We start from the raw sequence: 44,560 nt of genomic DNA on the forward strand, positions 1-44,560 counted from the left end.
ATTTTGTCTTCTGAAATATCTTCTATCATTCTATCTATTATATATATCGGTTTTTAAGAGGGTTAAACTTTAGATTTTTTTTTTGGAAATTCAATTCCTATTGCAAGGTAGCGGAAAATGGGAATTTCTCATTTGACACTTTTCTTGGGTCAGAAAGATAAATTTCGTGATGAAATCCATTATAAACAAGATTCTTTTCTTCCATAAGTTTATACATCTTTGCCAGTGATTCAGGCTCAGTGGAATAAGGACCAATATGCAAGATTTGCACACATTTGCCTTCTTTCATCCTCTCAAATTTAATTTCATTTACTAATTCTATTTTTTTCTTCTTTATAACCTCTTTTTTAGCTTTTTCAACGATTTCAGAACTTATGAATTCAGGCTGACGAAGGAGGAGTTTCCACCTCCATTCTTCACGAGGAACCTTTGTGTACAGTTTATCAGAATCTACCCACCATAATCCCTCAAGCTTTGCAACAGTAAAATCCCTTCTCCCTTTTTTCAAAAGCATTTTTACACCATAAGAAAGGGAGTATAAAGCACTGATTTTATCTTGAAACTCATCGCCATCAGGAGAGCCCTTTCCTTCTATTATAAGGAATTTTCCCTCTTCAATCTCCACAATTTCAGGGGTTGTTTTTGCGGTATAATATGCTCTATATTCCTTTGCTAAATCAATCTTTATTTCTTCCATACTTTTATTCCTCCTTCTCAATAATATTACAAACCCTTCCCTTTATCTGCTTTATTTTAATTAAACCAAAGGGCTTTTTGCAAGATAAATCAAGGGGTGTAACAAGAAAGCCATTCTTTGTCTCCTCTTTTATCTTTCCAATATATTCTTTGCATTCACCGATAACCCAGGAATGAACGGGTAAGCCTTCATCAACAAATGCCAGACAAATAGAGAATGGCTTTTTGTTTATATCTTCTTCTTTTACAAATATAACAGTTTCACCTATTTCAGGCTTTCTAAATTTATATGTTATTTTATCCTTTGTAATGCTACAATAATAATATTTACCAAGTGTTCCCATTCCCTCAATCTTTGAGAAATTATCATAGCTTTGAAAGAAAAATGTCTCATTACAGGAGACAAAGATGCTTTCAAAAATGCTTGCTGGACAGAAGAAGATGAACAAGACAATAAAAACCCTCTTCAGGGTAAATTTATAGATAACCCTGATTGCAATAATTAGTAGGGCTATTGCCCAAATAAGCGTAGCAATACAAAAAATAGCTGCAAAGATATAGAATATAGGCTTTCCCCTACATCCAATATAAATAAGGGGAAATATAATGAGGGAAAGAAAACAAGGCACACAAGTATATCCCCAAACAGACAAAAGACCCCTTAATCTTCCCTCAAGGCTATATCTTCTGCTTATAAAATGAATAATAAATGAATAAAGGAAGAATCCAATTGGAATAGTCACAAGAAATGGGACTTGGGTAATAATTTCTGTCTCCTCTAATGGAAAGGGAAGGATTATCCATAGCGTCTCTGTTAGAAGATAGATAATAAATGAGGTAAGTATAGCCCCCTTTTCACTTATTCCCTCAAATGCCTCATCTGGCTTAAAAATTACATTTTTAATTTCTCTTACCATTTTAATAATTTTTACCTTAATTTTGATTTTTGCATTTTGATTTTATAACATTAGACCCATTATTTTTGGCAAATATTCGAAAATATCGTATAGCTTAAGCATTGAAAAAACCCTAATGCTTACAATCCCAAATATAAATGAGGCAATTGATAATTCAAAAAAAGGCTCTTTCCAGAAGAGGGTGAAAAACTCATCCTTTACTGATGGCTTTTTAGATTTTTCAATTTTTTCAGAAAGCCTTATCCAATATTCTAAAAAATCCCTATCTTCCATTTTTTAATTTTTCCTTTAAAATCTTTCTTCCCATATTGAGCCGAGACATTACAGTGCCAATTGGGCAATCAAGGATTTTTGCTATTTCCTTATAAGAAAATCCCTCTATATCCTTTAAAACAATACACATTCTATATGGCTCCTTTAGAGTATTTATTGCATCTTTTATTTCGTCAACCTGAAATTTTTCCTCCAAATCACAAGGGACAGGTATTTCCAATTCCTCTTTATCCCATAGGGGAAATTTTTTCTTTGTCCTTTCTAAATAATTCTTTGATAGATTTACAACAATCCTATAAAGCCATGTTGAAAATGATGATTCAAACCTAAAGTTAGAAATAGAGCGAAGAACCTTTATAAATGCCTCCTGCGATATATCCTTTGCCTCCTCATAATCACCAATTATTCTATAGGAAACCATCCAAGCCCTCTTCCAATGCCTCTTAACCAATTCCTCAAAGCAATTATTCTCTCCATCAAGATAGCGTTTTATCAAGGAGAAATCATCTTCCATTTAAAATAAGACACATCTTTTGCTAAAAATATTCGATATTTGCATGCATTTGACTCTTTTCTTCATAATATTGTTTATTTTGTCTTAAGCCATCTATACAAAATTATACAAACTCATTTTAAGTTTTCTCATCGCTTTTCTTTAATTAGCTGAATACATACAGATTGGTTTTATTTTCAAACTCAAAAACCCATTTGCAAGATTTAATGTAATGTGCTAAACTTTAATTCTCATTTTCCGCTCTTATTTACAATAGGAATTGAATTTCCAAAAAAAATCTAAAGTTTAACCCTCTTAAAAACCGATATATATAATAGATAGAATGATAGAAGATATTTTAAGAAGACAAAATCAAGTTTTTCTCCAAAACAATTGGCTCTTTAGTCATTCTTAAGATAAGTTCTTGATAAGATGAATATTGCAGAGATTATTGATAATATTTGTCCAGCAGATAAACAACAAATAGTAAGTCAATGATTAAGAAATTTTTTGTTTTGATATTTGTAGGCTTAATAGCAATTCTTCTAATAACCCTCATTTCTTTGTGTATTGGCTCATATTCCATTTCTTTAAATAAAATTATTCAAGTAATCCTTGACGGAAAAAGGACAACAGAACATACAATTCTCTTTGATATAAGGCTTCCAAGAGTAATTCTAGGGTTTGCTATAGGTTCGTCATTAGCCTTATCAGGTGCAATTCTTCAGGGATTATTTCGTAATCCCCTAGTTGAGCCATATACATTGGGCATATCTGGAGGTTCTGCTTTGGCTGTTTGTTTAAGTATTGTTCTTTCCTTAAGCCTTCCCCTTCCATTAAGCGGATTTCTTGGAGCTAGCTTTATTATCTTTATTCTTTATTTTTTATCAGCAAGAAACAGAATAGTAAGCCTTCCCTCCCTTCTGCTTCTTGGTGTAATGATAAGCTTTATATCAGGGGGTCTAATTATGCTTATTATGGCCATATCAAAGCATGAAGACCTGCAAGGGATTATCTTTTGGATAATGGGCTCATTAGAGGAGCCAAACTGGTCTTTTATTAACCTTGCCTTATTTTCCTCAATAATAGGGCTTTTTATCTCATTTTTCTTTTCGCAATCCCTTAATGCCTTTTGCCTTGGTGAGGAGAAGGCATTAAATCTGGGTATAGATACAGAGAAGACAAAAAAGGTTCTCTTTCTTATATCATCCCTTCTTGTAGGATTTTCTGTCTCTGTTTCTGGGATAATTGGGTTTGTTGGTTTGGTTGTTCCTCATATAGCCAGGTTTATATTGGGATGGGATTATAGATTTCTTCTTATCTCATCCTGGCTTTTGGGTGGAGGATTTCTTATCCTTTGCGATACAATAGCAAGGACAATCATTGCTCCATACCAGCTACCTGTTGGCGTAATTACAGGCATAATTGGAGGTCTTTTATTTAGCTATTTTTTAATAAGAAATGATAAAGGTAGAGGGCATTTTTTGTGGTTATAATGAATTTTCCCTTTCTGATATAAGCTTTAATGTAGAAAGAGGTGAGATTTTTGGAATAATTGGGCCAAATGGAAGTGGAAAGACAACCCTTTTAAGGGCTATAAGTAAGGTAATCCCATTAAAGAAGGGTAGGGTGGTATTTGAAGAAAAAGATATTAGAAAAATGGGATTTAAAGAATTTGCAAAAATGACAGGGGTAGTTTCCCAGATTGAGGAGATTGCCTTTGATATGAGGGTAGAAGACCTTGTTATGCTAGGAAGGATTCCACATCAAAGGTTTCTCTTTACAACAAAGAAAGATACAGAGGTTATAGAAAAATCAATGGAAATAACAGGGATAATGGATAAAAGAAAAAAGTATATCAGCAAATTAAGTGGAGGAGAGAGGCAACTTGTCTTTATTAGCAGGGCTTTGGCTTCTTGTCCAAGGATTCTTCTATTGGATGAGCCTACAACCCATCTTGATATAACCCATCAAATAGAAGTTTTAAACCTTGTAAGAAAATTAAACAAGGAGATGTTCCTTACAGTAATCATTGTCTTGCATGACCTAAATCTAGCATCTGAATATTGCGATAGGCTCATTTTGCTTTCAGGGGGAAAAATTTATAACATTGGAAGCCCTGAAGAGGTCTTAACATATCAAGCAATAGAGGATGTATATAAAACAAGGGTAATAGTAAGAGAAAACCCAATGAGCCACAAGCCTTATGTATTTCTGGTGTCAAAGTAAAATAAGGGTCAAACCTTATCCATCAATCTTTCCTTGCAAAATGGGATGGAATTAAGATATAATTTTTTTAGATAAATAGAGATAAACCTAATCAACCATTTACGAAAATAGTATAAATGAAACTTTCTGATATAGGCTTGTGGTTGGTGGAAGAGGCAAGAAAAAAGCTAAAATGTTCCCTTGCCTCGGTTATGGTGCTTGATGAAGAAGAAAAAGAGCTTGTGATTATTGCCTCTATTGGTCTTCCCCAAAATATAGTAAAGAGAACAAGAGAGGGTATTGGAGAGGGAATAGCAGGTTATGTTGCAAAAACAGGAGAACCCCTCTTTATTGAGGATATAGAACAGGATGTAAGGTTTTTAAGGAAATCAAAGAAAAGATACTGGACAAAGTCCCTTATCTCCTGCCCCATTAAGCACAATAATTTTCTATTTGGTGTGTTAAATGTGAATAACAAGGTTGATAAAAGTGATTTCACACAAGATGATTTAAAAAGAATAGAAGCATTAGCAAATGCCGCATCAATTAAATTCTCCTTTGCAAACCTAGAAGATATAAAGAAAAAGGTAAATGATTTTAAAACCCTTGTTTCATTCTCAAGGAATATAATGGCATCTTCCTATATTTCTCAGATTGTAAACTATACACATGATGCTTTATCAAAATTATTAAATCCTGAAATTATCGCAATTACCATTATTCCACAAAAAAAGATATATCTAGCTACCTCAAGAAGGATAGAAGAGGCAAAGCTTATGGAATTTCTTTCTCACAAATTCTCTTTGTTTGCCCCCTCTATACCCAATCTTTTTAACTTTACCTGGGAAATAAAAAGGCTTGATGCAAAACCTTCAAGGAAAAGCTTTAAATCCCTTCTTTCATCCTCAATAAGCCTTCCTATCATTATCAATGATTATGAATTTGGGCTTTTATCTATAGCCAGGGAATCCCCATTTTTAAAGGAAAATATCAAATTATTTTCTACCATTCTAAATTACCTATCCATTGTTTTTGGTAAAATTGCACTTACAGAAGACCTTACTGATTCCCTCAAAAAGACAAAGGAAGAGCTTATTCATCAAGAAAGGATGGCTGCAGTAGGAAAGATTACAGAAAAGATAGCCCATGACTTAAGGAATCCATTAACTATTGTTTTGCTTTCAACGATGTTTGCAAAGAAGGCTGTAAAAGATGATAAGGTTCTTGAGACATTAAATAAAGTGGAGAGAGCAGGCTTTATTATGGAAAAGCTGGTTGAGGGTATATCCAGTTTTGCAAAGGAGATAAAGATAAAGAAGGAGAATGTAAGTATTACAAAGACAATTGAAGACTCTCTCTTTCTTGTTGAGGATAAGCTTTCTAACATAGAGAAAACGATAGATATAGCATACGATGAACCAATCCTTGCTGACCCTAAGAAACTTGAAGAGGTATTTACAAATATCATCCAAAATGCCATTCAATCTATGGAGGGAAAAGGGATCTTGGGAATAAAGGTAGAAAAAGAGGGAGATTTTGTAAGGATAGATATCTCTGATACAGGCCCTGGAATTGCCCCTGAAATAAAGGACAAGATATTTTCCACATTCTTTACCACAAAGCCAAAAGGTTTAGGATTGGGTCTTTCCATTGTAAATGAGATAGTAGAAAAGCATTCGGGAAGGATTGAATTAGAATCAGAGCTTGGCAAAGGTTCTTGCTTTAAGATATTTCTTCCGATATATAGCAAATAAATTTTAATATAAAATATCAATGCTTCAGGTCTATACAGGTGATGGAAAGGGAAAGACTACATCTGCTTGTGGACTTGCAATAAGGGCAATAGGGCAGGGTATGAGGGTATGCTATATCCATTTTCATAAAGACCCCGAAAAATATGGCTACGGAGAGATAATGGTATTGGAAAAATTGGGTGTGGATATTTATGGCTTCGCAAAAAAGCACCCATACTTTGATAAAGATGTGAAAAATAAGGAGATACGCAATGAATGTTTAAGTGGTTTAGAATTTGTAAAAAAGCTTTATCAAGAGAATAAATATGATGTGCTTATTTTAGATGAGATAATTGTCTCTTTAAGGGATGGATTTATAAAAGAGGCAGAATTTTTAGAAATATTGGAGAAAAAGCCAGAAAATTTAGAGCTTGTCCTTACAGGAAGGGACTTTCCAGAAAACCTAATTGAAAATGTAGACCTAGTTAGTGAGATAAAAAACATAAAACATCCCTTTGATAAAGGAATAAAAGGAAGAAAAGGGATTGAATTTTAAAGAAGGCACAAAGTGGCAAAGACGCAGAGGTACAGACTTTTAATGGTTTTTTATTTGTATTGTATTTCCTCCAAGTTCACATAATGTTTATTATCCGAACATAAATTATGGCTAAAATTTAGAACTTTGGAACTTCTAAACTTAAGAACTTTAGAATTAGAATATGTATTTTTATATCCAATGGCACATTACCGACAGATGTAATCTTCGCTGTCTACATTGCTATCAAGAGCAATTTAGCGCTTCAAATGAATTGCCTTTCTCAAAGTTAAAGTTAATCTCTGATAATCTAATTTCTAGCTCAAAACTTTGGAATAAAGGCTTAAAAATTGCCCTAACAGGTGGAGAGCCCCTCCTTAAACCAGAATTATGGGCTTTGGTTGATTACCTTAAGTCTTTTAATACAAACTTAAACCTCATTAGCAATGGTACCCTGGTAAGTAAATATATTTCAGACATTAAGCATAGTGGATTAAAAGAGTTTTATATTTCCTTGGATGGAATTACAAAAGAAAGCAATGATAGTATTCGTGGCAAGGGTTCATTCAAAAAGGCAATTGAGGGGATTGAAGCACTAAAGTCACAAAGTTTCTCGGTGGTGATTATGTTCACCCTGCTTAAGCGTAATCTCCCAGAGGCAATGGAATTATTTGGTTTTGCTAAGGAACTTGGGATTGATGGATATATTATTGAGCGATTTTTCCCTTTAGGCCAGGGAAAAAAATATCTTAAAGAAGTGGTTTCAGGAAAAGAACTAAACAGCCTCTATCAACATATTTTTAAACAGGTTGGTGAAATATATGTGCCTTCTGAAATGGTCAAATATCGGGCTATTCGTGTAGAATTTGATAATAAAATCCAATTATATGGGGCAGAATGTATTGCTGGTAGGGATGGTCTGGCAATCCTTCCTGATGGCACTGCCCTACCCTGCCGAAGGTTTAACCTAACTGTTGGTAATCTTTTAGAAAAGCCTTTAACTGAGATCTTTGAAAAATCAGAGGTGTTAAGAAAGATTGTAGACAAAAAGAATTTTAAGGGTATATGCAATGAGAAAAAATGCAAGATTCCTGATTGCTATGGCTGTCGGGCAATGACTTTAGCAATTAGCGGTGATTATTTAGCTCCTGACCCCCATTGCTGGGTTTATATGTAATTTGAATATTTTAATATATAATGAATAGTTACAAATATTATTTGTAAAAAACAGGTAGGAGATTATACTATTGATTTATAAGGCAAAACTTAAAAAACCTGAGTAGTTACAAGAGTAGAAAATTGGCTTTGAAGAGGTTTGGGAAGAAGAATGAAATTCAAAACTTCTAAACTTCAGAAATTAGGAACTTCATAACTTCCAAACTTTGGAAATTAAGAACTTCAGGATTTGTAAATGCCCTTTTCTTGGATATACCTTTCTACGCTATCTGGAATAAAATATTTTATAGAAAGCCCCTTTTTTATCCTCTCCCTTATAAGGCTTGATGAAACAGCCAATGTTGGAAATTCAATCAATTCTATTTTGCATTTTGCATTGAGCATTGAGCATTGAGCAAATCCTTCTCTTGTTACCGCCACAAATCTTATCATTTCAAAAAGCCCTTTTACATCCTTCCACTTACAAAGCTCGGGGATTGTATCTGTGCCTATGATAAAATAATAATCGTTTTTATCGCCATAAATAGATTTTATCTCCCTAATTGTATCTATTGTATATGAATATCCCCTTTTTTTAATTTCAAGGTTCACTGGAATAAATGATTTATTATTCTTTAAGGATAACTTTAACATCTTAAATCTATCTTTTGAATTTGCAATTGGTTTTGGTTTATGTGGAGGAATGCCTGATGGAACAAACAAAACCATTTCAAGTTTAAGTTTTTCTTTAACTATTTCTGCGGCTTGGAGATGGCCAAAATGGACAGGGTCAAATACACCACCCATTATTCCAATGTTCATAATTTTATCCCTCTATTCCAGCTTCCTCCAGACTTTTCTTCAACAAATGCTTTAAATTCAATTTATCTGCCCAACAGAGAAGATATTTCATATCCAATCGCCTCCCTTGCACCTTCAATACCCCTAATACATCACTCCACTGTCTATCCGATACCTCGCCACCCATTTTATACCATTGCAATTTACTTAAGATAGTATCTTCAGGTGTAGAGATATAGGCAGTTTGTTCGGGATTGCGGATTACTATCTCTTTGTATCGTCGCCTAAGTTGTTCTTGGGTATAAGGATGACAATCAAAGACAAAAATATCTATCTTAAACATCCATTCTAAGTAGATAAGATTAAATGAGCTTTTCCTTTTAATCGCTTCTTTTATCATCTCTTCATCAATATAAAATTCATCTTGAAGTGCTTCTTTTAATGGGAGAATATGCTCCATCTTTAAATCAGCCACTATATCAACATCATTGGTTGCACGAACCACACCATATATTGCACTTGCCAAAGAGCCACCAATAAAATATGGGATATCCAATTTCTCAAAGAATGAGACAAGTTTTAACGCAACAAATGTCGGCTCTAATAGCATTAATAACCCTCCTTTTCAGGATCCCAGTTATAGGCACGAATGACTATTTCTCGAGGAAGCACTAATGCTGCCAGCCGTTTTTTAAGCTCATCATCATTTGCTTCAGGATACCGTCTTCTAAGACCAATTAACGCCAATTCTCGACAGGCAGTGGTTATTTGACTAACCATTTCTATTTTTCGCCAGGCAGGTGCCTTTCGCAATAATTCAATTAATACCTTTTCTGCCTCAGGTTGTGTATCGGGTGAGAGTGTTTTCATTTGACTTCATTCTGCCAAAAAATTTTATTTTCTAATCTGACCCTCTCCAAAAATGATAAACTTTGAAGATGTAAGCTCTTTTAGCCCCATTGGACCCCTGGCATGGAGCTTCTGGGTTGATGTGCCGATTTCAGCCCCTAAGCCAAATTCAAACCCATCTGTGAACCTGGTTGAAACATTTACATAGACACTAGCAGAATCAATTTCTTTAAGAAATCTTAAAGTTTTACTATAAGAATTTGTTATAATGGAGTCAGAATGATGCGAGCCATAATGGTTTATATGAAATATTGCCTCATCCAGAGAGGAAACGACTTTTATGGATAAAATAAGGCTTAAATATTCGGTTTTCCAATCATCCTCTGTTGTAGGAATAATATTTTGAACAATCTCCCCTACCCTTTCATCTCCCCTTATCTCACATCCTGCATCCTTCAATCTTTTTATTAAATTTGGTAGAATATCTCTTGCAATATCAGAGTGAACAAGCAATGTTTCCATTGCATTACAAACCCCTGGTCTTTGGACTTTGGCATTATAGGCAATCTCAGATGCCATATTTAGGTCTGCCTCATTATCAATATAGACATGGCATATCCCCTCTCCATGGCTAATAATAGGAACCTTTGCTCCTTCTCCAATTTCTTCAATAAGCCTTTTTCCTCCCCGCAATATTATGCAATCTATGTATTCTTTAAGGGATACTAACTCCTTAACGCCTCCCCTTTCTTCAATAAAACCTATGGCATCCTTTAAATCTCCCAAAGCATCCTTTATAAGATTGACAATAAATTTATTGGAATTTAAAGCCTCAGAGCCACCTTTTAATATTACAGAATTAGAAGATTTAAAGCACAGAGAAAAGGCATCGGCTGTAACATTTGGCCTTGCCTCATAGATTATCCCAATTACACCTAAAGGGTGCCTCATTTTTCCAACCAGCATCCCATTTGGCCTTCTTGTCATATCATAGACCTCAAAAACAGGGTCAGGAAGCAAGGCAACAGCCCTAATTCCAGAAACCATATCCCCTACCCTTTTTTCATTAAGCAAAAGCCTATCTGTCAAGGCAGAAGATAGGCCTATCCCTTTTGCATAGCTTAAATCCTTCTCATTTTCTTTAAGCAAATCTTTTTCTTTTTCAGAAATTTTACTTGCTATTTTAAGGAGAATATCGTCTTTTTCCTTTGATGAAAGACTAAGGAGCCTATAAGAACACTCCTTTGCCTTCTTTGCAATTTCTCTTGTTTCCATAAAAGGAAGTATAAATTAAAGTGGATTTTTTGTAAAGGATTTTTTATACTATTTAAAATGAAAACATTATGTGGTATTTTCATTTTGGGATTGGCTTTAAGGCTTTTGTTTCTTTCTTTCTTTCCAGATTTAAAGGCAGTAGATTCAGGTGGATATGATGAAATAGGTTTAAACATTGCTCAACATATGAGCTTTCATTCTGGTGGAAAACCAACACCACACAGGGAACCAATCTATCCATTATTTCTATCCATAATTTACCTTATATTTGGACATAGCCTTTTAGCGGTAAAAATTGCCCAGGCAATTCTTGGAAGCCTAACCGCTATTATGGTTTATTTTATAGGAAAGAAGGTTTTTGGAAGAAATTGTGGAATTTTGGCATCTCTTTTCTGTGCTTTATATCCCCATTTTATTACTACAACGGGTTTTATCCTTACAGAGACACTCTTTATATTTCTCCTTTCTATATCAATCTTGTTTATAATGAAGGGTGTAGAAAAGAGAAAATTTTTAATTTTAGCAGGAATATTCCTTGGGCTTACAACACTCACAAGGAGCATAACCATTCTTTCTCCCCTTTTCTTTTTAATCTCTTTTTTATTCATTAAAAAAAGAAAGGAGGCGATCCTAGACTTTTTTCTTCTTTCTTTCTTTATGGGTATTACAATAATTCCTTGGACAATCAGAAATTATATAAGGTTTCATACCTTTGTTCCTGTTGCAACAGGTGTAGGACTTAGTTTTTGGCCAGGTACATATCTTCCCTGGGATGGAGATTGGAGGTATTGGGATCCTAAAGATTTGGAGAAGATAACATCTTCTTGCTCTTCAACTATTGAAGTAGATAAAAAATTATGCAAGGAAGCATTTAAAAACATAAGAGAAAATCCATTGGGTTATATTAAATTATGGCCAAAAAAGCTATATAGATTATGGTTTTGGATTCCTGGTGGAAAGGAGGTTTTAAGGCCATATCCAAAGATAAAGGTATTTCTTGCCATAGTTCAATATTTAGTTATTTTTTTTGGATTATTAGGAATTATTATTGGATGGGAAAGATGGAAAATTTTTCTTCCCCTTCTTACCATTATTATATATATTTCTTTTCTGCATACCCTATTTTTTCTTGCAATTCCAAGGTATAATCTACCCATAATGCCTCATCTTTTGGTATTTTCTGCAAGGGCGGTTATTAAGATTTTAAAATTAAAATGAAGCTACTATCTGTTATTATGCCTGTTTATAATGAGAAGGATACAATAGAGGAGATAATAAAAAAAATAGAGGCAATAAATCTTCCTAAAGAAATCATTATCATTGATGATTATTCAAGTGATGGAACAAGGGAGATTATAGAACAAAGGATAAACCAGAAGAATGTTATTAAGCTTTTTCATTCAGAAAATAGAGGCAAAGGCTCTGCAATAAGAACAGGCTTGGAAAAGGCATCTGGAGATATAATTATCATCCAGGATGCTGACTTAGAATATGACCCAGAAGACTACTATAAATTAGTTAAGCCTATTATGGAAGGAAAGGTAGATGTTGTTTATGGCTCTCGTGTTTTGGGGAAGGGTAAATTTTCTTATCTAAGATATGCCTTGGGAGGTAAATTTCTTTCCTTACTTACAAACATCCTTTATGGCTCACATATTACAGACGAACCAACCTGTTATAAGGTATTTAAGACAGATGTAATAAAATCCTTAAATTTAAAATGTAAGAAATTTGAATTTTGTCCTGAGGTTACAGCCAAGGTTTTAAAAAAGGGCTATGAGATTTTAGAGCTTCCAATATCCTATTTTCCCAGAAAAATAGAGGAGGGAAAGAAAATAAATTGGAAGGATGGAGTAGAGGCTATTTGGACACTTGTAAAATATAGATTTTGGGATTAGTAAAATTTTATTGACACGAGAAATTTTGGATGATATATTTTTTATCTTGATGAAAAAAACAATTAGAGGATTTATTCAAGGAATGACGAAAGAAAAAGACAAAGATAGCTGTATGGCAGCTGTTTTTCTGTGCCTATTGATAAATCATTATTTAAAAGCTCACATTTTTTTCATTGTAGCTTTATTTTTCTTAATTGTTGGTATGGTCTATCCTCAAATACTTCGGCCCCTAACTATTTTATGGTTTGGATTATCCCATATTTTAAGCTTTATTGTCCCTAATATAATACTGACCATTGTTTTTTTTCTATTTGTTACACCATTAGGGTTTTTATCAAATTTTTTTAGGGGTGATATTTTAAAGATAAAACAATTTAAAAAGAATAATAATTCTATATTTAGAGAAAGAAACTATGTATTTTGTAAGGAGGATTTGGTTCACCCATTTTAAGATATAGGAGGTAGATATGGATTTTTTACGAGATTTTTTTGGATTTCTAATGAAAAGAAAGAAATTTTGGTTATTGCCTACAATAATCATCCTTCTTTTACTAGGCATTCTTATTTTTATCTCTAGTGGCACTGCAATATCGCCATTTATATATACTCTATTTTAATGCAAGAAGAGAAAACAAAAAGAAATGCTATTTTAGGTATATCTGCCTATTATCATGATAGCGCCGCAGCACTAGTAATAGATGGTGAAATTTTTGCAGCCTCACAAGAAGAGCGATTTAGCCGAAAAAAATACGACCCATCTTTTCCCATTCATTCAATTAGATTTGTCTTGAATGAATCAGGCATTGAATTAAAAGACCTATCTTGCGTTGTATTTTATGATAAGCCATACATAAAATTTGAGCGTTTGCTAGAGACCTATTATGCTTTTTCTCCAAAGGGCTTAAAAAGCTTTTTAATGGCAATCCCTGTTTGGATTAAAGAAAAGCTATTCTTAAAAAATATTATTTTAAAAGAGCTTTCAAAAATTGGTTCTGGTAAACCAAAATTGTTGTTTTCAGAGCACCATTTTTCACATGCAGCATCTGCATTTTATCCATCCCCTTTTGAAAAAGCAGCTATCTTAACAATAGATGGTGTAGGAGAATGGGCTACAGCGACCATTGGATATGGTGAGGGAAATAAAATAACAATTTTTAAAGAGCTAGATTTTCCCCACTCAATAGGGCTGTTATATTCAGCCTTTACTTATTATTGTGGATTCAGGGTAAATAGTGGCGAATACAAGCTAATGGGGCTTGCACCCTATGGAGATAAAAATTCCGAAGAGACAAAGAGATTTAGAAAAATTATTACAGATGAATTGGTTGATATTAAAGAAGATGGTTCAATTTTATTAAATATGAAATACTTTGAGTATGCAACGGGATTGACAATGTGTAAGGATTCTCTTTGGTTTAAACTTTTTGGAATTAAAAGAAGAGAACCAGAATCTGAACTAACCCAACCCTATATGAATTTGGCATTAGCAGCCCAACAGGTTCTTGAGGAAATCGTCCTTAAACTTGCAAAAACAGCTAAGGCAATTACAAAATGTGAAAATTTAGTAATGGCTGGCGGCGTTGCACTAAATTGTGTTGCAAATGGTAAAATTATTCAGGAACATCTATTTGATGACTTGTGGATTCAACCTGCAGCAGGTGATGCTGGAGGTGCTTTAGGCGCTGCCTTGGGTATTTGGTTTTTATACTATAACAACGAAAGAAAGATTCCTCTTAAAGATCAAATGAAAGGAGCTTTTTTAGGGCCTGAATATGATGAGAATGATATTAAGTATGTCATCAATAAATATCAATCTTCCTGTACCCATTTTGAAGATTTTGGAAAATTATGCGACGAGGTTTGTAGGTTAATTTCAGAGAAAAAGGTAGTTGGATGGTTTCAAGGAAGGATGGAGTTTGGACCTCGTGCACTTGGAAACAGAAGTGTCCTGGCAGACCCTCGCTCTCCTGATATGCAGAAAAGATTGAATTTAAAGATTAAATATAGAGAAGGATTCAGACCCTTTGCTCCCTCTGTGCTTGAAGAAGATGTAAAAGAATATTTTAAGCTAGAAAAAATATCTCCATATATGCTTCTTGTAGCCCCTGTTAAAGAAGAAAGAAGAAATAAGCTACCAGAAGATTTTGAAAAAAGAGGTTTATATGAAAGGCTATATTTTTTAAGGTCTGATATTCCCTGTGTAACGCACTTAGATTATTCCGCACGGATTCAGAGTGTATCTAAAAATACAAATCCAAGATTTTGGCAACTACTTAATACATTTAAACAACAATCAGGCTATGGATTATTGGTTAATACAAGCTTTAATGTTAGAGGAGAACCCGTTGTATGCACACCCGAGGATGCCTATAGATGCTTTATGCGAACCGAAATGGATGGCCTTGTTATCAATAATTACCTTTTTCTTAAAAATGATCAGCCAATTTTTATAGATAAAGGCTGGAAAAAGGAGTTTGCATTAGATTAGAGATGATAAAAAAAGAAACAATTTATATTCTTTTTATGTTTATATTTTTAATAATACTAACAGAATTTTTATCCCTTTTTTATCTTAAAACAATGGATATGACAAAGGGCGATATTAGCACAAGGCATTTATATCATCCCTATCGTGGCCATCAATTAAATCCTGAATATTCAAGAAAATGGGATACTAATGGTCAAAAAATTCATTCTATTGATGGATTTAGAAATAATCATCCAATTTCAAAGATAAGGAAAGCAAATACATTTAGGATAATTATGATGGGGGCATCGGCTTTATATGGTATAGGTGTTCAAAAAGCAGATTTTTATCCAAAATGTAGGGGATTGCTAAACAACGAAACCATAAATTATTTTTTAGAAAATATACTTAATGAAGAGCTAAAGAAGAAAAATATTAACTTAAAGGTAGAGGTTATCAATGCAGCTGTAACAGGCTATCAGACCTTTCAGCATCTAATTTATTTTAATGAATGTTTATATGAATATTCTCCAGATATGGTCATTTTCTTTGATGGCCATAATGATTTTTATAATACCAAGAAACTTAATCATTTTCAGGATTATAGTTATTCCTCTGTTTATCTTATCCCAGGTTTTAATAACAGGGGATTATTATTTACATTATATACAACAAGCAGGTATTTAAGCAAATTTAGCTATTTTTTTAAGGTAGTTGAAAAGGTTGTTGAAAAAATTTGGGAGAGAAAGGAGGTTGTAAAATATTCATCCTCTAAAAGCCCTGTTTTGGTTTCAAAAAAAGAGGAGGAATTCCCAAATAACTATAAAGATATTGCAAGGGATACATTTTTACGCGCATATCTTCAATTTCAATGTTTATCAAAACTTTATAATTTTGACATAATGGTTTTTCTTCAGCCAGAGGTAATTCTTGAGAATGATAACTATTTAAGCAAAGAAGATGCTTTAAGAAAAGAAATTACCTTAAAACAAGGCTTCTCTTTAAGAATAGAAAATATAAAAATAATTAGACAATTACTACCCGATATTTTTAAGAAATATAGTATAGATTTTTATGATATTTCTACCATTGGGTCAGTTGAGACTAAAAAACAGCATTTATATATGGACTATTGCCATTTAACACCTATTGGTTCAAAGCGTGTTGCTGAATTGATGGCTCCTATAATTTTGTCAAAATTAAAAAAATAGAATTTTCTTGACAGAAAAGAATTTTGAATGATATTATTTTTTCTTAAAAAATGAAGTCTATTATTGTTTCGGGAATAGGAAGGTGTGGAAAAAGTTTTTTGTCTATAGGTTTTGCATCAAACCTTAAGAATTGTGGGTATTTTAAGCCAATTGGTGAAAGGAGGCTTATTGGTGGCAAAATGATTGATGAAGATATCTCCTTAATGAAGGAAATATGCAAGCTTTCTTTCTCTGATGAAGAAATATGCCCTGGTCTTTTCTTTCCTGAAAAAGATATTTCTCTAGAAAAAATAAAAGAGGCTTATAATAAAATATCAGAAGGCAAAGATTACATAATTATTGAATCAGATCTTGTAAGGGGAGAAAAAAAGCACTTGGGAGCATTTCATATTGCCAAAGCATTAAATACAAAGATTGTCCTTGTTATTGAGGAAAAGAATGGATGGGAAGATGAAATGGCATTTTTAAAGGAATCAGGAGGCGAGGTTATCCTTGGTGTGGTATTAAATAAGGCTTCTCAAACAATTAAGGGTAATGAATTTTTAGGAATTATTCCAAAAAGGGAGGAATTTTTTTCAATCTCTGTATCTCAAATTCAAGAGGCATTGGATGCAAATGTTTTAGCAGGAGACGATGGCATTTCAAAAATGGTTGAACATATCCTTGTTGGAGCAATGACCCCTCAATATGCCCTAGGATATTTTGAAAGAACAGATAAAAAGGCAGTAATTACTGGAGGAGACAGGACAGACCTTATTCTTTCAGCCTTAACAGAAGATACATCCTGCATTATTACAACAGGCGATATTATTCCCTCACCCGAGGTTATAAGAAAGGCAGAAATAAGAAAAATTCCTATTCTTTCTGTCTCGTGGGACACATTAACAACAGCAGATAAGATTGAAAGAATAATTCCAAGAATAAGCCCTGATAATAAGGCAAAGCTTTCTTTGATAAAAGAGCTTACCGAACCTTTAGCCGATGCAATATTTAAGTAAGGATTTAGCAAGAATTTTACTGGTGCTCTGGTGCTCTGGTGCTCTGGTGCTCTGGAATGCCTAAGGTTGCCATCCTTAAAACATCCCCTCAAACCATTATTGATGATTATAAAAGGCTCATTCACTTGGCTGAATATGAAAAATGCCTTTCTTGCGAAAGAGACCTTATCCTTAAACTTAACCTTTCCTGGACGAAATACTTTCCATCTTGTTCAACAGAACCCTGGCAGCTTGATGGCATCTTAAATTGTCTTATTGAAGATGGTTTTCTTCCATCAAAGCTATTTCCCGTTGAGAATAAAACCGTTGTTACAAACCCTTTAAAAGGAGCATCTGACAATAAATGGCTTCCCGTTTTAAAGAAATACCACCTTAAATTTATAAGCCTTCCTGAGGTAGAATGGACGGTTTTTAAGTTTAAAGAAAAGCTTCTTGTAATAGATAAGATATTTCCCGAAGGTATTTCAATTCCAAAGATGTTTATTGGAAAAGATATTCTACATCTTCCAACAATAAAGACGCATGGACACTCAATTACAACAGGGGCTATAAAAAATGCCTTTGGTGGCTTATTAAAGGAATATAGGCACTATGCCCATAAATACATCCACGAGACATTGGTAGACTTACTTATTATGCAAAAAGAGCTTCACACTGGTGTTTTTGCTGTAATGGATGGGTGTGTTGCCGGAGATGGTGCAGGGCCTAGGACTATGATTCCTAGGATAAAAAATGTCCTATTGGCATCTTCTGATTCTGTTGCAATAGATGCTGTTTCTGCAAAGCTTATGGGATTTGAACCAATGGAGATTCCATATATTAGAATGGCTAATGATATGGGTCTCGGTGTTGGTAAGATTAAGGATATAGAGTTTATTGGTGATTGTGAGGCAATCAATGAGAATTGGAATTTTAAGGTAAAGAGAAGCCCTGTTATCTTTGTTGACCAAATGATTAGAAAGGGATTTTTACAAAGGTTTGAAAGAATCCTTCTTCATTCACCCCTATGGCATTGGGCACCTATTGCCTCAAATTTCTATCACGACATCCTTTGGTATCCAACAATTGGAAGAATAAGGATAAATAAATTTATGAAAACAGAATGGGGAAAGCTCTTCAGATCTTATGAATGAAAAAGGCTATATTTTTCCTTCTTTTATTTTCATATCCAGCCTTCTCAGACCTTAAAACTGCAAAAGGATGCTTTTTAAAATGGGAATTTAAAGAGGCACAATTATATTACGAAGAAGAATTAAAGAAAACAAACAATCCAGAAATATTATTCCCCCTTTGTATTTGCTATCAAAAGCAAGGAAACCTCTTAAAATTTAGAGATCTAAAAACGAACTATCCAGAATTAAGGGATGGTATTTTCTTTTTCTATAATGGAGAATACAAAAAGGCATTTAATGTTTTTAGTAAGGATAAAAGCAAATATAGCTATATAGGAATGGGTATGGTAAAAAAGGCAGGTGGTGATTTTAAACAAGCAGAAAGGCTATTTTTAAAGGCAAAACCTTTTTCCTTATCTTATATAAAGCTAGGAGAACTATATCTCCTTCTGGATAAAGAAAGCTCATTTCTTACAAACATTTCTGAAGGGATAAAGAAGACAAGGGATATAGACTTATTTCTTATGTTTGCAAAGTATCTTAATAGCAAAAGTAATTATGATGAAGCCTTAAATATTTTGAAAAAGATTACGAAGGACGAGCCAGAAAACATCATAATAAAGGAGGAGATGTTAAAAACCCTTATGTCTTTAGGAACAGAAGAGGAAGGGATATTTTCTATTATAAATGCTTCTAAAATAGATAGGACATACCTTGAAGGATGCTTTTGTGCATTTACCCAAAGCTATATTAGGGCATTTCGCCAATTTTCGCTTTGTGATTTCCCTCTTGCCAAGATAAGGGCTTTATGGATGTGCAAGGAGATTGGATGGAGACAAAGGGGTAAAGAGCTTTACAAAGAGATTTCTATTACACTTTCTGGCGATGGCTTATCCGATGTTCACCTTGCCGAGATTTACGCAAAAATGGGAAGCTATACAGAAGGTTTTGGGCACCTCAAAAATGCCTTAAAAAAAGAACCTGATCTTGAAATTGCCCATTTTGCATTAGGAAACCTTTATTATTTAAATAATGATTTTATAAAAGCTTTTTTTTCATACAAAAAAGGCTTTAACCTTTCAGATAGCAAGAAATACTTTTGGGCTTACCTTGAGGATGCCTTTATCATAAGATACCTTCCATTATTTAGCCTATTTTATATTGCTTTATTTCTTATAACCCTAATCCTTTTATTCATCACCCATTTTGTAGGCAAATTTATTGTAAGGGGCTATTTAGGTCTTAAAAGGTATATAGTAAGAAAGAAGTGGCTTATCTGGCTTTATCTTATTGCAACTGGTATCTTCTTTATCGCCCTTCTCATTGGAGGAGAAAAAATCAGGTTTGTTCCACTCATCGCATTAAAAGAAATATTCCTTATCCTTATAATATACCTCTTTATTTCCGTTATTATTCCAATCTTTTTAATTCTTACCGTTGGCACACTTATAAAATGGCCAAAATTAAAGATATATCTTTTATTCTTTCTCCTTGATAATTCTTTGGATGTAACCATTGTTCTTGGCTTTGCTGCCTTATTTCCAATATTTATTCAATATCCACAGATATATGAAACCTTTTCTTTCTCATTTATCATTTTAAGAAGGTTTGGTTTATTAACAATCTTATTAGCCATGTTTCTTTTCTATGTTTGGTTCAATAGATTTGTCTTGAAAGGTTATAAAATGGTAGAATTAAATTATATGGATTCTGCTTTAGAAAGGTTTAAAAATGGCATTTTTTCTATTAAATTTATAAAATGGCTTGAGCCAACATATTCTGATATGGCATCCTCTTGCATATTAGGGATGGTTTTTATCTTACTAAAAAAGGCAGAGATTGAAAAAATAGAGGAATTATGGAAGCCTTTGTTAGAAAGCCTCAATGAGTGGTGGCCCTTAAATACAAGGGCAAAATTCCTTTACGATTGGTCAATTATTTTGTCTTTGATTATGCAGGATAGAAAATCTGATGCAAAAGAAAGACTTAATACTATTGCTTCTATTCCTGAATATAGAAATAAAGGTGGAATTTCTTTTCTTTTTGAGCTTTTAGGAGAGGCTTACAAAGAAAAGAAAAGAGAGGAAAAATACCTTTCATTTATTATGTCCTATGTTAAAGATAAAGGAAAATGAAATAGAAATTGCTGTTTCTTGTTTAAAAAATGGAGGGATAATTGCCTTTCCAACAGATACAGTCTATGGAATAGGCGTGGATGGAAGGAATAAAGGGGCATATTATAAGATTTATAAGATAAAAAAGAGGGAAGAAGACAAGCCAATTCCATTTTTAATAGGGGATATTTCATATTTAGAAATGATGACAGGGAATGTTTCAAAGGAGGCTTTTAAAATGGCAGAAAGGTTCTGGCCAGGCCCACTTACAATTATCCTTTATTCCTCTCCTGAATTCTTGTGGGTTAGTCCTAAAATTGCCTTAAGGGTTCCTAATCATTCAATCCCCCTTTTGTTGTTAAAAAGCCTTAAGGGACCAATTGCAGCAACATCGGCAAATATATCAAAGGAAAAAGAGGCAATAAAAGTAGATGAGGTTTGTTCTTGCCTTTCTTCTTGTATTGATGTTATCATTGATGGAGGAAATGCAAATTTAGGTATTGCATCAACAATTATTGATATGACAGAAAAACCAAAGATATTAAGGAGAGGGGCAATATATCAGGAGGTTTTAAGATGGATAGAGAAACAATAAAGTATATCGCAGGTCTTTCTAATATTTCCCTTATCCTAGATGAAGAAGAATTACTAACAAAGGAATTGACAAAAATCATTGAATACATTTCAAAGATTAGCGAGGTTTTAGAAGATGCGCCTTTTTATTTAGAAGAAAAAGAAAGGCGGATGAGACCAGATGAGGTAAAACCAGGTCTTTCATCCATTTCAAGCCTTTCAAAATACATTGAGGATAACCAATTTAAGGTTCCAAAGGTGATAGAGTGAATTTCGGATTACAGATTACGGATTTTTATTCTTCATAAGTATCTGGAAGGTCGTTTTCAAATAGAATGCAATCTCCTGGTTTAATTATCTTCTCAAGCTCTTTTTGTGCCATTTCAAGGCTATGGACAATGATAATATTTTTCTCTTGAAATCTTTTTTCCATCAATCCATCAAAGATAGGCTTTGTTCTTTTTTCTCCTACAAGGATAACGATATCACAAACATCTGCTGCTTTCTTTCCAAATTTTTTATTTTCTTCATACTCCTTTATTCCAAGCTCAATCATCCCAGGTGTTACAAGGATTTTTCGTCCTTTAAACAAAGAAAGGCAAGATAAAGCCTCATCTACCCCAACCGGATTTGAATTATAGCTATCATCAAGGACAAAGACATTATTTGGATTCCTTATCAATTGTAAGCGATGGGGGATAAAGGAAAGCTCTTCTATTGCCTCTTTTATCTTTTTAATCTCTATTCCAAGCTCCTTTGCTACAGCAATCCCTGCTAATATATTTGAAACATTATGCCTTCCCAAAAGCCCTGTCTGAAACATTGTTTCTCCAACCCTAAATTTTATCCCGGAGACATCCATCTCAACATCCTCTGCCATAATTATCCCTTCAGACTCCAGACTCCTGACTCCCGACTCCAGACTCATTCTATACCCCACTTTCTTTATCTTCACCTCATTCATAAGCCCCTTACAAACCTCATCATCATTATTAACAATAGCAATTCCAGAAGGGGGTAAAGACAAAATAATCTCAAATTTTGCTTTTTTAATATTTTCAATTGTTTTAAACCTTTCTAAATGCTGAATTCCAATGCCTGTTAATACACCGATTTTTGGCCTTACCAATTTACAGAGCTTCCTAATATCACCCCTTTTATATGCACCCATCTCAACAACAAATACCTCTTCATCTTTAAGCTCATTGTTAATTACCTTGCATACACCCATTAAGGTATTATAGCTTTCTTTTGTAATAAGGGTTTTGTATTTTTTTGAAAGGATATGTCCTATGATGTGTTTTACAGATGTTTTTCCATAAGAACCTGTTATTCCTATTACCATTGGCATTAATTTTTTCATCTTATTTCTAGCCTTAATAAGATAGAAAAGATTAAAACCTTTCTCAATTGGAAATAGAAATATGTTTGTCAATATAAGGTTTATTCCAGCAATTTGAATGAATATTTGAAGGATAAGGAAATATAAAAGAAAAAGGGATGATGTAAAAAAAGCGATTACTGATAAAGGTATTAGGGGTATTAAAATAGAAAATACAATTAGCCTTTTTGCCCTTGCTGTCCAAACAAACGGTTTTTTTTGCTTTTTTCTTTTACACCTTTTAAAAAGCCATATTCCAGAACCTATCCAGAGGATGAGAAATATAATTCTAAGATTAAAAGATTCAAGGAATAAGCCAATGAAGAAAATGATTGCTCCTGATACAAATGATTCGCTATCAAAGGCCCTCTTTGGATTCTTAATAAGCCATCTTGCAAACCTTTTATTCCTATATCCCTCAAGCTGGAAAATGTGGAGTAATGTATTGGTTTGAAAGACAAAACGTCTTAACCACAAAAAAATGGCAATGAGGATTAAAAGCTTATTTAAAAAAATCCAAGATTGCATTTGAGAAATCAAAAGAATTGTCAAGATAGCAAAAGTGTCCTGCATTTTTTATAACAACCAGCCTTGAGTTTTTTATTCCTTTATTCATTATCTTTGCTTGATAAAGGGGGGTTTGATCGTCATTTTCTCCCCAGATAAGGAGGGTTTCTGCAGAAATTTTAGAAAGAATGGGTTTTATGTCTTCGTTAACTATCTTTACCAATGTATCTCTCATTTTACCCGCCTCTTTGTAATCCTTTGAACCTATTTTTTGATAGACCTTTTCCTTTAATGCTTTAGGCAAAAGGTATTTTGCTATTTTTGCTAGGAAAACCTTAAGATAATAGGCTGGCTTCCTTTTTGGCTTAATCCCTGAGGGAGAAATAAGAACAAGCCTATTTATTAGCTCTGGATTATTGGAAGAAAGCCATATTCCTATCTTCCCGCCAAATGAATGACCGATTATGTTTATTCTTTTAATTCCAAAATTCTCAAGGAATTCCTTGATAAATAATCCGTAATCAGATGTTTGCCAGGCTAATTCTGGAATCTCACTCCTTCCAAAACCAGGCAAGTCAAGGCTATAAACACAAAATTTTGTCTTTAGAAGGTCAAATATAGGCTTTACCGATTCTCTCCTTCCTCCCCAGCCATGGAGGATTAAAATAGGCTCTCCTTCTCCATCTTTCTCGTAGTATGTCCTTATTCCTTTTGCTTCTATAAACATTGTGAAATGGGCTTAAGAAAAAAAGCCTCCTCAAAAGATTTAGCAGATAAAAATTTCTTTTTTAATCCCTCATAAGGAGGGAAAGCTCCCCCATAGCCAATAACCCTTCTTGCTTTGGCTACCATTTCAAGTTGCTCTTCCCTCCAGCAAGGAGAAACATAAGTATTCTTTTCTCTCGGCTCAAGTGGTTCATATCTCATCGGATAGCTTATTACTCCCCAGTCAATGAGGTCTTGTAAGCGATTTAAAAATGTCTCTGGTGTATCCTTCTCAAAGGGATTATTATACAAACAATAGACCAATATTTGCCTCCCATTAAAACCTGCTTCTTTTAACAGGTCAATTGCACGCTTTAGAGGCTCTCTAATTCCTTGCGTATCATAAGCAAGTCTAATAAGGGGAATCTTTAATCTTTTTAGCCTTGAGATAACCTTTAAGTTTATCAGCCGAGCATCTATTCCTTGATTAAAATCTATTTCTAGATTGGATTCCTCAAGCTCTTGAAAAATGTCTTCCCAATAATAAGAGGCAAGGATATTGTTATCCCAGAGGATGACCTTTTTATGCCCTGGATAGACCAAATGCCTTATGGATTTCTTTGGTCTAAATTCAGGCTCTAATACCCTGACTGAACAAAATGGGCAATTTCTTATGCAACCACGAGATGAGAAAACTATACTTGCCTTCCATTCAGGAACAAGGGAATAGTCAGGTAAAATATCTTCTGCCTCCTCACATAACCCTTTATGTATCCTAATTCTATCCCCAAAGGCTTCTTTTAAATGGTCTCCACACAATGTCGCATAAATACCTCCTACTGTAATCTTTGCTTTTTTATATTTCTCTAAATAGTATCTGATAGTTTGATGGACAGGCTCATAGGCATAGGTAAAGAGGCTTGTAATATAGATTTTATTGGGATAAAACCCATCATTATCAAACCCCCTTACAAATCTCACTTTGTCTTTTCTTTTTTTATGATAAGCAGCAAGCTTAAGAAGTCCCAAAGGAGGGTATTGGGTGTGGTATCTTCTTGATTTTTCAGGTTCAACCAAAAGAATTTTACTCATTTTGATAATTCCTTGAGGGAAATCTCTATCTCCTTCAACTCCTCCTTTGTCAATCCCCAGATTTCTGCGGAAAGCTCATCAATTTTAGCCTCTATTTCAGATGCAGGGTTGCCTTGTGCTGTTTCTTCATGTGCTTTTTCTGAAAGCTTGGCAAGAGAAAGGTGGAGTGTGTTTTTGTGGTCAAATTTGGGGATGTGGATGTTTTGAAGAACATGAGGGTCTCCAAAGCTTTTTCCTCCCTTCATAGAATAAGCCTGAAGACTAAAATTGACTACTTCTGAATTCATAATTGCACAAATATAATGTGCTTCCTTTAAAGAATTACAAGCAACTAATGTAACAATGTGCTGTGGCAATATTAGCTTTCCATCTTTAGCAGAAATTACTGCAGAGACTATTTCTGAGGCAATGTTAGGCCACACCACCTTATAGGGTGCAAAGGTGTAGTCACCAACAGCAAACATTGTGTAGAACGGTGCGCCACCCTTAATCATATCGGTTACTCCCCTTGCCCTGCGTTTTCTCAATAGCTCTTCAAATCTCTTAAGATACATATAAGTCTTGGGATAGGATGTCTTCATTTTGTCTTCTTCTATTCCCCTGCGTTTTACTGGGTCTTGTGCCATAATGATATAGGCAGAGGGTTCTGCCTTCCATCGCTTTACATCCCTTCCCCTTAAAAGGGGATAAAGCAAATCCTGTTCAATAGCAGCCTGAACGGCCTCAACCTCTCTTTTTGCTCCTTCGGTAATATTTGAGACGATTACAAGCCCATCAGGTCTTTTATCAATAATCTCAACCCAGTAGACACCATTGGCACCACCTGAATAACAGCCAGCATGGGCGGTGTAATCTGATTGCCCTAATATCTTCTTCACTGCCCTTAATGCCTTTGGTCTTCCCGTAATCCATGGTGAAGTTATATCATCGGCATTTACCGGTTCGGCAACAAACTGTTTTCTTTCGGTCATACCAAGGGCTTCCTCAAGCGTAGCTTCCAGGGAAATAGATTTTCTTTTAGCTGTTTTTCGCCAGTAAAGATAAGCCCCCAGAGGGAGAGGATATTTTGTAGGTTTCCCCTTTTGTAAGATAACAATACTTGTCCTATTTGATGCTCCTTCAAATGGATTAAGCTCTACCATATCATCAACATGCAATACCTGAATAGGTATATTACCAAGCTGAAATCTTCTGAACCCCTGACCAGCTCCGGCAGTCTTAAAGACGGATTGGGTAATTAAAAAACCAAGTTTTCCACCTTTCTTAAGATACTTATCTATTGCTACATAGGTCATAATCATAGAAATATCTTTTTTGCCTTTACCAAGTATAGTGTCCATTCCGCCATGAGGGAAAAGACCATATTTAACCCATAATGGCTTGGTTTCAAGTCTATACCCCTCTGGCAAACTCTCCCAATTCACCCAAGGTGGATTTCCAGCTACATAATCAAACTCATCCACAAATAAAGGAGCAAAGGCATTTTTCATAATCCTTGCCCAGATGCCATTTATGTCCTCTCTTTTTAAGTTAAGGAGCTTTTCGTATAGTTGGCAAACCACATCTATATCCCTTTCATCCTGTTCTGGATTTAATGGAAGCCTCTGGCAAAGCCTTTCTATAAATTGGCCTCTATTGAGGTTTAAATTTACTGCCTCCTCAAGAAAATTGGAAAGCTCATCTATGTATTGAGCCTTAATTAGGCTTTTTGGGATAGCAAAGGGACCAACTGCAGTATTAAACCTAAGGGTTTTCTCAGTAAACATATCCCTTCCCTCTTGGGGTGTCATAATGGAATCACAAAGATAAACAGGGATATTTATCTCATCCTTTCTATAAGCAAGCAGGTCTCCTAAAGCCAATAAATAATTTGTCCTTGCTGAGATGACCGCTAAGGGGTTTAGGTCAAAGCCAACAACATTAGATAAGATTTTTTCAAGAACCATATTTTCAGGGATTGGCTTTTCTAAGGCATACTCCCGCATCTTCTTTATAGCAATGACAAGAAATGTTCCCGAGCCACAAGCAGGGTCAAGAACCCGTTTATCAGGGGAGGTCTCTTTGCCCATAAGGATGTATAATAACCTTTCCGCAAGCCAATCAGGCGTGTAATATTCGCCCAGATTATGCCTCAATTCCCTTGGAATGAGTTGTTGGTAGAGTTTTTTAAGGAGGTCTCTTGTGGTATCTGGGTCAACATCAAGGGTTACTAAGGAATAGTTGGCAAGGTTAGAGATTAGGGTTTTAAGGGATTGATATATCTCATCATTCCAGGCATCAAGATACCAGCCGAAAAAATCCCCCTCCAAGAAATTGCTAATACCAAGCTCCTTAAATATTCCCCCTCCTTCCATCTTCTTTAAATACCCTAAAAGCTCATTATTTCCTAAGGTTGTTGCTTGTTTAAGGTCAGTGCCAAGACGAGGCATAGCATAGTATTGGACAACCTGAACAGCCAAGAGCTTTATAAGGATGGCATAATATGTATGGAGGCAGAAGAAGAAGGGAAATGCCCTAATATTTTGAGAAGAGATACCAAATCTTCTTGCATACTGCTCTATCTTTATCTTTCCAGCCTCCTCATAATCACAAACTTCACTAAACTGTAATGACCATTGCTCAAACAGTGCCTTTGGCTTGGGATGCTCAGTAGAGATTAGAGAAGACAAAAATGAGCCTACAACCTTCCTTGAGACATTTGTGTTCTCGCCAAAATCCCTTACCAGATTTTCTGGAATAAGAGCTAATTCTGTGGATAAGGAGAAGATTAGCTTTAAAAAATGCTCTGTGGAATACTCATTTACCCTTATGGGGTTATCAATATGCCATAACCCCTCCTTTTTCCTGATAAAGATAAAATAATCGCCATCAAGGACAACCCCTGCAAGCCTTTCAGGCTTATGATGCTCCCTTCTAATAAGCCCATCTATGTAGCCCTCTAATTGGGAGATTGCATTTTGATTTACTGGATAATCGTTATTTTGCCTCAATTTTCCAGGCTCTTTATATTCAACCACCAATCTATTATAGACCGCATCTGCCCTGCCATTGATGAGAGTATATTCTTCCCTTAAATTAAGGCTTAAATTTATCCTTCTTCCAAAATCCTCTATTAGTTGGGTAATCTTGGTTCTAAATTCAGCCTCATTATTTGAGGATTGAGCGGCTCTTTGAATCTCTTTTGCAAAAGATGGGGCAGAGGATTTTATCTCCTTTTCCATCAAAACTCCTGTTGTCTAAATGCTGGCTTTGGAAAAACAATCTTAACTGGCTGGCGATAAACAGCATGGCTTAACAACAATTCTCCCTTTGATAGCCTTGTAACATTGGATTTTATCTCTGTATCTAAAAATCTGTAATCGGGTTGAAAGACCTCCGATGAGCCACTACGACCTACAACCTTTGTAGCACAATTACCCGTTACCCTTTCATGGACAGCACTCATAAACTGCTGAGCAGAGATAAGGATTATACCAAGTGAACGTCCACGCTCAGCAATCTCAAGAACTAACTCGGTAAGAGGAGAAGGACGAGGACCAGAAGGGGCGTATTTGTTTAACTCATCCACAAAAAAGATTACCTTTTCAGGGACAGGCTTTCTCCTATCCTCAGGTGGTTCTGCCTTTAAGGAATAAACAGATTTTAGCAAATCACCAAAAACAAGCATCTGCTCATGCTCATAGAGCTTAGTAATATCTACCACATAGACATTGCCACCCTTGATTTTTAGCATCTCCTCCCCAAGGGATTTTTCCCGAGACGCCCTTGCATCAACAAATATTCCAGATTGTCCAGTCCTCACCATTCGCCTTATATGTCTTCTAAAAACACCAATAGAAACCCCTTTAATACCCCGCCATTCTTTAACCGCGGCTCTGGTTTGAGGGTCAAACAAGGGAGGGCCATTAAGAAGGTTTTCCCAGCTATGAACATCCCTAAAGCCTGGTTCATTATTTCTAATCCCCTCTTTAATCTCGCTTACAATTGATTCTAATGTAGCATAAGCATCGGGTATATGGGCAAATAGTAAATCAAGTTTGTCTGAGGTTGAAGGAAGGTCATAGGCATAAGTCTCGTAAAAATTTGGTTCTAAAAAGCTATTTGGTAAACCAGTTTTTCCTCTTGGAAGCCAGTAGTGAACCTTATCAGAGGGAAAAGGCTCTGGAGTCAAACCAAATGCCTCCCACATCTCCATTTCAGAAACACTAAATGTTCCCTCCCTCCTTTGGTCTATCTGTAATAAATCCCCATGCTTGACATTAAGAAGAATTACAGCAATCCTATCCTTTTCATCCTCGGGTGTTTTTTGTAGGATTGATTGGATAAGAAACATCGCATAGGATGTCTTTGTAGCCAAGCCACTTATTCCTGATATATTTACATGGGCAGATTCTGGGCCAAGAATGTATCTTCTGTCAACATAAGCAATGGCAGACGCACCATTGCTCATCTTAATAAGCCCAGCAGGAATTCGGTCTTTCGGCTTCATTGTATCTATTCCAAGGGCAACCTGGATGCCTTCCTCATCTGCAAACCTCACAATCTTCTCGCTTGAAACAGGCATATAGATGTCTTTATCATTGCTCAATACATTTGCATAAGCCACATTTGTTCCTTGACGAGGGGTATTAGGGTCTTCGGTTAATTCTCCAAAATTGCTAGAGATGAAATTGGCAAGATGGGCTGGCGAGTCTGTTTTATGCTCCAAGATTGTTACCAACCCAAATGTCTTGCTCTTTCCCTCATGGCTTGTTTGTTCAACCTCTACTATATCAAAGGGGTTGACTATAACCTTTGGGGCAAGCCAAAAGATAAATTTATCAGATGTATTTGGCTCTTTCTCTGTGGCAGATGTTTTACCAATCTCTTGATTACTCATCTTGCACCTCCTTGTTTTGGTCTTGGCCATTTAATACAGCCCAATAAGACCTCTTTTGAGTAAAATCTATTCTTTATAACCTGTTCTGCGATATGAATGGGATAAAGGCAACAGTGCCATCTTCTATCAAGGCCATAAGGGCTCACATTCCTTTCTGCAACAAGGCAGGAAGATATAAGGTCAGCAAGCTCTGAAGGAACCGGCGATTTGTCAGGACGAGGTAATTCTACCTTTACTACACCCATTAATGGGTAATCTAACTCTCTTTGTTCTCTTAATCTCACATACCAGAATGCTACCTGGCCATCATCCGCACTAAAAGCAACAGTTCTATGAGCATGGGGAAGACCAGCAAGAATACTTGTGATGTCCTTTCTTTGAGATGTTCTTTGCCCAAATTGGAACATTGGGTCTTTACGAAAAGATTTGGCAACTCCTATAAGCCAAGGACTATCTCCCCACGAATTCCAAATATCCTCCTCAACAAACTTAACTGCTCCATCTAATATCAGCCAAGTATTCTCATTGCGAAAAGAATCTGTGGATTTTATGAGTTCTATCTCTAACTTATGCATCTCAGATCGAGCCTTTGCCCCTGCCTTATCCCTGGGGTCTTTCTTGTCTTGAGCCAACCTATCAGGAAGTGTAAAATCAACAACCTCAAGCCATTCGGGCTTATCAAGTCTTCGTATCTGTTCCCACAAGGTATCTGAGATGCCTTGATTTTGTTTTGGTAATAGTAAAGCGATTCGTTGTTTTTGGGTTAATACCGAAAGTTGGCCATCCCCTTCCCTTTTAACAACCGCTGAACCAATTTGTGCCAATTCTATAGGGAACGACCTTATCCCTTCTATCCCTGTGCCAAGAAAATATGTACGAATACTTCCGTCAATGAAAAAACGGAAGAGATGATTTTGTGTTCTTGAAATAGGTGGGGTTTTTCTGTAAATATCTTGGGGGTCAGGCTCTGGGCTTTCCGCAAAAGCCGTTATAACCTCATTATCCTTATTTATAATAATATCCTCAATCTCCTCTTGGTCGGGATGTTGCAAATCCTCAATTGCACCTCCTGTTGCTGGAAGAATCTTTATTTCTTCTCCAAGCATGTTTAATAAGGGTTCAATTGAGCTTAAAGGATTAGGCATTTTTTATTTTGCCAATTTTTTAGCAAGCTCTCCTACCCTCATTCCAAGCTTTTTTGCATCATCCAGGTCTTTTTGGCTAGGGCTTCCAGAACAGGCAACGCCATAATGGCCACCGGAAGATATAGGGTCTCCAACCACAATCATTCCATAGATTAAGAATGCATGGATAATCGCCAGCATTGTTGTCTCCTTTCCGCCACTTGGATGGCCAGATGTGGTAAATGCCGCACCTATTTTTCCCTCCATCCCACCGGCCCTTCTTAAGGAAACAAACCTTTCAAACATATCCTTCAGTTCCGCGGTCATATTCCCAAAGTATGTTGGAGAGCCAGCAATTATCCCATCTGCCTCTTTAAAATCTCCATCAACAACATCGGATACCCTTTTTATAATGCAGGAGCAACCCGAGCTTTCTACCCCTTCCTTAACAGCCTTTGCAAGACGCTCTGTATTTCCCCCATAAGATGAATAGGCAACCAATATCTTTATCATAATTCACCTCCTTTCCTGTATTTCTGATAGAAATCTTAACCAAACCACTGGAATCTTATTAGCTAAATCACTTATTTGTGCTTCTTCAAGCATAAAGCCATATGCATAAATGAAAAAGTGTCTAAAGGTTAAGCATTCATAAAGCTTAATGGATAAGCCTTCTGATATAATCCCCTTTGACACTGGTGTATTTAATATATCTTTATGCCATGCATCGGATTTATGGATTTTAATATTCTTTTCCTGTAAAATCTGTTTTAAGATATTTTCTATTCCATTATAAATATTGTGAAGGAAGGTAGCTATAGCAGATAGCTCAATAACTAATTTCTCTTTTCTTGCCATAGTATCAGAAAGATTGCCCAATGCTATTTCTACATTCTCTTTTTCTGCAAGGATTCGTTTGGATATATTATCCATAAATCTTTATTCCAGTCTCTTCTACAAGCTCATTAAATAGGGACTTTTTAGATAAATCTAACAGGTCAACAGGCTTTGATAAGGACTGAAATAGTTCAACGTAAAATTTAAAAAATAGCCTTGGCTCAATCCCCTTTACAGCAATATCTATATCATCAAATTCTTTATCCTCTTTTATAGAAGACCCAAATAGAATAATAGAGGAAACATTATACTTCTTAGCACATTTCAAGATTATATTCCTATCTTTTTCTGTTATCATTAAAGACAAAGTATAAGGCAACAAAGATAAAAATAGCAACCAGAAAAATATTTATACTGTTATTTTAAATTTTTTGATTTTTTATCTCTTCTCCTCCTCCATCTTTATGGCAGATACCTTTTCTGGGCAGACATCTGCACAAATCCCACAACCTTTACAATAATCAAGGTTTATCCCTGTCATTTTTTCATCCTTAACAATTATTGAGGAATCTGGACAATATATCCAGCAATTAAGGCAGGATATACATTTGGAAGCATCCCAGATAGGCCTTTTTGACCTCCACGAGCCTGTTTTATACCTCTCTGCTGTTGCTGGCTCTAAAATTAACCCTCCACTTGGTAGCTCATACCATTTTTCCATTTTATATCACCTCTATACTTTGGTTTCTTTCCTTTCCTACAGAGACAAGGGAAATTGGAATACTTAAAGCATCTTTTAGCATTTCAATATAATCCCTTGCCTCTTTTGGAAGATTGTCATATTTCTTTATATTTCTTATATCCATTTCCCATCCAGGGAATTCTTCATATATTGGAAGAATGTCATCCCAGCTGACAATTGATTGTGGAATTTCATCGTAAATTTTATCCTTTATTTTATATTTTGTGCAAACCATTATTTTAGAAAGGCAATCCAAAACATCAAGCTTTGTTATGGCAATGCTGGTTATCCCATTTATTTTACAGGAATATTTAATTGCTGGTAAATCAAGCCATCCACACCTTCTTGGTCTTCCTGTTGTCGCACCATATTCCCTTCCCTTTTCTCTTAAGGATTCACCCAGATCTCCCTTTATTTCTGTGGGAAATGGACCCTCTCCAACCCTTGTAGAATATGCCTTCATCACACCAATGACATTTTCTATATACCTTGGAGGAATCCCTGTTCCGGTTCCTATCCCTCCAATTGTAGGGTTTGTTGATGTTACATACGGGTATGTTCCAAAATCAATGTCCAAAAGGGTTCCTTGTGCTCCCTCAAACAATATGGATTTTCTTTTCAAGATGGCATTCTCTAAAAGAACCCTTGTATCACAGACAAAATCTTTTATTTTATCAAAGAATAAAAGGTATTCATCTATAATTTTATCTGTCTCAAAGCCCTTTAAAGACTTTTGAGTAAGGTTTTCTATAACCTTTTCTTTAAATACATTTCTATCAAGCATATCAGCTATAACAATTCCGCATCTTGCTACTTTGTCTGTATAGCAAGGACCAATCCCCCTCTTTGTTGTTCCTATCTTTTGTGTTTTCTCCCTTATTTCATCTATTGCAATATGGTATGGCATAATGAGATGGCACCTATAGCTTATATGAAGATTTAAGTCAATCCCCTTCTCTTTTAAAAACCCTATCTCATCTAATAATATTGCTGGATTTACAGCAACACCATTCCCAATAACGCAATGCTTATCTTTATAAAGGCATCCAGATGGAATAAGATGGAAGATAAATTCTTCGCTGGAAACAGAAACAGTATGGCCTGCATTGTTTCCACCCTGAAATCTGACAATATAGTCATAATCTTTTGATAAATAATCAATTATCTTTCCCTTTCCCTCATCTCCCCATTGAAGCCCAATAATAGCTAAATTTTGCATCTTATTTTTTGTGCCAATCTTTCTCCAATTTCAATTGGATTATCGCCTTCCTCCCCTTCCATAATCATTTTATCTAAAAATATACATCCTTTAAGGATAATTTTGCTATTCTTTATTTTTGCCAACGCACCAATTCCAGACTTACAGCCTAGCCCAAAAAAAGACATAAATGACCTTTCTGCTTTAATGCAGACATCAGATTCCTTATCATTAAGGAATGTTGTTAAAGCCTCAAGCCTCTTATCATCTTCTCTTATTTGTATTCCAAGTGAACCTTGACCTGGTGCAGGAAGCAGGATGTCTTCTGGAATTATTTCTGAAATTAAATGGGAAAGGGAAAGCCTAATTAAGGCAGCTTCAGAAACAATAATTGCATTAAGCTTTCCATCCTCTACCATTTTAAGTCGGGTAGTAATATTTCCCCTTATATCAACTATATTCAGGTCTTGCCTTGCTACTTGAATAGCCAATTTCCTCCTTATACTTCCTGTTCCAATCCTTGCTCCCTTTGGAAGAGAAAACAATTTCATTTTATCCCTTGAAACAAGCACATCATAAGGAGATATCCTCTTTGTAACAGCAGAAATCATCAATCCTTGACTCCTCGCTCTCTGACTCTCTGACTTTCTGACTTCTATCGGTATATCCTTCATAGAATGCACAGCCATATCAATATTCCCTTTTAATAATTCCTCCTCAATTTCCTTAACAAATATGCCTTTTTCTTCAAATTCCTGTAGGGGTTTTAAAAACCTATCAGCAGATGTCTTAATTTTTTTAATAGAAACATCGTCATTTATTCTCTCTGCTACTTCTTGTGCCTGAATAAAGGCAAGCTTGCTCCCTCTTGTTCCTAAGATAATCATTCTACAGTAACACTCTTTGCCAGGTTTCTTGGCTTATCAACATTTCTTCCAAGTGAGACTGCAATATAATATGCAAATAGCTGTAAGGGAACAACAGCAAGAATAGGGGATAGCATTTCCAATGTTTTTGGGATATAGATAACATCAGATGTTATGGCTTCTATATCAGAATCACCATCTGTTGCGATGGCAATAATTTTCCCCTTTCTTGTTTTTATCTCCTCTAAATTGCTATAAACCTTCTGATGGACAGAATCCTTAAGGCAGATAGCCATTGTTGGAAAATTCTCATCTATTAAGGCAATAGGTCCATGCTTCATTTCACCTGCTGGATAGCCCTCGGCATGGATATACGATATTTCCTTAAGCTTAAGCGCTCCCTCCAATGCTATTGGGTAGTTATATTTCCTTCCAAGATACAAAAAATCCTTATAATCTTTATACCTTTCTGCAATCTCCTTTATTTTATTGCTTTGCTTAAGGATTTCAAAAACCTTCCCTGGAAGCTCCTTTATCTCGGATGCAATCCTTTTTCCCATAACTAGGGATAAATCCCTCTGCCTTCCAAGAAGAAGGGAAAGCAGAGAGATAATGGTTAATTGTGAGACAAATGCCTTTGTTGATGCAACGCCTATCTCAGGGCCTGCATGGTTATAAATACCACAATCCGTCTCCCTTGCAATGCTAGAACCAACAACATTTACTATTCCAATTGTCAACACCCCTTTTCTCTTTGCCTCTCTTAAGGCTTCTAATGTATCTGCTGTTTCTCCAGATTGGCTTATGACAAGAAGGGCTGTCTTTTCCCTTTCTAATATAGGCTTTCTATACCTGAATTCTGAGGCATATTCAACCTCTGTAGGGATTCCAGCATATTCCTCAAGGATGTATTCACCAACCAATCCTGCATAATATGCTGTTCCACAGGCTGTAACAATAAGCCTCTCAATTTGGGAAAGCTTATTCTGCACATCCTCAAGACCACCAAGCTTGGAAATACCCTCCTCATCAATTAACCTTCCCCTGATGGAATTATGGATAACCTTTGGTTGGTCAAAGATTTCCTTTAGCATAAAATGGGCAAATCCCTCTTTCTCTGCCTGCTCTATTTCCCATTCGAGGATTGCGGTTCTATCTTTAAGAGAAATTTCTGCCTTTGAAAAGAATTCGTCCTTTTTAACAACAACAATCTCTCCCTCCTCAAGATAGATAACTTGCTTTGTGTACCTTAAGATTGCAGCTGGATCTGAAGCAACAATATTTTCATTCTTTCCCAGCCCAATAATTAAAGGGCTTCCATAGCGAGCTGATACAATCTTATTTGGCTCTTTGCTTGAAATAACAGCTATGCCATAAGTTCCGATTACAGAAGATAAAGCAATTTCTACAGCATCCTCTAAATTTCCTTTATAATTTTCCTCAATGAGGTGAGCAAGAACCTCAGAATCTGTCTCTGATTTGAAAATATGACCATTTTTTATAAGATTCTCTTTTAATTTCTTATAATTCTCTATTATCCCATTATGGACAACAAAGATTTCATTCTTGCAATCAGGATGGGGATGTGCATTTGTAGAGGTTGGCATTCCATGTGTTGCCCACCTTGTATGTGCAATTCCTATCTTGCCTGGTATTTCTTTTTTATTTATTATCTCTTCAAGGTCGGCTACCTTCCCTTCCCTTTTTACAAGAAAAGGATTATCATTTAAAATTACTAACCCAGCCGAATCATAGCCCCTATACTCAAGATGCCTTAATCCGTCAAGGAGAATGTCCTTTGCCTCCCTCTCTCCGATATAGCCTATAATCCCACACATGACTCTCTGACTCCTAGACTCTTTAGACCCCCAGACTCTTTTATTTGTTTGTTAAAGCAGAGAGGCCTGGCATCTTTGCTCCTCCTAGAAATTCAAGGCAGGCACCACCACCTGTTGAAATATGGGTCATCTTATCTGCTAGCCCAAGCTTTACAACAGCGGCTACTGAGTCTCCACCTCCAACAATGGTTGTTGCATTACTTTCTCCCAAAACCTTAGCCATTTCTAATGTTCCCTTTGAAAACCTCTCTATTTCAAAGACACCCATTGGTCCATTCCAAAATATGCACTTTGCCTTCCTTAGAACCTTTGAGAATTTCTCTATGGTTTGTGGCCCAATATCAACAGCCCTTTGATTCCCCGGAATGCTTCCCCTTCCAACAATAGTTATATCAGCTCCCTCTGAAACAAATGTAGCAACAACATGGTCAGAGGGAAGATAAATGGGTTTTTCCAAAGCAATGCTTTGAAGGAGGATTTCCTTTGCCATATTGATATGTTCCTTTTCCACAATGGATTTCCCAACAGGGATGCCCAAAGCTGCAAAGAATGTATATGCCATTCCTCCACCTATTAAAAGCTCATCAACCCTTGAAAGAAGGTTTTTTATTAAGTCTATCTTTGTAGAAACCTTTGCTCCGCCAAGGATTGCAATTAAAGGTTTTTCCTTTGATTCCAAGACCTTTGTCATATATTCAACCTCTTTTTCAAGGAGAAAGCCAGCGGCTGCCTTTTGAACAACCCTACAGATAGCACAGACAGAGGCATGCTCTCTATGGATAACAGAGAAGGCATCATTGATATAAAGGTCTCCCAGACTCCCTAATTCCTTTGCAAAAAGAAGGTCGTTCTCATCTTCTTCTGTGTGAAACCTAACATTCTCAAGGAGAACCACCTCGCCCCCTTTAAGCTCCCTGCAGACCTTCTTTGTCTCTTCTCCAATACAATCAGAGGTTTTTTTGACAGCCCTCCCAAGTAGTTCGCTTAATCTCTTTCCTGCGGCTGTAAGCCTTAAAGATTCTTCTATTCTTCCATCAGGCCTTCCAAAGTGTGAAATCAGGATACATGACCCTCCATTTTCCAAGATATAATTTATTGTTGGAAGGGAAACCACAATCCTTGTGTCATCAATAATTTCACCCCTTTCATCAACAGGAAGGTTAAAATCAACCCTTACCAATACCCTTTTTCCCACTACATCAAGGTCTTTAAGTGTAAGTTTGTTTAACATTTTATCCTACCTCCTTTTAATGTTTATTAGCCTTTAACTTATTTATTTTATATATTCCAAAAGGTCAATTATCCTCATACTATATCCTGTTTCATTGTCATACCAGCCAAAGACCTTAACCAGGTCATCCTTTGCAAATGTAAGCTCACTATCAAATATGCAGGATGATGAGTCTCCATTAAAGTCTGATGAAACAAGGGGAGAATCGCAATATTTAAGGTATTTTGAAAGCCTTCCCTTTTCTGATGCATCTTTAAATGCCCTATTCACCTCATCCTTTGTTGTTTTCTTTTCTGTAATAGCAACAAGGTCAACAAGGGAGACATTTGGGCTTGGAGCCCTTACAGCAATACCATCAAGCTTTCCAGAAAGCTCTGGAATAACCTTTCCTATTGCCTTTGCCGCACCTGTTGTTGTTGGAATCATAGATAAAGCTGCTGCCCTCGCCCTCCTTAAGTCTTTGTGTGGAAGGTCTAGGATTCTTTGGTCATTTGTATAGGAATGTATTGTTGTCATAAACCCCTTTTCTATTCCAAAATTATCAAGAATAACCTTTGCAAGGGGTGCTAGGCAGTTTGTTGTGCAGGATGCATTTGAAATAACATTGTGTTTATCTTTATCGTATTTATCCTCATTTATGCCCATAACAATTGTTATGTCCTCGTCTTTGGCAGGTGCAGAAACAATAACCTTCTTTGCTCCTGCTGCTATATGTAAGGCACAATCAGCCCTGTTTGTAAATCTTCCCGTTGATTCAATAATAACATCAACCCCTAAATCCTTCCAGGGAAGCTCTTTTGGATCTTTGCAAGATAAAACTTTTATCTTCTTTTCGCCTATTACCAGAGAATCACCCTCTACCGCAACAGGGTATTTAAACCTTCCGTGGATAGAGTCATACTCTAATAGGTGGCACAGGGTTTTTGTGTCTGTAATGTCATTTATGGCAACCCATTCTATGTCTCTATCTATCCCCAGCCTTAAAACAACTCTTCCAATCCTTCCAAATCCATTAATTGCAACCTTCATAATTTTACCTCCTAATACAATCTTCCATTATATACAAAATGCCCATTTATTTACAACTTTATTTTTACACCACAAGATGCAAGAAATTTTTTCCCTGGATAATCCTCCATTTCTTTGTATTCGCTGTTAAAAAGATTTTCTATATCAAGGAATATCTCAAATTCATCGGATATTTTCTTCTTTCCTTTTATGTTGAAAACAAAATAGGGGCTTATTTCTCCTGAATCTGTCTTTTGAGAGCCTTTAAAGGAAATATAAGGGCTTATCAAAAGACCTTTGTCTTTGTATCTTAAGATAAAATCTCCTTCAAATTGAGGCATATAATTTATATCCTTTGATAAACCCATTATAAAGCCAGAAAATTCTGTATCTATCTTCTTTGTCAATGAGTAATTAACATTTGTTTTAATTCCATAGCTAAATAAAGAACCAGAATTTCTTAGGCTTAAGAGGCCATCTGCTTTTTTATACCATTCTATAGCATTGTTTTTATTTTCAAGAAATAGGGAATTTTTGACATAAAGGCTTTTTCTTTTTAAGCTTATACCTCCTGAGAGCATAAATACCCTTTCTGGCTCAAGGCTTGTTGATATTGTAGAATATGGAGTTTGAAAATAAAGCTTGGAAAAGCTTGGGCTATTTAAGAAATTTTTAAGTGAAAGATTAAATATCATATCTTTTATCTTTGATTTAAGGGAGATATCAAGCTCTGGCTGAAACATTGCCTTTTTATTCTTGAAAATAGAGAACCCAGCATCAGAGAGAATTAAAACACCCCTTTTTTTAAATTCCTTTTTTGTTGGGTAAAATGAGAAAAATATCTTAAGAAATCTTCTTTCTACAAGGTCTCCCTCATTTTCTGCAATTATATTTAGCCTACTTTTCTTGGCAAAATCAAAGGAAAGTTTTGTTCCTATTCCCCTATTTTTTATAAAATCCTTTTTCTCATCCCAAATATTCCCTGAAAATACAAGGTTGTTGTAAAAAGGTGTTTCATATCCTAACTCAAGCCCTGCCCTTTTTCTTTTCTCCTGCCTATTTTCAAAGGGAAGAAAAACCTCCTCATTAAAAAAAGAAAATGGAATAACAATCCTTGCTTCATTAAAAGCCATTCCTAAAAAAAGATTTATATTGTCTTTACTTTGCGAATGAAAATCATTTTTATTTTGCCATTTAAACCCTCCCCTTCTTTCCCTTTCTACCTCAAGAGAGCCTGCAAATTTCCCTTTCTCCTTTGCAAAAAGGATAGAGCTTGAAAAAAAGTTATAATTTCCAATAGATATTTTTATCCAGGGAAGGGCTTCTTCTTTTAAGAATTGGGGAGATGTCTCTTTTATTTTAAACCCCTCTTTTTTTTCTATATTAAGCTCTATATTTTCCTTTTCTTTTTCTATTACTTTTGGTTTTGGAGCATCCATTAAAGGAAAGGAAAGTTCTACATCAGCTGGCTCTTCCTTCCATTCAAGAAAGGATTTATCAGAACCTGTAATAATAAGCTCTGATTGTGGAATGGTGGTTGTTCCCTCCTCTGCGTAAAGGACGGAATAGCAGAAGAGCAGAAGAGCGGAAGGAAGGAATTTTTTTAACATTTTAAATTTCCAAAGCTATGAGGTCTCCTACCTCTTGTGTTGAAAGACCCATTTTGCCTGCAGACATATCTTTTATTTTACCAGATGCTAGAACAGAAGAAACAGCACTCTCAATCTTTTTTGCTGCCTCAATTTCATTTAGGTTTTCAAGAAGCAAGCTCACAGCCAGAATAGCTGCAATTGGGTTTGCAATGTTGCTGTTCGCATATTTTGGTGCAGAGCCATGTATTGGCTCAAACATAGAGACACCACTTGGATTTATATTTCCACCCGCTGCAACACCCATTCCACCTTGAATTATAGCACCCAAATCTGTTAGTATATCCCCAAATAGATTGCAGGTTACAACAGTGTCAAAGCTTTCTGGATTCTTTATTATCCACATACACATAGTATCTACATAAGCATGGTCTTGCTCTACATCTTTAAATTCGCTACCTATTTCTTTAAATATTCTCTGCCATAATCCATGACCAAAGACAAGAACATTTGATTTATCAACAAGGGTAAGTTTTTTTCTCCTTTTTCTTGCAAGGTTATATGCATATCTTAAACACCTTTCAATCCCCTTTCTTGTGTAGACCATATTTTCAATTGCGAGCTCATCCCTTAAAACTCCACCAATTCCAGCATAAACACACTCTGTATTTTCCCTAACAACAACAAAATCAATATCCTTTGGGCCCTTATCCTTAATTGGTGTAATCACGCCTTGATATAGCTTTATTGGCCTTAAATTTATGTATTGGTCAAGAGAAAATCTTATCTTAAGAAGAAGCCCCTTCTCTAATATCCCAGGAGGAACATCTGGATGTCCAATAGCACCAAGAAATATAGCAGAAAGACCTTTTAGCTCATCAATAATTCCACCTGGAAGAACCTCATTTTTGGAAAGGTAATATTCACCGCCAAATGGGTATTCAATAAGCTCATAATTGATATTGCAAGAAGAAGCAACACAAGAAAGAACCTTTAATGCTTCCCTGGTAACCTCAGGGCCTATACCATCACCAGCGATTACTCCTATTCTGTAAGCCATCCCCTGTGGCATTTTGTGCAAAGCTTAAGCTTAAGGCTTGTTCCATTAACTATCCTTCTTGTAGAATGAAGGTTTGGCATCTGCCTTTTTTTTGTCTTTCTATTTGAATGGGAGACGCTATGTCCCACCAAGGGCTTTTTTCCACAAAGATCACATACTTTACTCATTTTTTAAAAAAGTATAATTAAAAGAAGGTCTTTTGTAAAGAATTTTTTGTAGTATGTGCGCCGGATACAAGAAAAATTAAAACAACAATGTTCATTCCAGCAATAAATAGGGATGTTTTGTAAATGCCTATTATGGGAATAAAAAATATGGGTATTGATATGGAGCCTAAACAAGAGCCGAGCAATATCATTCCATAACTTAACCCGGCTGTCCTTCCAATATCTGTCCTTCCTTTTAAGTATATCTTGTTTGCTAAGGTAAATCTAATACCTCCGACAAATCCTGCAATAATTGGTAGAAATGGAAAGACATCTCCTTTGGAAAGATAAAAAAACAAAGGAATTAAAAGGGGATAAAGACAAATAGCAATTTGTGTTAAGATAAAGGCAGGAAAATCCTTTTTAATTTTGTGCATAATTCCTATTATCCAAAAAGAGCCTAGTGATAAACCAATCATAAATGAGGTAATTATAATGCCTAGTTTATAAAACATATAGCCATAGATTATTTGAAAGGAGAGCAAAACCAGGGTTTGAAAGGCAATCTCTGTTACTCCTGTTGTTATAATTGCCCCCAATATAGCCTTTTTATATGAAAGGAAACAGAAGAGAAATATAAGAAAATAAAAACAAATAGCAATCTTTATAATCCTTTTTTCCTGCACCCATCCCATAATCTTCGTTGATAAAGAATTACCAAAGCGACCTAACCAGAAAACTAGGTTTAAATAGTAAGAAATGGGTCTTTCATCATAATTCATTCTGGCATTTGTTTTATTTAAGACGCTTTCTATTTTTGCAATCCTCTCTTTAGACATTCTTTCAAATAGATAATATTCCCTAATGTATTTTATATCCAAATTCCTCATTTCTATTCTTTCCATCCAGAGCTTGTAATCATAGGTCAATACCCCCTTCTTATTGCAGGCTAAAAAATATATTGTATCTCCTGGTATTATTTTTACATCACAGAATACCTTTTTTAAACTAGCATAAATAGATGATAAAAAATCTCTTAATTGATGAGATATATAATTTTCTGAAGAAGAAAGACCAAACGAAATTATTCCATTTTTCCCTAAAACCCTTTTTACCTCCCTAAAAAATTCAATACTATAATACCTATTTAATTGGGCTGTATATGGGCTTCCAACAGAGACAATAACACAATCGTATTTTTTATCTGTTGTTTTAATAAAAAACCTTCCATCCATATTTTTGATATTTACCCTTCTATCCTTTAAATGGTTATTTGGAAGATAATCTTTTGCTATCTTTATAATCAATGGGTCTAGCTCTACATAATCTACATTTTTTACAGGGTGTTTAAGTATTTCTGTAATTACTCCACAGCCACCCCCTATTAAAAGTATGCTTTCTGGCTTTGGATGGGAGAGAAGATTGAAATTGCAAGCCTCCTCAGAGCTTGCTCTATCTGGAATTGTATAGAGATAAATGCCATTATAGAAAAATGAATATTGATTTTGCCTCTGGACAAGGGAGATATTTCCATAGATAGAATTTTGAGATGTAAGAAGCTTATATCCTTTAAATTGCCTTTTAACAGAATATTCATTTAAGCAATTCCATCCATTGGATAAAAACATTCCCACAAAAAATAGGCTTAAAAATATAGAAATAAACCTTTTTGCCAAGAAAAAAGCCATTAGAATATTTAATAAAGCAAATATACCCATAATCTCAAAGGAATTAAAAATTTTAATAAGAAAGAAGCTTGAAAGAGACCCTCCTATTGCACAACCTATTGCCTCTAAGGCATAAGCCATTCCAATAGAAAATGCAGAAATGGATTTTGTTTCTATCATTCTGCAACCCAAAGAAAACATAAAGCCAAAAATGCTACAAAGGGGAATAAGGATAATAAAGGTTGATGCTCCCATAATGTGAATAGAAATAATCTCACCCGCAACTATATTAAAAATTTCCTTTATTGACCTTATAAAAAAGATATTAATGGGAAGTAAAATGCTTAAAGCAATTTGACAAGATGAGAAAAAAGAGGCATTGTTTTTAATTTTGTCTGCAAACCTTCCAAAAAGAGAGCTTCCAATTGCTCCTCCCAAAAGCCAACAACCAAAAATAAAGCCTATAGAAAACTCATTCCCATAGAAAACACCTAAAAATTCTCTTATAATGACAATTTGAGAGCCTATAGCAGTAAAGCCAAGGAGAAAGATAGAAATTGCTATCATTGTTTAAAGGGAAGAATTACCACTAACCTTTATAGACAAAATAAAAGTTTAATATCCACTCACCTTGAAATAAGTGAGAAGTATAAGGTGAATGAATTATAAAGCACCTAAACACATACAATTATACACTACACATATTATCTTGTCAAGAAAAAATCTCGTATGCGTATGTATGTACTCATGGGGAACATGGTATCCACCCCCTAGGTAAATTATTTTATCTTGGAGATAAAAGCATAGGAATTAGAAAGGATAAAAATGGGAGAATTTAATAACAAAAAATCCCGATGATGATGATATATTACGAAATGATAAGGGGAATGTCAATGAAAAAAATAATGAAAAATAAGTTTGATTTAAGACTTAAGATGGTAAAGATGGCGGAAGAAATGGGAATAAGGCAGGGAGCAAGGGTTTTTGAGACAACAAGGAAGATTATAAGGAAATGGCTTTATCGCTATAAAAGAGAAAGAAAAGGAAGAAAAAATAAAAGATATGAAGGGATTTAAGAGAGATTAAGAATATGATGAAGCCTTTTAAAGAAACTTCAGATAGACACAAAAGACCTTTGTGATATAGAGAAGTATTGGCTTCAAATGATGAGACTTAAGCTACCTAGATATCAATATACAGCCAGGGATATGAAAACAGGGGCTTGTTTCTATGCCTATGCTCATAATAATAATTCTTTTAGTAACTATTCAGTATATCGTATTTTATATGTTTGGCTGTTTTAAAATTCATCCATTCTATAATAAATCCCAAATCCCAAGTTCAAATGTCAAAAAAATGTCCAATTTCCAATGTCCAATATC

Annotated in this window: 44 protein-coding genes; 17 read left to right on the forward strand and 27 right to left on the reverse strand. The window is 35.2% G+C overall.

Annotated features, from left to right (window positions below; translation table 11 throughout):
• Positions 1-97: 97 nt before the first annotated feature.
• The 4 genes from AB1630_00730 to AB1630_00745 are packed head-to-tail and all read right to left on the reverse strand — an operon-like array spanning position 98 to position 2,400.
• Positions 98-697 carry a GyrI-like domain-containing protein gene (locus AB1630_00730; protein MEW6102336.1) on the reverse strand — a complete coding sequence of 200 codons (600 nt, stop codon included), beginning with the start codon at positions 695-697 and terminating at the stop codon, positions 98-100.
• A 4-nt stretch (positions 698-701) separates the two neighbouring features.
• Positions 702-1,613: a Yip1 family protein gene (locus tag AB1630_00735; protein ID MEW6102337.1), complete on the reverse strand. Its 912-nt coding sequence runs from the start codon at positions 1,611-1,613 to the stop codon at positions 702-704.
• Positions 1,614-1,655: 42 nt separating this feature from the next.
• Positions 1,656-1,886 carry a hypothetical protein gene (locus AB1630_00740; protein ID MEW6102338.1) on the reverse strand — a complete coding sequence of 77 codons (231 nt, stop codon included), beginning with the start codon at positions 1,884-1,886 and terminating at the stop codon, positions 1,656-1,658.
• Positions 1,876-2,400: a sigma-70 family RNA polymerase sigma factor gene (locus AB1630_00745; GenBank protein MEW6102339.1), complete on the reverse strand. Its 525-nt coding sequence runs from the start codon at positions 2,398-2,400 to the stop codon at positions 1,876-1,878. The genes AB1630_00740 and AB1630_00745 overlap by 11 nt, the downstream gene beginning before the upstream one ends.
• A 473-nt stretch (positions 2,401-2,873) precedes the next feature.
• Here AB1630_00745 and AB1630_00750 point away from each other — a divergent pair, with 473 nt between their 5' ends.
• From AB1630_00750 to AB1630_00770, 5 genes are all read left to right on the forward strand, one after another.
• Positions 2,874-3,875, forward strand: a complete 1,002-nt coding sequence (locus AB1630_00750; protein MEW6102340.1) for an iron ABC transporter permease — start codon at positions 2,874-2,876, stop codon at positions 3,873-3,875.
• Positions 3,841-4,608, forward strand: a complete 768-nt coding sequence (locus AB1630_00755; GenBank protein MEW6102341.1) for an ABC transporter ATP-binding protein — start codon at positions 3,841-3,843, stop codon at positions 4,606-4,608. The genes AB1630_00750 and AB1630_00755 overlap by 35 nt, the downstream gene beginning before the upstream one ends.
• A gap of 116 nt (positions 4,609-4,724) precedes the next feature.
• Entirely contained in the window at positions 4,725-6,341 is a 1,617-nt protein-coding gene (locus AB1630_00760) for an ATP-binding protein (protein MEW6102342.1), read from the forward strand.
• 19 nt (positions 6,342-6,360) lie between these two features.
• The gene (locus tag AB1630_00765) at positions 6,361-6,876 is read left to right on the forward strand and encodes a cob(I)yrinic acid a,c-diamide adenosyltransferase (protein ID MEW6102343.1); all 516 of its coding nucleotides are present in this window, start codon (positions 6,361-6,363) and stop codon (positions 6,874-6,876) included.
• Between the two features lie 163 nt (positions 6,877-7,039).
• A complete protein-coding gene (locus tag AB1630_00770; GenBank protein ID MEW6102344.1) occupies positions 7,040-8,032 on the forward strand; it encodes a radical SAM protein in 993 nt (330 codons plus the stop codon).
• Positions 8,033-8,253: 221 nt separating this feature from the next.
• Here the strand turns inward: AB1630_00770 and nadD are convergent, their stop codons facing one another.
• Genes nadD through AB1630_00790 form a run of 4 tightly spaced genes read right to left on the reverse strand, consistent with a single transcriptional unit; the run spans position 8,254 to position 10,935 of the window.
• Positions 8,254-8,832: a nicotinate-nucleotide adenylyltransferase gene (gene nadD, locus AB1630_00775; protein ID MEW6102345.1), complete on the reverse strand. Its 579-nt coding sequence runs from the start codon at positions 8,830-8,832 to the stop codon at positions 8,254-8,256.
• A 4-nt stretch (positions 8,833-8,836) separates the two neighbouring features.
• Positions 8,837-9,421, reverse strand: coding sequence for a hypothetical protein (locus tag AB1630_00780; protein ID MEW6102346.1), 585 nt, complete (start codon positions 9,419-9,421; stop codon positions 8,837-8,839).
• Entirely contained in the window at positions 9,421-9,681 is a 261-nt protein-coding gene (locus tag AB1630_00785) for a hypothetical protein (protein MEW6102347.1), read from the reverse strand. The genes AB1630_00780 and AB1630_00785 overlap by 1 nt, the downstream gene beginning before the upstream one ends.
• Before the next feature lie 24 nt (positions 9,682-9,705).
• Positions 9,706-10,935, reverse strand: coding sequence for a glutamate-5-semialdehyde dehydrogenase (locus AB1630_00790; protein ID MEW6102348.1), 1,230 nt, complete (start codon positions 10,933-10,935; stop codon positions 9,706-9,708).
• Between the two features lie 57 nt (positions 10,936-10,992).
• Between AB1630_00790 and AB1630_00795 the strand changes: the two genes are divergently transcribed.
• Genes AB1630_00795 through AB1630_00845 form a run of 11 tightly spaced genes read left to right on the forward strand, consistent with a single transcriptional unit; the run spans position 10,993 to position 21,578 of the window.
• On the forward strand, positions 10,993-12,153 hold the full coding sequence (locus AB1630_00795; protein ID MEW6102349.1) for a glycosyltransferase family 39 protein: 1,161 nt from the start codon (positions 10,993-10,995) through the stop codon (positions 12,151-12,153).
• Positions 12,150-12,833: a glycosyltransferase family 2 protein gene (locus AB1630_00800; protein ID MEW6102350.1), complete on the forward strand. Its 684-nt coding sequence runs from the start codon at positions 12,150-12,152 to the stop codon at positions 12,831-12,833. Before AB1630_00795 ends, AB1630_00800 begins: the two co-directional genes overlap by 4 nt.
• A 49-nt stretch (positions 12,834-12,882) precedes the next feature.
• Positions 12,883-13,284 (forward strand): hypothetical protein, encoded by a 402-nt coding sequence (locus tag AB1630_00805; GenBank protein ID MEW6102351.1) that lies wholly within the window; start codon positions 12,883-12,885, stop codon positions 13,282-13,284.
• A gap of 16 nt (positions 13,285-13,300) precedes the next feature.
• A complete protein-coding gene (locus AB1630_00810; GenBank protein ID MEW6102352.1) occupies positions 13,301-13,450 on the forward strand; it encodes a DUF5989 family protein in 150 nt (49 codons plus the stop codon).
• Complete coding sequence (locus AB1630_00815) at positions 13,450-15,321, forward strand: carbamoyltransferase (GenBank protein MEW6102353.1); 1,872 nt, start codon at positions 13,450-13,452, stop codon at positions 15,319-15,321. Before AB1630_00810 ends, AB1630_00815 begins: the two co-directional genes overlap by 1 nt.
• Positions 15,322-15,323: 2 nt before the next feature.
• Positions 15,324-16,511 (forward strand): hypothetical protein, encoded by a 1,188-nt coding sequence (locus AB1630_00820; protein ID MEW6102354.1) that lies wholly within the window; start codon positions 15,324-15,326, stop codon positions 16,509-16,511.
• Between the two features lie 50 nt (positions 16,512-16,561).
• Complete coding sequence (locus AB1630_00825) at positions 16,562-17,509, forward strand: DRTGG domain-containing protein (protein ID MEW6102355.1); 948 nt, start codon at positions 16,562-16,564, stop codon at positions 17,507-17,509.
• A gap of 56 nt (positions 17,510-17,565) precedes the next feature.
• Positions 17,566-18,642, forward strand: a complete 1,077-nt coding sequence (locus tag AB1630_00830; GenBank protein ID MEW6102356.1) for a DUF362 domain-containing protein — start codon at positions 17,566-17,568, stop codon at positions 18,640-18,642.
• Complete coding sequence (locus AB1630_00835) at positions 18,639-20,756, forward strand: hypothetical protein (protein ID MEW6102357.1); 2,118 nt, start codon at positions 18,639-18,641, stop codon at positions 20,754-20,756. Before AB1630_00830 ends, AB1630_00835 begins: the two co-directional genes overlap by 4 nt.
• The gene (locus tag AB1630_00840; protein ID MEW6102358.1) at positions 20,734-21,330 is read left to right on the forward strand and encodes an L-threonylcarbamoyladenylate synthase; all 597 of its coding nucleotides are present in this window, start codon (positions 20,734-20,736) and stop codon (positions 21,328-21,330) included. Before AB1630_00835 ends, AB1630_00840 begins: the two co-directional genes overlap by 23 nt.
• Positions 21,312-21,578: an Asp-tRNA(Asn)/Glu-tRNA(Gln) amidotransferase subunit GatC gene (locus AB1630_00845; protein ID MEW6102359.1), complete on the forward strand. Its 267-nt coding sequence runs from the start codon at positions 21,312-21,314 to the stop codon at positions 21,576-21,578. The genes AB1630_00840 and AB1630_00845 overlap by 19 nt, the downstream gene beginning before the upstream one ends.
• A 25-nt stretch (positions 21,579-21,603) precedes the next feature.
• Here AB1630_00845 and murF read toward each other — a convergent pair whose 3' ends face one another.
• From murF to AB1630_00940, 19 genes are all read right to left on the reverse strand, one after another.
• On the reverse strand, positions 21,604-23,217 hold the full coding sequence (gene murF, locus AB1630_00850; GenBank protein ID MEW6102360.1) for a UDP-N-acetylmuramoyl-tripeptide--D-alanyl-D-alanine ligase: 1,614 nt from the start codon (positions 23,215-23,217) through the stop codon (positions 21,604-21,606).
• Positions 23,192-23,923: an alpha/beta hydrolase gene (locus AB1630_00855; protein ID MEW6102361.1), complete on the reverse strand. Its 732-nt coding sequence runs from the start codon at positions 23,921-23,923 to the stop codon at positions 23,192-23,194. The genes murF and AB1630_00855 overlap by 26 nt, the downstream gene beginning before the upstream one ends.
• Entirely contained in the window at positions 23,914-24,993 is a 1,080-nt protein-coding gene (locus tag AB1630_00860; protein MEW6102362.1) for a hypothetical protein, read from the reverse strand. The genes AB1630_00855 and AB1630_00860 overlap by 10 nt, the downstream gene beginning before the upstream one ends.
• Positions 24,990-28,214, reverse strand: coding sequence for an N-6 DNA methylase (locus AB1630_00865; GenBank protein ID MEW6102363.1), 3,225 nt, complete (start codon positions 28,212-28,214; stop codon positions 24,990-24,992). The genes AB1630_00860 and AB1630_00865 overlap by 4 nt, the downstream gene beginning before the upstream one ends.
• The gene (locus tag AB1630_00870; protein MEW6102364.1) at positions 28,214-29,872 is read right to left on the reverse strand and encodes an ATP-binding protein; all 1,659 of its coding nucleotides are present in this window, start codon (positions 29,870-29,872) and stop codon (positions 28,214-28,216) included. The genes AB1630_00865 and AB1630_00870 overlap by 1 nt, the downstream gene beginning before the upstream one ends.
• A complete protein-coding gene (locus tag AB1630_00875; GenBank protein MEW6102365.1) occupies positions 29,869-31,017 on the reverse strand; it encodes a hypothetical protein in 1,149 nt (382 codons plus the stop codon). The genes AB1630_00870 and AB1630_00875 overlap by 4 nt, the downstream gene beginning before the upstream one ends.
• A 3-nt stretch (positions 31,018-31,020) precedes the next feature.
• Complete coding sequence (locus AB1630_00880; protein MEW6102366.1) at positions 31,021-31,509, reverse strand: NAD(P)H-dependent oxidoreductase; 489 nt, start codon at positions 31,507-31,509, stop codon at positions 31,021-31,023.
• A gap of 3 nt (positions 31,510-31,512) precedes the next feature.
• Positions 31,513-31,929 carry a hypothetical protein gene (locus AB1630_00885; GenBank protein ID MEW6102367.1) on the reverse strand — a complete coding sequence of 139 codons (417 nt, stop codon included), beginning with the start codon at positions 31,927-31,929 and terminating at the stop codon, positions 31,513-31,515.
• Positions 31,922-32,161 (reverse strand): hypothetical protein, encoded by a 240-nt coding sequence (locus AB1630_00890; protein ID MEW6102368.1) that lies wholly within the window; start codon positions 32,159-32,161, stop codon positions 31,922-31,924. The genes AB1630_00885 and AB1630_00890 overlap by 8 nt, the downstream gene beginning before the upstream one ends.
• 111 nt (positions 32,162-32,272) lie before the next feature.
• Positions 32,273-32,554, reverse strand: a complete 282-nt coding sequence (locus tag AB1630_00895; protein ID MEW6102369.1) for a 4Fe-4S binding protein — start codon at positions 32,552-32,554, stop codon at positions 32,273-32,275.
• Position 32,555: 1 nt separating this feature from the next.
• Positions 32,556-33,794, reverse strand: a complete 1,239-nt coding sequence (locus tag AB1630_00900) for an adenylosuccinate synthase (protein ID MEW6102370.1) — start codon at positions 33,792-33,794, stop codon at positions 32,556-32,558.
• A complete protein-coding gene (hemC, locus tag AB1630_00905; GenBank protein MEW6102371.1) occupies positions 33,782-34,660 on the reverse strand; it encodes a hydroxymethylbilane synthase in 879 nt (292 codons plus the stop codon). Before hemC ends, AB1630_00900 begins: the two co-directional genes overlap by 13 nt.
• Positions 34,657-36,477 (reverse strand): glutamine--fructose-6-phosphate transaminase (isomerizing), encoded by a 1,821-nt coding sequence (gene glmS, locus AB1630_00910; protein ID MEW6102372.1) that lies wholly within the window; start codon positions 36,475-36,477, stop codon positions 34,657-34,659. Before glmS ends, hemC begins: the two co-directional genes overlap by 4 nt.
• A gap of 40 nt (positions 36,478-36,517) precedes the next feature.
• A complete protein-coding gene (locus AB1630_00915; protein MEW6102373.1) occupies positions 36,518-37,708 on the reverse strand; it encodes a phosphoglycerate kinase in 1,191 nt (396 codons plus the stop codon).
• Between the two features lie 42 nt (positions 37,709-37,750).
• Entirely contained in the window at positions 37,751-38,737 is a 987-nt protein-coding gene (gene gap, locus AB1630_00920; protein MEW6102374.1) for a type I glyceraldehyde-3-phosphate dehydrogenase, read from the reverse strand.
• A gap of 50 nt (positions 38,738-38,787) precedes the next feature.
• Positions 38,788-40,326, reverse strand: coding sequence for a TonB-dependent receptor (locus AB1630_00925; GenBank protein MEW6102375.1), 1,539 nt, complete (start codon positions 40,324-40,326; stop codon positions 38,788-38,790).
• 1 nt (position 40,327) lies between these two features.
• The gene (locus AB1630_00930; GenBank protein ID MEW6102376.1) at positions 40,328-41,365 is read right to left on the reverse strand and encodes a 3-isopropylmalate dehydrogenase; all 1,038 of its coding nucleotides are present in this window, start codon (positions 41,363-41,365) and stop codon (positions 40,328-40,330) included.
• Complete coding sequence (rpmB, locus tag AB1630_00935; protein ID MEW6102377.1) at positions 41,350-41,532, reverse strand: 50S ribosomal protein L28; 183 nt, start codon at positions 41,530-41,532, stop codon at positions 41,350-41,352. Before rpmB ends, AB1630_00930 begins: the two co-directional genes overlap by 16 nt.
• Before the next feature lie 17 nt (positions 41,533-41,549).
• Entirely contained in the window at positions 41,550-43,745 is a 2,196-nt protein-coding gene (locus tag AB1630_00940) for a methyltransferase domain-containing protein (protein ID MEW6102378.1), read from the reverse strand.
• A 287-nt stretch (positions 43,746-44,032) separates the two neighbouring features.
• On the opposite strand from AB1630_00940, the gene AB1630_00945 reads away from it, so the two are divergent.
• A complete protein-coding gene (locus AB1630_00945; protein ID MEW6102379.1) occupies positions 44,033-44,254 on the forward strand; it encodes a hypothetical protein in 222 nt (73 codons plus the stop codon).
• Positions 44,255-44,560: the final 306 nt, after the last annotated feature.

The sequence above is a fragment of the bacterium genome, assembly GCA_040753555.1.
Taxonomy (GTDB): Bacteria; UBA9089; UBA9088; order UBA9088; family UBA9088; genus JBFLYE01.

Coding starts and splice junctions, on each gene's coding strand:
- AB1630_00730 (MEW6102336.1), bottom strand. CDS start 697: ATGGAAGAAATAAAGATTGATTTAGCAAAGGAATATAGAGCATATTAT.
- AB1630_00735 (MEW6102337.1), bottom strand. CDS start 1,613: ATGGTAAGAGAAATTAAAAATGTAATTTTTAAGCCAGATGAGGCATTT.
- AB1630_00740 (MEW6102338.1), bottom strand. CDS start 1,886: ATGGAAGATAGGGATTTTTTAGAATATTGGATAAGGCTTTCTGAAAAA.
- AB1630_00745 (MEW6102339.1), bottom strand. CDS start 2,400: ATGGAAGATGATTTCTCCTTGATAAAACGCTATCTTGATGGAGAGAAT.
- AB1630_00750 (MEW6102340.1), top strand. CDS start 2,874: ATGATTAAGAAATTTTTTGTTTTGATATTTGTAGGCTTAATAGCAATT.
- AB1630_00755 (MEW6102341.1), top strand. CDS start 3,841: ATGATAAAGGTAGAGGGCATTTTTTGTGGTTATAATGAATTTTCCCTT.
- AB1630_00760 (MEW6102342.1), top strand. CDS start 4,725: ATGAAACTTTCTGATATAGGCTTGTGGTTGGTGGAAGAGGCAAGAAAA.
- AB1630_00765 (MEW6102343.1), top strand. CDS start 6,361: ATGCTTCAGGTCTATACAGGTGATGGAAAGGGAAAGACTACATCTGCT.
- AB1630_00770 (MEW6102344.1), top strand. CDS start 7,040: ATGTATTTTTATATCCAATGGCACATTACCGACAGATGTAATCTTCGC.
- nadD (MEW6102345.1), bottom strand. CDS start 8,832: ATGAACATTGGAATAATGGGTGGTGTATTTGACCCTGTCCATTTTGGC.
- AB1630_00780 (MEW6102346.1), bottom strand. CDS start 9,421: ATGCTATTAGAGCCGACATTTGTTGCGTTAAAACTTGTCTCATTCTTT.
- AB1630_00785 (MEW6102347.1), bottom strand. CDS start 9,681: ATGAAAACACTCTCACCCGATACACAACCTGAGGCAGAAAAGGTATTA.
- AB1630_00790 (MEW6102348.1), bottom strand. CDS start 10,935: ATGGAAACAAGAGAAATTGCAAAGAAGGCAAAGGAGTGTTCTTATAGG.
- AB1630_00795 (MEW6102349.1), top strand. CDS start 10,993: ATGAAAACATTATGTGGTATTTTCATTTTGGGATTGGCTTTAAGGCTT.
- AB1630_00800 (MEW6102350.1), top strand. CDS start 12,150: ATGAAGCTACTATCTGTTATTATGCCTGTTTATAATGAGAAGGATACA.
- AB1630_00805 (MEW6102351.1), top strand. CDS start 12,883: ATGAAAAAAACAATTAGAGGATTTATTCAAGGAATGACGAAAGAAAAA.
- AB1630_00810 (MEW6102352.1), top strand. CDS start 13,301: ATGGATTTTTTACGAGATTTTTTTGGATTTCTAATGAAAAGAAAGAAA.
- AB1630_00815 (MEW6102353.1), top strand. CDS start 13,450: ATGCAAGAAGAGAAAACAAAAAGAAATGCTATTTTAGGTATATCTGCC.
- AB1630_00820 (MEW6102354.1), top strand. CDS start 15,324: ATGATAAAAAAAGAAACAATTTATATTCTTTTTATGTTTATATTTTTA.
- AB1630_00825 (MEW6102355.1), top strand. CDS start 16,562: ATGAAGTCTATTATTGTTTCGGGAATAGGAAGGTGTGGAAAAAGTTTT.
- AB1630_00830 (MEW6102356.1), top strand. CDS start 17,566: ATGCCTAAGGTTGCCATCCTTAAAACATCCCCTCAAACCATTATTGAT.
- AB1630_00835 (MEW6102357.1), top strand. CDS start 18,639: ATGAAAAAGGCTATATTTTTCCTTCTTTTATTTTCATATCCAGCCTTC.
- AB1630_00840 (MEW6102358.1), top strand. CDS start 20,734: ATGTTAAAGATAAAGGAAAATGAAATAGAAATTGCTGTTTCTTGTTTA.
- AB1630_00845 (MEW6102359.1), top strand. CDS start 21,312: ATGGATAGAGAAACAATAAAGTATATCGCAGGTCTTTCTAATATTTCC.
- murF (MEW6102360.1), bottom strand. CDS start 23,217: ATGCAATCTTGGATTTTTTTAAATAAGCTTTTAATCCTCATTGCCATT.
- AB1630_00855 (MEW6102361.1), bottom strand. CDS start 23,923: ATGTTTATAGAAGCAAAAGGAATAAGGACATACTACGAGAAAGATGGA.
- AB1630_00860 (MEW6102362.1), bottom strand. CDS start 24,993: ATGAGTAAAATTCTTTTGGTTGAACCTGAAAAATCAAGAAGATACCAC.
- AB1630_00865 (MEW6102363.1), bottom strand. CDS start 28,214: ATGGAAAAGGAGATAAAATCCTCTGCCCCATCTTTTGCAAAAGAGATT.
- AB1630_00870 (MEW6102364.1), bottom strand. CDS start 29,872: ATGAGTAATCAAGAGATTGGTAAAACATCTGCCACAGAGAAAGAGCCA.
- AB1630_00875 (MEW6102365.1), bottom strand. CDS start 31,017: ATGCCTAATCCTTTAAGCTCAATTGAACCCTTATTAAACATGCTTGGA.
- AB1630_00880 (MEW6102366.1), bottom strand. CDS start 31,509: ATGATAAAGATATTGGTTGCCTATTCATCTTATGGGGGAAATACAGAG.
- AB1630_00885 (MEW6102367.1), bottom strand. CDS start 31,929: ATGGATAATATATCCAAACGAATCCTTGCAGAAAAAGAGAATGTAGAA.
- AB1630_00895 (MEW6102369.1), bottom strand. CDS start 32,554: ATGGAAAAATGGTATGAGCTACCAAGTGGAGGGTTAATTTTAGAGCCA.
- AB1630_00900 (MEW6102370.1), bottom strand. CDS start 33,794: ATGCAAAATTTAGCTATTATTGGGCTTCAATGGGGAGATGAGGGAAAG.
- hemC (MEW6102371.1), bottom strand. CDS start 34,660: ATGATTATCTTAGGAACAAGAGGGAGCAAGCTTGCCTTTATTCAGGCA.
- glmS (MEW6102372.1), bottom strand. CDS start 36,477: ATGTGTGGGATTATAGGCTATATCGGAGAGAGGGAGGCAAAGGACATT.
- AB1630_00915 (MEW6102373.1), bottom strand. CDS start 37,708: ATGTTAAACAAACTTACACTTAAAGACCTTGATGTAGTGGGAAAAAGG.
- gap (MEW6102374.1), bottom strand. CDS start 38,737: ATGAAGGTTGCAATTAATGGATTTGGAAGGATTGGAAGAGTTGTTTTA.
- AB1630_00925 (MEW6102375.1), bottom strand. CDS start 40,326: ATGTTAAAAAAATTCCTTCCTTCCGCTCTTCTGCTCTTCTGCTATTCC.
- AB1630_00930 (MEW6102376.1), bottom strand. CDS start 41,365: ATGGCTTACAGAATAGGAGTAATCGCTGGTGATGGTATAGGCCCTGAG.
- rpmB (MEW6102377.1), bottom strand. CDS start 41,532: ATGAGTAAAGTATGTGATCTTTGTGGAAAAAAGCCCTTGGTGGGACAT.
- AB1630_00940 (MEW6102378.1), bottom strand. CDS start 43,745: ATGATAGCAATTTCTATCTTTCTCCTTGGCTTTACTGCTATAGGCTCT.
- AB1630_00945 (MEW6102379.1), top strand. CDS start 44,033: ATGATGATGATATATTACGAAATGATAAGGGGAATGTCAATGAAAAAA.